This window comes from Nocardia sp. NPDC004604, assembly GCF_040609795.1.
Taxonomy (GTDB): Bacteria; Actinomycetota; Actinomycetes; order Mycobacteriales; family Mycobacteriaceae; genus Nocardia.
Map to the genome: position 1 here is coordinate 1 of NZ_JBEXLC010000069.1, position 45,363 is coordinate 45,363.

Below are 45,363 nucleotides of genomic sequence, written 5' to 3' on the forward strand. Positions count from 1 at the left end.
TGTGTTATTGCCGACCAGATCGAAATTGCCCTGCTCGGTGTAGAACCTCACGGCGAACCCACGCAGATCCCGCACGGTGTCGGGATACCCCTGTTCACCGGCGACCGCGGAAAACCGCACCAGCACTTCCGTTCGCTTGCCGGGCTGGAACACAGCGGCCTTGGTGTAGGCACTGACATCGTGGGTCACTTCGAACGTGCCGAACGCCCCGCCGCCTTTAGCATGCGGTTGCCGTTCCGGCAGGCGCTCACGATTGAACGCCGCCATCTTTTCGATCAGATACGCGTCGTTCAGGAGGATCGGGCCATCCGGGCCAACTGTCAAGGAATGGTCATCGCTCGGTGCCGGAATTCCGGCGGCATCGGTTGTGTAGTTCGGCTCAGACATCTTTCTCCTCTTCCACAGACATAGAGCCGCAGCCCCCATCGGAGCGTTGTGCGTCGTCGGCGGGCGTGGCGGTCGTGGGCCGCGTAATCGGTGGCTGAACCTGGCTCCACCTCGCCGAAGGCAGTTGGTGAGCCAAGTCGTCGGTCGGTGTCATATACGGCACCGCGGACAACCCGGCCGCGTGCAGGCGGCGAGCACAAGTCCAGTGCTCGTGTCGAGACCGAAATAGCTACAAACACAACGGGTGTTTCTCGAGAGTCGTGAGCACCGTCTACCCCGTGGCAGCCTGCGGATCGACACCGCGAAGCAGTCCAGCATCTGCCACGACCAACCATCCCGTCGTGCTCCAATTCGATCACGGCCGAGGGAACCTTTCAACCCACCCGGCGACGGTCGGCACCGACCCAGCACTGGGCAGTCGCCGCTACGCCGCGTTGTCCTGGAGTGCGCCTGCGTTGAGGACTGCCGCCATGTCGCCCAGCGAGTCGATCAGCTTGTTGATGTGGGCGGCCGTCAGCCGAACAGTCTGCGGGACCTGCCCACGGCAACGCGGTTGCTGGTGGCATGCAGGTAGGAATATCGGCTGGCGGGAAGCATGGATGGGTGTCAGCCGTGGCGACGTGGGCTCGCTGGAGCGCGATTCTAAATGTGTCCATACAGGCCATTGAAGGGAGCGCAACCATGCGAATCAGAAACTACATCACACCGGTGTTGGCGGTGGGAGCGGCAGCAATAGCTATCGTAGCCGCGCCGACGGCCCAAGCCGATCCCGTTTCGGCTCCGGCGGCCGTTATCGCCACCCCGGGAGTCGTGGCCGCCCGTGGTGGGGCGGCCGGTCACGGCGGCGGCTTTCACGGCAGCGGCTTTCATGGCGGCTGGGGTCACGGCGGCTGGGGTCACGGCGGCTGGGATCACCGCTGGTATGGCGACTGCGGCCAGCCCTGGACGGCAGCCGTTTGCGGTTCATCTTTCTACTGAGAGCCGTCCCGTGCGACCGCGCCTCGATCAGAGATGGGAGTTGCGTAGCGCCGCGAGGCAGACGCCGATTCCTGTTGCAGCACTGAGTATTTGATGATCAGCGAGCGCTATGACGCGCTCTCGGGTCAGCGCGGGCGAGTCGTCGCCGAGTACTTGCCGAGGATCCACTCGGACGCGTGCCGAACCTTGCGGACACGACGCTGGCCAATTGGTTCTTGGGCCATCCAGTTGGGTGGCACCGGCGCCTGTGCCAGCAGCGCTTGCAGCCGGAGCGAAACCAGACATTGCCAGGATCTACCGCGAGGTCGGCTGCGTCTGCACCGTTTGGTTACGGTCGCCCCAGGTTGCCCGGGCGCCGGAATCCCCGATCCGATACACCTGCACGGTGGCCGCGACGCCGCTGGCGACGGCCAGGACCGCAACTGCGACCACCACCGCGCGAGCCACCGGCTTGCTGCGCCGCTCCCGGAGATGGACGGCCACCAGCAGCCCGGTGGCCACCAGCATGGGCAGCACGAAGTAGAGCAGAGTGTCGCCCAGGTGGGTGTGGGTATGTAGCGCCGGCGACCGCCCCACCCGCTTCTCCAGCCATTCACCCGCGTCGGTGGTCACCGGCGTCAGCACCAGGGTGACCGCGGCGAGCACCACGACAAACCAGATCATCCGCCGGCGGATCACCGGCCACACGGCCGACAGCACCAACAGCAGCGCGGTCAGCGGCACGAACACAACGATGGCGTGCACCAGGAGTATGTGGGCGGGCAAACCATTGATCGTCGACGTAGCCGTTCTCCTCGAATTCCGGCCACCGAGTGGCACCGGCCGTCAGTGTGGCCAACCGTCGCTGAAAGCCCGCTGAGAACGAGTCATGCGACGGTGTACGGGATCATGGCGTGCAGCGACGTCCCCGCTCCGGCATGACTGGCAATATCCATCCGGCCCCCGAGGGCTTCGATGCGGTCTCGCAAACCGATCAATCCGGATCCCTTGGCTGGGTCGGCGCCGCCGATTCCGTCGTCGCGGATCGAGAGTTGGAGCGTGTTGCCATCGGTGTTGGCGCGCACGGTCACCTCGGTGGCCTGCGCATGTTTGGCCGTGTTCGTCAGTGCCTCTGCCGCAATGTAATACGCGGCTATTTCGGTGGATTTTGGTAGGCGCGGGTCGAGGTCGAGATCGAGATCGACCGGTACCGTGCAGCGGCGGGCGAGTGCCTTGAGCGCCGGGCCGAGTCCGCCTTTCGACAGGATCGCCGGATGGATCCCGCGTGAGATCTCGCGGAGTTCGTCCGAGACGCCGACCAGGCCCTGCACTATGTCGGAGAGTTGCGCTTCGAGCGTGGTCAGCTCGGGTGGCACCGACGCCTCTACCGTGCGGAGCGCGAGTCCCAGCGAAACGAGGCGCTGTTGTGCCCCATCGTGCAGATCGCGTTCGATGCGGCGCCGTGTCTCGTCGGCAGCCGCGACGATGCGGGCGCGCGATGCGGTGAGTTCGGCCCGGGCCTCGGCGTTCGCGATCGCGGTCGCGACCAGGTCCGCGAATTCGGCGAGGCGTTGCTCGGTGTCGGACGGCAGCGGCTCGCGGCGCGACGATCCCGCGACGATCGCGCCCCACAGGTGGCCGTCGACGACGATCGGCGCTCCGACCCCCGAGCGCAGACCCAGCGCACGGATGCGGGCGGCGGCCGAGCCGGTCGCATGGTCGTGGCTGTCCATCCGAGCGGTGGCTCCGGTGTGCAGCACCATCGCCGCGATGTTCTCGCCCTCGAGCGTGAGCCGCTCACCGACCGGCATCTTGGGCAATCCAGGTTCGTCGCGTGCCGCGACGAACCTGCCCGAACCATCGGGTTCGTAGCGGAGCAGGGCCGCGTTGACCACGCCCAGACACCTGGCCGACTCCTCCGCCACCGCAGCGAACACCTCCGACGCTGCCGCACCGCGCGCGACCAGAGTGGCAACCCGCCGCAACGCGGCTTGTTGTTCGGAAATGAGATCGGCGGCCCGACGGCGGCGATTTGCCTCGGCCGCATGCGATCGGGCCAGTGCCGCAAGGGTATTGGCCAGCAGTGCCACGCAGAGGAAGACCGCGATGGCGACGCCGTTCTGGGCCGCAGTCGGAACGAAATCCGCGGGCCAGTTGCGGAAATAGTCGAAGGCAATGGCACTGGCGACCGATGTCGCCACCGCCAGCCCGAGTCCCCATACAGTCGAGACCACCAGCACGCCCAGCAGATAGACGACACCGAAAGCGTCGCCCGGGGCGACATGCTCGAGCCAGATGATGAGAACCGACTCCGCCGCAATGCACAACGCAGCCACCGCGACCCCCAGTAGCAGCGGCGGGGCCGCTGGACGCATCGACATCGCAAGCAACCGTGCACGCAGGGAGACGGATTCCGTATCGCTACGGCGGCATGTGGACATCGCACCTGGCGTGGATGCTGGCCATCCGCGCGCCCCAGACCGTTTCCACTTCATGACCCAGCGCTCACACCGATCGCCGATGAGTTCGGACGAGGTCCTCGAAATTCGATCTCAATCGTAGCCGTGCAGCACACACCATGCGGATGACCGGTCATCGGCGCCTATCCGGCTATGGCCGAGCCATACCTGACTTCGTCGTCCGGCGTACGCGCTGTTGACCACCGAGGCGATGTCAACGCCATGCTCCCTGGCGGCAGCCGCCATTCCGCGGACGCTCGGCGATCACACACTCTCCGGAGACGGCCCGGCAATCGGCCTGGCCCGTACCATGATCTTGTCGATCTCCTCCAAATCGGTATCGCCGAGCACGACATCCGCGGCGCCGAGGCTGTCTTGGATATGGTCGACACGCCGGGCGCCGACGATCGCGACGTGCACGGCAGGGTTCGCCAAGGTCCAGGCGATCGCCAATTGGCCGACCGTGATATTGCGGTCGGCGGCAAACTTCTCCAGTCCCCGCAGGGCTGTCAGATTTTGCTGGTAGACCTCGCCGGTGAAGTCGGGGCTCGTGCTGCGCCAGTCGTCATCGGCGAACGTCGTATCCTCACGCAGCGTTCCGGTCAGCAAGCCATGTGCCAACGGCCCGTAGATCAGCACACCGATGTTCTGAACCCGGCAGTACGGCAGCAGGTCGTCCTCGACGTCACGCCGGAACAGGTGGTACGGCGGTTGCACCGTCTCCACCGGCAGTACGGCGGAGAATTCCGCAATCTGCGCCGGGCTGTAGTTCGAGACCCCGATGTGGCGGATCTTGCCCGCGGCGACGAGGTCGCCCAGTGCGCCCGCCGTCTCGGCGGCCGGTACGGTCGGATCCGGCCAATGCACCTGGTAGAGGTCGATGTGGTCGACGCCGAGCGCCGCCAGGCTGGCGTCCACTCCCTTGCGCAACCAGCCGGGGCTCGCGTCGCGGACCAGGCCGGTATCGGTTCGGCGCAGGCCGCCCTTCGTAGCGATCACGAGTTCGTCACGGGCGCTTGTGAGTTCGCGGCCCAGCGCCCTGGCCAGGATCCGTTCGGACGCGCCGAAGCCGTACGCCTGCGCGGTATCGAAGAAGTTGACACCGAGATCGCGGGCGCGCCGGATGGCCGTGATCGCGGCGTCCTCGTCGAACCGGCCCCACTCGCCGCCGAGTTGCCAAGTGCCGAAGGCAATTCGGGAAACGTGCAGTCCGCTTCTTCCCAAAATGGTTGTCTTCATATCGCTCTCCGAATCTCCGTAGGGGTGTTGGTGCCTACTGTTGTGCTCCGGCGGACGCTTGTCGCCGTGGCCAGCGCCCATCGGCAATTCCCGCCAACAGAAATCCGGCCTTCCCGGTAGCTGGACATGCCCCCGCTCGGGCACGGCAAGACACCACGGTGGTGCGGGGATTTCCGGGTAGCGGTAATGCACAGCTGTCACCAACTCGGGCAGACTGCGGTCATGATGTCGCGCGTTGGGCTGTTGCGCTGCCTGATTGTCGACGACAGCCGACACTTCCTCGAGGCCGCTCGCAACCTGCTGGAACAGCAGGGGATCTCGGTCGTCGGCGTGGCGTCCAGCGGCGCCGAGGCGCTGCGGCGCGTCGAGGAACTTGCGCCCGGTGTCGTGCTGGCCGACATCGATCTCGGTGCGGAGAGCGGTTTCGAACTCGCCAAGCGGCTCGGTCCGAGCGTGCCGGTGATTCTGATCTCCACCCACGCCCAGCAGGACTTCGCCGACATGATCGCGGAGAGCCCGGCTGTGGGATTCCTGCCCAAATCGGAACTGTCGTCCCACGCCATCCGTGATCTGCTCCGGGGCGGAGGTACGGATCGGATCAGCGCGGGTCGAGGACGGTGATCACCGCACCGGGCGGTGACCGTCTGTTCGGGTGCATCGGACGTGGGCGTGTCGAGCGCAACCCGGGCCGATTACAGCTACCCGCCATCCACAGAGTGGTACTGGCGGGGAGCACGGATGGATGTCAGCACCGACGACACGAGCTCGCGTGACAGCGACTCTGGAAGTCCCAGAGGGCAATCCGAGGAGTCGCGACATGGTCACATTCGAAGAGACCGCCGCTGAACCACATGGGGCGACAGCTGCCCGCCGGACCGCTGCGAAGTACGTCGTCGAGCTGATCGGGACATTCTTCCTGGTCTTCACAGTCGGAACCAGCGTCCGCAGCGGCAGCCCGCTCGCACCACTGGCAATCGGCGCGGTGCTGATGGTGATGATCTACGCCGGCGGGCACGTGTCCGGTGGGCACTACAACCCGGCGGTGACGCTGGCGGTGCTGCTGCGGCATCGGATCACCCCGCGCGATGCCGTCCGATACTGGATCGTACAGCTGGTTGCCGGACTACTGGCCGCGGCGCTGGTGCGTGCTGTCGTGGATCCCGCGCAGCCCGCAGCCCCGACGCTGCTGACCCTCAACCACCACACCATCGGGGCCGCGTTCGTCGTCGAGCTGCTGTTCACCTTCGCGCTGTGCTACGTCGTGCTCAACGTCGCGACCAGCAAGAGCCATCCGGACAACTCGTTCTACGGGCTGGCGATCGGATTCACCGTGATGGCAGGGGCATTCGCGGTCGGCGCGATCTCCGGCGGAGCGTTCAATCCGGCGGTCTCGATCGGCGCGGCCGTGATGGGAATATTCACGTGGCCGACGCTGTGGGTGTACCTCGCTGCCCAACTCATCGCCGGCGCCGCCGCCGGTGCCACCTTCCTTGCCCTCGATCCCGACGACCGATGATCCGCCGTCGACGCGGGCGAGCCCATCCGGCGACTTGTTCATCGACTGCGGCCCTGGTGTGGGTGACGATTGGACCGTATGGCGACAGCGTTCTGGACGGAAGCCGAAGCAACCACTGACCTGGTCCACACGGAAGGAGTTCACGATGTCCACTACCGCATACGGCGCCACGACCACAGCGGCCGAGATCGTCGCCGACGTCGATCTTCATGGCCGGCGTGCCATCGTCACCGGCGCGAGCTCGGGAATTGGCACTGAAACGGCCCGTGCACTGGCCTCGGCCGGCGCCGAGGTCACCCTGGCCGTGCGAAAGCTCGACGCCGGTAGGAAAGTCGCAGACGAAATCGCCGAGAAGCTGCCGACCGGGGCGGGTGCGGTGTACGCGGCCCGGCTGGATCTATCCGACCCGGTGTCGGTAGCCGATTTCGGGCAGGCCTGGGCCGGGCCACTGCACATCCTGGTCAACAACGCAGGCGTCATGGCCCTGCCACAGCTGACCCGCACCCCGGCCGGGTATGAAATGCAATTCGCTACCAACCATCTCGGTCATTTCGCATTGGGTAGCGGCCTGCACCGGTGGCTGGCCGACGCCGATGGTGCCCGAGTGGTGTCCGTCGCCTCGATCGGACACCTGTTCTCCCCAGTAGTCTTCGACGACCTGCATTACCGGTTCCGTCCCTACGACCGGTGGACGTCCTACGGTCAGTCCAAGTCAGCCAACATTTTGTTCGCCGTCGGCGCCGCACAGCGCTGGGCCGACGACGGCATCACTGTTAATGCGCTCATGCCGGGCAACGTCGCCAGCACCGCACTCGCGCGACATATGAGCCCCGGCGATCTCGAGGCCTTCGGCGAACAGACCGAACTGGCGCTGCCGCCGGTCAAGACCGTCGAGCAAGGTGCCGCGACCTCGGTGTTGCTCGCCGCCAGCCCTCAGGTGGAGGGCGTTACGGGCCGCTACTACGAGGACTGCGCTCCAGCCCCCCAGGTCAGTGAACGTGCCGGCCACACCGGTGGGGTCGCGCCCTACGCACTCGACCCGGACAATGCCGAGCGCCTCTGGCGGATCTCCGAGGAACTCACCCGATGGTTCTGAGGTTGGTCTGAGGTCGCCATGATGATGGCGGTATCCCGCCGTCGAAGGTTGAGGTGCGAACTCTTCGGGTTTGCCCAGTCGGCGGAGATTCGGGAAGAAGGCACAGCGTTCAGGAACCGATGGGCGACGCACCCGGGCCTACCGCACTGCGAACCGAAGTAGATGACAGTAGCCCTCGCCCTGGTAGCCGACCGGCTACCAGGGCGATGTTCGTGGCTACACCGACCGAGCAAGCAAAGTGTTCGCCGTGACCGGCGAACTCGCGCGCGGCCGGGAGCGCCATACCTGATCAATGCGGCCTTGGTCGCGGCGTAGCCGAGCACGCAGGTGGTGCCGTCCTCGCCTCGGAACGGAGTCGGCTTCCGGACCGAAACATAGCTGTTCCGTGCGCCATTACTACCGAACCCCGACTTCTCCGGCCGAATCTCCCGCCGCCACTGGCAGTCTTGTGTCTTCACTATTCAGTGTTACTATCTACTAGTAGTCAGCGACACTGAGTACTACAAGAAGGTGGTCCATGGGCAAGCAGATAACGGAAATGCTCAAGGGCACGCTCGAGGGCATCGTCCTAGCGATCCTGGCTGTGCGGTCCGCGTACGGCTACGAGATCACGGCGTGGCTGCGCGAGCAGGGTTTCTCCGACATCGCCGAGGGCACCGTCTACGCCCTGCTGGTCAGGATCGAGAAAAGGGGCCTGGTCGACGTGGAGAAGATCCCGTCGGAGAAGGGGCCGCCGCGCAAGGTGTATTCCCTCAACGCGCAGGGACAGGAATATCTCGACGAGTTCTGGAGGACCTGGAGCTTCCTCTCCGAACGGCTCGAACAGCTCCAAGAAGGAGGCAAATAACCATGTTCATCGAAAAGGTAATCGGCGACCTCGGCGAGAAGCGGCGGTGGCGGCAGTACAAGGCACGCGCGAAACAGCTTCCCGAGTCCTATCGCACGGCCGTCGATGCTTTCGAGCGGTACCTGCTGGTCTTGGGTCCAGGGGGCGGCGTGTCGATATACGAGGACCTCCTCGAGCTGTTCGAGCAGAGCGCGGCGGATCGAACCCCGATCCAGGAGGTCGTCGGGGAGGACCCCGTCGAGTTCATCGATGCGTTCGCGCAGAACTATCAAGAGGATTCGTGGAAGAACCGCGAACGGGAACGGCTGCTCCGCGCCATAGCGCGCGCCGCCGGCGAAGACACCGGAACCGGAAGGTAGGCCGTTCGATGACGACACAGCTGGCTCCGGCGATCCATGTGCAAGGTCTGGAGAAGTCGTACAAGGAGCTCCATGTGCTGCGCGGCGTGGACTTCGAGGTGGCGCGGGGAAGCATTTTCGCATTGCTCGGCTCGAACGGGGCGGGCAAGACCACGGTCGTGAAAATCCTGTCCACGCTGCTGAAGGCGGATGCGGGGACGGCCGGCGTCAACGGCTTCGACGTCGCCACTGAGCCGACACAGGTGCGGGAGTCCATCAGCCTCACCGGGCAGTTCGCAGCTGTCGACGAGATCCTCAGCGGGCGTGAGAATCTCGTGCTGATCGCGCACTTGCGGCGCGTCGCGAACCCGGGCGCGATCGCGGACGGCCTGCTCGAGCGTTTCTCGCTGACCGACGCGGCCACACGGAAAGTGTCGACGTATTCGGGTGGCATGCGCCGTCGCCTCGATATCGCGATGAGCCTGATCGGGAATCCGCCGGTCATCTTCCTCGACGAGCCGACGACCGGGCTCGACCCCCAGGCGCGCGTCGAGGTGTGGCAGGCCGTCAAGGAACTCGCAGAGCACGGCACCACGGTGCTGCTCACGACGCAGTATCTGGACGAGGCCGAACAGCTCGCCGACCGGATCGCGATCCTGCACGAGGGTCGGATCATCGTCAACGGCACCCTCGCCGAACTCAAGCAACTCCTCCCGCCCGCCAAGGTCGAATACGTCGAGAAGCAGCCGACCCTCGAGGACGTCTTCTTCGCCATCGTCGGTGACAACGGCAAGGGCGATTCCGCCGTGTCGGCTCCAACGAGTAAGGAACACCGATGACCACGCATTTCCTCGGAGACACCGGATACCTGCTGGGACGATCCCTGCGCCACATCACACGCAGCGTGGACACGATCATCACTACCGCGATCACGCCGATCGCCATGATGCTGCTGTTCGTCTACGTGTTCGGCGGCGCGATCGACTCAGGGTCGGATTCGTATGTGACCTACCTGCTGCCCGGCATTCTGCTCATGACAATCGCCTCGGGCATCTCCTACACCGCATACCGGCTCTTCATGGATATGAAGAACGGCATCGTCGAGCGATTCCAGTCCATGCCGATCGCACGGTCGTCCATCCTGTGGGCGCACGTGCTGACCTCGCTGGTCGCCAACCTGATCTCACTCGTGGTCGTCGTGCTCGTCGCCCTGCTCATGGGCTTCCGCTCCGGTGCGGGACTGGCGGCGTGGCTCGCGGTCGCCGGCATCCTGCTCCTGTTCACCATGGCGCTGACGTGGCTGGCCGTCATCCCCGGTCTCACCGCGAAGACCCCGGACGGTGCGGGCGCATTCTCCTACCCGCTCATATTCCTGCCGTTCATCAGCTCGGCATTCGTGCCAACCGATTCCATGCCCGGCCCGGTGCGCGCCTTCGCCGAACACCAGCCGGTGACCTCGATCGTCAACACCATCCGCGACCTGTTCGCACAGCAGCCGGTCGGTTCCGGCATCTGGACCGCCCTGGCCTGGTGTGTCGGCATCCTCATCGTCGCGTACTTCTTCGCCATCAGGACTTACCGCCGCAAGATTTCCTAACGCGCCCACGGCAATTCGGGGGTATTCAGGTCGGATCCGACGCTGACACGGTGATGTCTTCTTTCTCGGCCGGCGTCCGCTCGGCCAAGTGAGCAAAGCGTCAACACCACGAGCAACCTGCTCATGCCGCGTATTCTGCTGCCCGTCCTCGGCAGCAGGTTCGCCTCACCGACTCCATGCCGAACGGTTTGTGCCGGTTCGCCGATGATCAACCCTTCACGCCGATCATCGAAACCCGATGCCAGCCAGGCGATTCCCTGAAGGCCAGCTCCCGACAGCAACAATTCTCGAAAGGACCTAATCATGTTCGCACGACTGGGCTCGCTGGTCGTCCGCCGTCCATGGTGGACGATCGGCACCTGGGTGCTGATCATCATCGCGGTGGTCGCGACCGCTCCGAAACTGACCGCGACCACCGACCAATCCTCCTTCCTGCCTTCGCATTACGAATCGATCCAGGCGGCAGAGCTGCAGGAGAAGGCATTTCCCGACTCCGCCGCGCCCGCCGCGATCCTGGTGTTCGAACGAACCGATGACGGGCCGCTCAGCACGGCCGACGAGGCAGCCGTCGAGTCCATCGCCGAACAGCTCAATCAGGCACATCTGAGCGATGTCACCGGAATTCAGACGGTCCCGCCGTCGGACAACCGGCTCATCCAGATCGCCGCGGTGCAGATGACCAAGGTCACCAACCCCAGCGATACCCGGCAAAGCGACGCGGTCAAGGCACTGCGTAAAGCATTGCAGGACAAGGTGCACGACACCGGCCTGAAGGTCGGCGTCACCGGCTCGGCCGCGCAGAACCTCGACGCACAGGAGTCCTCGACCAAGGGCCTGGCCATCATCGGATTCGCAACCGTCGGTCTGATTCTGCTGCTGCTGCTGTTGATCTTCCGCAGCCCGGTGATCGCGCTGCTGCCGATCGTTGTCATCGGCGCGATCTCCCTGGCCGTCAATGGTCTGATCGCCATGGTGAGCGAGGCATTCGACCTGAAGATCGACAGTTCGGTCAGTTCCATCCTGGTGGTGGTGCTGTACGGGGTCGGCACCGACTACATCCTGTTCCTGATGTTCCGCTACCGAGAGCGGCTGCGGGCCGGAGAGGATCCCAAGACCGCGATGGTCAGCGCCGTCACTCGGGTCGGTGAGGCGATCACCTCTGCAGCCGGCGCGGTGATCATCGCATTCATGGCGCTGACGCTGTCGACCCTGGGCCTGTTCCGCTCGCTCGGACCGGCGCTGGCGATCGCGGTGGCGGTGGCGCTGCTGGCCGGGCTCACTCTGGTCCCGGCGATCGTTTCACTGTTCGGCACCAAGGTGTTCTGGCCATCGAAGGCATGGCGCACCGCACCGAAGGGGGCCGTGTTCGCCGGATTGGGCCGCGGGCTCGGCCGACGGCCCGCGGTGTTCGCGGTGGCGGGCCGGCGGCCTGCTGACCGTGCTCGGCGTGTTCGCCGTCGGATTCAACCCGACCTTCGACCTCACCTCGGGCTCGACCTCCAATGCGTCCGAATCGGTGGTCTACAGCAAGGAATTGCTCAAGGGCATGCCCGCCGGTGTCACCCAGCCTTCGGATGTGTTGCTGCGGTCGCCGAATTCGCTGAGCCAGGACCAGTTGGAGTCCTACCGCACGGCGCTGACTCGACTTGACGGTGTCGGCCAGGTCTCGGAACCGACACTGTCGCAGGACAATTCGGTCGCCGACTTCAAAGTCACACTGACGTCCGCACCCGAATCGGACCAGGCGATCGATACGGTGCGGGGTCCACTGCGGACCGCGGCCCACGCGGCGGCACCGCCCGGAACTACAGCGGTGGTCGGCGGCATTACCTCGGTATTCGTCGACTTCCAAGACGCGATGAACCACGACTACCGAATCGTGTTCCCGGTGGCGGCGATCCTGATCATGATCGTGCTGGCGCTGCTGCTGCGCAGTCTGGTGGCGCCGTGGTACCTGATGGCGTCGGTATTCCTGGGCTTCGCGGCCACCCTGGGTGCGTCGGTGCTGGTTTTCCAGCACCTGCAGCACGAATCCGGGCTCGTCTTCACCCTGCCGGTGATCATGTACCTGTTCGTGGTCGCGCTCGGCACCGACTACAACATCCTGATGGTCGCCCGGTTGCGGGAGGAGGCACGTGAAGGCCACGAGCCGAAGCGGGCCGCCGCCCTGGCCCTGCACCACACCGGGCCGACCATCGCCGCGGCGGGCCTCATCCTGGCAGGCACCTTCGCCTCGATGATGTTGGCGGGCAACACCACACTGTCACAGATGGGCTTCGCCATCTCGGTAGGCATCGCGATCGCGGCCTTCGTCATGGCGATGTTCTTCACCCCGGCGCTGACCGCGCTGATCGGCCACCGCGCCTGGTGGCCGGGCCACGCCGATACCAGGCCGAAGTCGCAGCCGAGTCACTACCGAGAGCCGGTGCGGATGAACTGATCTCGATATCGAAGCCGGGCCATCCTTACGGATGGCCCGGCTTCGTTCACTGCGCCCAGCCCGTGGGACGCGGCCCGCATCGGCAGCAGCGCGGCGTCGTTGGTCCTCTGCGGACTCCGTTACTCGGCAATGCTTTATGGCGAACCCCGACGCAGGCCCCATACAGAACCTGCCGTATCCGGCAAATGATCGCCCGGCATCGCCACCGGGTTGTTAATTATCCATCAAAGCGAGTGCGGCGGGCTTGTCCGCAATGTGCGGGGTGCGTTTATATCACGGTGTGACTGCAACTTTCGGCCCTTGTCGCGCCATGCGCATCGCGGCTGTCGTTGCTCGGCACCGCGTGGAGCGCATGGCGTCCCCCTGGAGCTGTTCGGCTTCGGGAGTGAGGACGAACCGCCGAGTCCGGTGTAGCCGGTCTGTCCTATTCCCATAGCCGCAAGTCTGTTCAGTGCGGTTTCACCGCTGAGCGTGCAAAGCATCTGCTCATGCGATGCGTCTGCGACATCTGGTCGTGAACCCCTTTCCGCGCGTCTCCGCACTGTTCCTCGCGGTGCGGCCAGTGCGCACTCACCCAACGGGAGAACTATGTCCGCAAACTCCTCCACCGCGCGTACCGTGCTCGTAACCGGTGTCGATGACCGCCTGGGTTTCGCGGTCGCCGAGCGTCTCATCGCTGACGGCGCCATCGTCATCGCGCACGTCCTGCAGAAGGATCACATCGACGAGATATTTGAACGGCTTTCGGCCGTGTCGCAGCCCAACCAGGTGCGCGTGGTGTGTGCCGACTTCGCCCGCCTCAGCGAGGTCGACGAACTCGGCCGCGCACTCACCGCGCAGTTGCCCCGCCTGGATGCACTGATCAACACCGCATCCATCGCGCCGCCGCAGCGGCGCACTCATACCGAGGACAGGCACGAACTGACCTTTCAGACCGACTACCTCTCGCCGCAACGCCTCACCATGGCCATGGCTCCCGCTTTGGCGGCAGTCCGCGGCCGGGTGGTCACTGTTACCTCGAGGCTGCATATCGGCGGCAATATCGAATACCCCGACCTCGATCGCAACCGCGGAATCTACACCCCGCTCGCGGTATACGCGCAGGCCAAGCTTGCCCTGACGATGTTCTGCCGGTCTCTGGCCGAGACCGGGCCCGCGGGACTCACCTCGGTCAGCGTGGCCCCTGCCGACTTCGAGATCGACCTTCCACAGCTGCGCAGCCATCGAACGGCGCCGCTCGACGCGGCCGCGTCGTTGCTGATCGCACTGAGCGCGCCGACGACGCCGGTTGTCAATAGCGGCTATTACGAGGGCACCGAACTCACGGAAGCGGCTGCACTGGTACGCAATTCGCGCTCGCGGACCCGGCTCGCGGCATGGAGCAATCGGCTCGTGCCTGCCGCGTAGAGCATTCAACACCCCTAGTAAGGAGATAGGCAACGTTGTCCAAACGAGCCAGCAAGAAACGCGCCCGCCGCAAGAAGAAAGCGAATCACGGCCATAAGCTCGGTCAGAGCTGACCGATCTTCGACGCTTCCACCGTTGAGCCGCGTGGGCCGTCGAGGGAAAGGAGCCGCCGCGCGCCCGGACAAGGACCGCGGCGGCTCGGCCATTCGAGTATGGATTCTCTTCTCAGAGAGCAGAACCCGCAGCGGCATGGTTGAAATTCGCTCGGGGCCGGCAGGCCGGGCCGGATCGTCATGTTGACCAATACTCACCCACGAACCGTTGCCGGTGCGAATCCGACATAGTCCCGGCGAAGGGAGCCACGTATGAATTCTGTAAAAAGTCATGCGGCGGTGCGAAAGATCCCATCAAGAGGAATTTGCGGCAATGAAGACGCCGCTAGCGTCCATAGCTGATGTGCACTCCCCTGAGGCAGTCGCCTCGATGAACGCTCAACCTGATGACATTGCAACGCTACGTGAGCTGGTCAGCCGCCGTTACGTCGTGGAGATTCTCGACGCCCTGTCGAATAGGCCCCACACATCTGCCGAACTGACCAGACTCATTCATGTGCGCCGCAACACGCTGGCGCACGTGCTGCGAGTGATCGCCTCGCAGGGGGTCATCACCGCCGATAGCCAAGGCAGCTGGGATCATTCGCTCGATTCGGCCGATGCGATCCGATTGACAGACCGAGGTACCCGCACCATCGAGTCCCTGTCGAACCTGTCGGTGTGGACGGCGTTGTACGAGCGCGCCGAATAAGCCCTCGAGCGGTCGCACCAGCGGAACGACTGTTCCCGGTCGAGGCAGATCCGTGCATCCCACCAGCTTGCCACGGTTGCGCACCAGCATCTCGAGGATTCCCCACTCGGTCGGCGTCAGAGGCACGGTGTGACCGTCCTTGGGTCAGGACCACGACAAGGATGCGCGAGCTGAGTGAGCGTGCGGACGACTTCGGCACGGAGCTTCCTGGCGGCGGAGATGGCGCCTGCTCTGGTTGCCGCGACCATAGGGGCATCGGAGTCGGCGCCGATGCTGGTAGCGAGCGTTTGATCTTGCACACGAAGATCGCGGGAGTGATCGAGCTGCCGCCGAAGTACATCTGCGGCGCCGAGGATGCCGATACGGTCTCCGGGAATGAAGACCAGCCAGCGAGACCGACCGATACGAGCTGTTTCTTCACGAAATCTTGACGGCGACCGTGGGTGACCGGCGATCTACGCTGAAATCACAGGAAGGCATATGGCCGGACCACATGCCCGAACACCGCTACCGAGGGGCTGGTCATGAACGCCATCGGCCGACCCGAAGTTTGGGCCGCCCAATCGGTGGATTTACCCACCTACAGCACCACCGCGGTCGCCATCGGCACCGCGATCCTGCTGATCATTATCGTGCTGATCACCGTCGCGGTGTTTCTGGCCACCCGAACCGGACGGCAAAAGTAGCGCCCGTACAGCACGGCCGTTCGCGCCCGCGCGACCAAACGCGAGCAGCCCGTCGACGGGTGGATCCGATTCCTTCCCACGACGCTCGTCGGACACCGCAATCGCGTCGGGCATCCGGCTCGACACCTCCCACACCAGCCCCGTAAGACCGTGCGGGACATCACCTGCCACCGTTCGGCCGCGAATCTCCGACGCTGCCACGACATCGAACTGCTCTACCGGTCCTCCACATTCACTCAGGCCGAGGTGTCGACGACAAAGCGCGGACGGCTGTGCCGAGAAGGCTCCCTGACAAATCCCTAGCGCCCGACCGACGCGGAAATTGCGCAAAGACGGTCGGGCGACTCCGGACGCACCGGGCGGTTCCCTTTCGCGGCGTATTCGGTTGCGGCAATGGCATTTCCGCTGCGCTTTCGTTCACCCGCGGAGTACGGTGAGGTGCTGTGTGGAGACGGCGGATGGCATGGTGGCTGCTCACCGCAGCTACGGCGGCGACCGTCACAGGTTGTGGCACCGAACAGTCGACCCCGCCGGGGACGACCAGCAGCGCGGGCTCGGCGCTGCAATTGGTTTCGCAGCCGCCGACCGCACCTACATCGGATGCCGTTGCACCGCAATGTCGGACGCCCGATCTTGCGACCGGTCTCGGACCGGAAACCGCAGCCGCTGGAACTGTCGCCTTCCCGATCGTATTCACCAACAACGGGTCCGGTCCGTGCGTCCTCGAAGGATTCCCGGGTGTCTCCTACGCTACCGGCCCGGACAGCGCACCCGTCGGCGCGCCCGCCGTGCGGGACGGTGCCTCGTCCGGCCCGGTCCAGTTGGCGTCCGGTGGGCAGGCGTCGGCGCTGGTGTACGCGATCAACGTGCACAATATTCCGCCCGAGCAATGCCAACCGGTGTCGGTGCCCGGGCTGCGAATCTACCCGCCCGACAACACCATATCGTTCTACCTCGAACGCACCGGGACAGCATGCGGCCTCGCGCAGGCGACCACGACCCAACTGAGGATCCACGCCGTGGTGGCGGGCGGCAGCGGTCGTTAGCCCGCCGGGCTTCGTTGTGGCATCGCCGATTACGACGCGGTCACAGTAGTGCACTACTGCTGACGTCGCGGCCGGGGCCCCGGAAAATCGGTAGCTACCACGTCAATTCCGGTCCTCCCCAAGGGTCCGGTCGACCTTCTCGGAGGGTAGTCATGGTTGATTCCCTTTTCGCCGATGTGTCCGAGTTCCAAGTACCAGTCGACGACTCCTACCCGTATCAGATCTTTTCGTTCAGATCCAACGACGGCACGTACCGGGACCACAACTTCTTCACGAACTATGCGTGGGCCGCCGACGCCGCCGACTCCGGACGAATCTCCTGCTTCATCGTCTACTTCTACTGGCGACCGAACTGGCTCGACACCGCTGACACCCACAAGAGCATGATCGGCGAGGCGGGCGGCCCGCACCGGAAGATGATCTCCATGATCGACGTGGAATCGGGCGGCAATCCCGGCGGAGACCAGTCCGACGGCATCAACCGCGCCTACTGGCGGCTGGCCGACTGGCTGGGCTCGACCCGCCGGGTCATCGGCTACGCCAACCGGCCCGACTTCAACAGCATGTGGCCGGTGCGCCCGGACGGGCTCAACATGATCGGCGCCGGCTACGGCAGCAACCCCAACCTGCCCCGCCAGATCGCCCACCAGTACACCGACGGCCAGGGCTACGGCGGCGGTCTCCCCGAGGGCGCCCCGCCCTTCGGCAACTGCGATATGAACTCCGCCGACGGATTCTCGCCGGAGGACTTCGCCAACCAATGCGGCGTCGGGGAGGTCGCGCCGGATCCGGTGACCGACATGTGGATTCAATTCATGGGCATCGGCGGCAACGGCTGGCCGCAACTGGCCGGCCACACCCTCGTCGACGGCGTTGCCACCGTCGGCCAAACCCTCGGCCTCGCCGGATTCGCGCCACCGTCGGGACCAACCCAGGTGCCATTGCCCCGCGACACCGACGGCCGCATCCGCGACGAGTGGATCCAGATGCTCGGTATCCAAGGCCAGGGCTGGCCGCAACTCGGCGGCCACACCCTCGTCGACGCCGTCGCAGCTATTGGGCAGGAACTCAACATCCCCGGCTTCCAGCCGCCCGTCCAGTAGCCACTGATCGGAGTACTCGGATGACGACAATCCCCAGCAAAGACGGTCGCTTCTTTGTCATAACCGACTGCGTGCCACAGGTCCAGGCAGCCGCGATAGCCGCCGCCGGCGGCGGCACCCTGGCCGGCCTCACCTCCGCCAACCTCGCCGAGGTCACCTTCCCGGAACATGCGTTCACCGACGTACAGGCTTGCGACACACCACAATCCGGGCCGACCGCATGGTTCGGCACCTTCAACGGCGGGGTCCCGGAGGGCAGTGTCTACGCCATCGACCTCACCACCGGGCAGGTTTTCAACCACAACTCCAACCGGGCCGCGGCATGGACCCGATTCGTCCTCGCTGAATCCAGATAGACCGAATCCACAGCAACCGCGACCTGGCTGGCCCGCGCACGATGCTGCGGCACCGGTCCCGTCCGTGAGCACTAACAGTGCCTCGACCGAGACGGCCGGGGCGGCACCGAGCTGCGCGACATCGCCCCCCACCAGGACGGTCTGGAGCTCAGCAAGCGCATCGCCCGGCTCAACGGCCGGATCGAGCAGGCGCTGCGATCGGAGATGGCCGAATTCGGGCTCACCTACGCCGAATTCGATGTGCTCGCAGCACTTTTCCGTGCGGGACCGCCGCACCGGCTGAAGCCGAGCGAGTTGAGCCGGGCGCTGTTTCTCACCACCGGCGGCATCAGCAATGTGCTGCAACGACTCAGCGCCGCCGGGCATATCGAGCGCGTGGAGAATCCGGGAGACGGTCGCAGCCGCTGGGTCCAGTTGACTCCAGACGGTCGGCAACTCGCCGAGACGACGGTGCATGCCGCCGGTCGCGTACATGCCCGCGTCATGGCAGGCGTGCCCGAAAACGCCATCCGGCAGGCTGCGGACGCTCTCCGCGAGATCAATGCCTTGGTAGGCCGAGCACCGCTGCCCTGATCAGCCGGACACTTCTTCACGAAGACCTGAGCCGTGCTCCGTTCGCGGTCGGCCAAGTTGCCGTACATACCGACCATTGGTTAGTGGGAAGAGGACAATGGCATTTCCGCTGAGCGGCAGCCACCGTTCGTAGAGCGGCAGCACCCGAGATGGACAACGAGTTCGACACATGAGAATTACTGCCGCCCAACGTCTCCAGAACGAGAATCCGATCCGCGCCGCCATCGACCGACTCCGGCGCGGCGAGATCCCGCCCGGGCGCTGCGATGTCAAGACCCTTACCGCCGAAGCCGGTGTCGACCGCACCGCCTTCTACGGCGACCGACTCACCTCAGGGTAGAATTCGAACAACGCCTGCGCGCAATGCAACAGGCCGGCGACATACCGGACGCCTGCGCCGCGCAGATCTTGCGACTCGAGGTCGACAACCACGCACTCAGCGAGCGACTGGCCAAGGCCAGCGGCACGATCGACGAATTCACCGACTTCCGCGCACAAGCCATCGCGCGCCTGGCCGCCCAGCACGAAGAGATCACCCGCCCTACGTCAGGCAGCTGACGATGCCGGAAAGTCGATCACCTGCCGCACCGCAACGCGGTCATCGGCCCTGCTGAAGGAGACACCGAGACACCGAAACCACAAGTACGACAGCCAGATCCAACCCGAACCAACAGAATCGAGCCGACAATGACATGGTCGATACCATCAATCACCACCGGCGCAGAACGCCGTTTGCTCGAGAGCATGCTCGACCGCAACCGGACCGAACTGATCAACACGGTGCGCGGTCTGTCCGAAGCAGACGCCCGCCGCCGTCTTGTTGCGTCGCTGACCACCCCGATCGGATTGCTCAAGCACGCCGCGGTCGCCGAACGGATCTGGTTCCAGCACGTATTAGCGGGTCTACCCGAAAACGAATGCGATGGGGGCACAACGCCGGGCGACGCCAGTTTCATCGTCGATGACAACGAGACCCTGGCCGACGTGATCGCCGAATTCGAGCGCGCCAGTGAGCGTTCCCGCGTCATCGCCGCCGACTTCGACCTCGACGAAACCAGGACACACCCCCGCGTCGGCGACGTCAGCCTGCGGTTTATCTACCTGCTCACGATCGAGGACTTCGCGCGTCACTCCGGCCACGGCGACATCCTCCGCGAACAGATCAAGCATTGAGGCAGCTCGATCACCACACGCACAGATCTGGACACGCCGACTGCCGAAGGGGGTTCGCCACCGACCTGGTCAACAACGGCCTACCCATCCACATCGGCACCGCCCTGCTCGGCCACCTCAACCTCATTCGAGCACCACAGTCGCGATGCAGGGCATCATCACCGCGACCCTGCCGAGGTTCGGATCTTGTACGGAGCAAAGGAAATTGGCCGCCACCCCGAGTATCGACGCGATTATCATGAGCACCCGGACAGCAGCCTTGCGTGCGAAAGCAATATCGCGCCGAAGAAATACAGCAGCCTCGCTGCTCCGGCCCGGGCAGCGGACGACCGCTCCGGTCAGATAGGGAACGTGACTCCGGTCAATTCCTCCGAGACCGTCCACAGGCGTTGCTGAATCGCCCTGTCATGCGATTGTCGACTCGATTCGACGATTTTCGGGTAGCCGCGGGTCTCCATGAATCCACCCGGTCCGTAGTACTGGCCGCCGAGCACGTCGGGGTCGGTGGCCGCGCGGAGTATCGGCAAGGCACCCTGTGCTGGGCTCTGCGCGATGATGGGTGTAATAACAGGCACGAGCGGACGCAGCGCAGTCGGCATATTGCGCATCAAATCGGTGTTGGCGGCACCGGGGTGAGCCGCGACCGCGATCGTGTTGCCGGTGCTGGACAGGCGACGTTGCAGTTCGTAGGTGAACATCAGATTCGCCAGCTTGGACTGGCCGTACGCCGCCACCCGGTTGTAGGACCGTTCCCCCTGGAGATCGTCGAAGTTGATTCGCGCCCGGATACGATGGCCGATGCTGCTGACCGTGACCACCCGCGAGCCCGGTACTGGCAGCATCCGGTCGAGCAACAACCCGGTGAGCGCGAAATGTCCCAAATGATTCGTGCCGAATTGCAACTCGAATCCGTCGCTGGTGATTTGCCTCGGCGGGTACATCACCCCAGCGTTGTTGACCAACAGATCGATCGCGGAATAGGCGGACCTGAGCTGTTCCGCGGCATTACGCACGGATTCCAGCGAGGTGAGATCGAGCTGTTGGACGGTAGTGTCGGCGCCCGGGACGACAACTGCAATACGGTCCGCCGCATGTTTACCCTTATCCACATCCCGCACCGCCAACACCACCGACGCGCCATGCGCCGCTAGTGCCCGGGCGACTTCGAACCCGAGTCCACTGTTGGCGCCGGTGACGACCGCAACTCGACCCATCTGAGCTGGTATGTTCTGCTCCGTCCACATGTTCGCCATATTTCCTCCCAAGAATTTGGTCGGTCTGTCCGTTCATCCGACGAGTCGGCGGGGGTGAGACTCATATTCACACCGTTGCGCTCCCGGGGCAGATGCGCAAGGCGCGCAACCGCCACGCACGCGTGCACGACATAACGCCATGGTCACCGCTGTTCTGGCCTATTTCGGAGCGGGGTCCCTAATGCCGCCCGAGTGTATGCTCAAAATTTGCGGACTCGATCTTTCTGCGATTTGCGGGCACCGCCTGAGGCGCCCTACCCGAAACCACCGCGCGGCAGGAGAATCACGTCTCGAGTGACCCAGCACCATATTTGATTACGGGTGTGGGCGGCAGCTACAGCAGTGTCAGCCGGTTGGTGGCCGAACTGCTGCTGGACCACGGCGAACCCGTGCGGGCAATGGTGCATCATGACGACGGCCGCGCCGACGCGCTACGGGCGCTCGGCGCCGAGATCATCGTCGGCGACCTCACCGATCCGGCCGATGTCGCCGAGGCCCTGCACGGTGTGCGCCGAGTGTTCTTCAACATGGCCGTATCGGCGGACTATCTGGAGGCCGCGGCGGTGGTGTGCGCTATCGCCGACGAGCGCGGTGATCTCGAAGCGCTGGTAAATATGTCGCAGATGACGGTCTCGCAGATGACGTCGACGAGCACCGAAGAATCGCGGCAGCAACGGCTGCACTGGCTGGCCGAGCACATCATGAACTGGTCGGGCGTGCCGGTCGTTCACGTCAGACCTACGGTCTTCCTGGACAATCCGCTGTTCACCGTCCTTGCTAGCCGATCGGTTGCCGAACGCCGCGTGCTGGCGTTGCCGTTCGGCACCGGCCGGACCTCACCGATCGCCGCCACCGATGTAGCCCGCGTGGTCGCCACTATTCTCCGCAACCCGACAGAGCATGTTGGTCATGTCTACGAGCTGACAGGGCCCGCGGTCCTGGACATCCAAGGCCTGGCCGAGCAGTACACCCGCGCGCTGGGCCACCCCGTGTCGGGGACGGATCTGGCCGACGACGACTTCGCCCAGCAGATCGGCGCCGTGCCGGGTATCAGCCCACACACCGTGCGACATCTGCGGACGGTGGCAAAGCTGCACCGCAACGACCGTTACAACCGGCTCACCAATGACGTCGAGAAGCTGACCGGCCGGCCTCCCCAATCGGTCGAGCAGTACGTCGCCGGTCACCGCGACCTGTTCAGCCGCACGTCGTCCGGATAGTCGTTATGGACGATGCTGCGGCCCACGCAGAACACGACGAGACCGGTTCGTCGTGCGATGTCTTCCGGGTCAGGGACAGGCGCTCCTGGTCGGCAGCGTCAGCGGTGTTTCCGGACGGATTGTCGCCGGGCCGCCGGGCGTCTCGACGGTGACCGGACCACCCGAAGTGACGTCGACTGTCGTACCTTCCGGTCGGATGCGCACGGTCAACCTGCTATCGCGTACCGCGAGGTCGCGCACCGTCATCCCCTCGGGAAACCCGCTGGGCAGCATCGGGTCCAGCCAGGGACCCGTCTCGGCCCAACGCAGCCCGCTCGGTCCGTACAGCAAACCTTGCAGGAATCCGCCCGCACCCGTGACGAAGATCCACGCCGGTTGACCGACCGTATTCGCACCCGACCGTTCGCCACGCGCCTCGGACTGGAACCCATATGGCGGTCGGACATACGGCTGCACCGATTGATCGAGGAACTGCTGAGTGCGGCAGGGATCATACTGCGCGCTGAGGATCGCGCCGACGCTGTTGCTCATATTGGGGCCGTCGGGATCGGTGCGGTCGAAGTAGTACGCCAGTGTCGCCTCGGGCGAATAGCCCGGTGCCGCATAGGAGTACGGGTAGCTGATCAGCACCGTGTCGGCCTGCTTGATCTTCGCCCCTTGGTACCCGAGATACTCGGCGGGCACCCCGGGCACGATGTCCGGCGGCATCGCCATATGGGCGGCGATATCGGCCCACCGTGGGTTCAGCGGCAGTCCGGCCAGCCGGGCGGCCGACATCGCGGTGCGCATCGTCGCCATCACTCCGGCGTTGGTGAGTGCGTTGTCCACGGAAGCCGAGACGTATTCGTCGGCGCCCGCCGCGGGCGCGTAGTGGTAGCGACCGTCGGGCAGCTTCGGGCCGATGCGGGCAGCCTGGTAGTTCGCGATAGCCGTGATCACCGGCGCGCCGCTGTCACGCAGCCATTGCTCGTCGCCGGTGGCCGAATAGTACTGCCATTGCGCGAGCGCGATCTCGTTCCCCAAATGTTCCTGGACCAGTCCGCACACCCACGGCGACGCGCACCGCTGTGTCGGTCCATCGTTCCAGGGGAACAATGCGCCGGTCAGCCCGAAGGCGCGCGCGTTCGCCTCGGCTTGCGGTAGCGCCGCGACGCGGAAATCCACCACGGTGCGGGCCAATTCGGGATAGAGCGCGAGCAGGGTGGGGAAGATCCAGGTCTCGGCGTCCCAGTAGGTCAGGCCGCCATAGTCGTCGGAGGACAACCCCGCGGGCTGCACGGACCACCGCTGTCCGGCCCGGACGCTGGACAGCACCGAATACAGTGCGGGCCGGATCCAGCCCCGATAGTCGTCGCGGCCGGGAATCTCGATGGCGGGCTGCCACAAGCGATCCCACTCTGCTGCGTGTTCGGCGTGGGCGGCGGCGAAACCACGCGCCGCGCTGGATTCGGAGACGTCGGTGGCAATCGCGCGCGGGTCCGCGCCGTCCGCGCCGGAGGCGATTCCCACGTACTTGGTGACCGTGTAACTGCGGCCCGCCACGACGGTGCCGTCGAATCGTGTGCCAGCCGTCGACCCGTTCGCAGGTAGCGCGGCAGCACCCAGCTCATCAGGCGTGGTGACCGTGGATACCAGGAAGGCGGTGCGGTCGGTGCCGTCGGCGCGCACGCCGACCGTGGTCTGCCCCCGGTTCGGATCGGAGGCCGCCGTCATCGGGGTGACCCGACGCGCGGCGGCCCCGTCGATCAGGTCGGTGACCGTGAGCGGCCCCGAGAAGTGCGGAATGACAGTGAGCTGCTGGACCGCGAGGTTCTGCTGCGCCCGTGACACGAAGGTCCGGTAGGTCAGATCCAGCCGGTGTTCCGCGTCAGGTGTCCAGGTGGCTTCGGTGGTGACGGTGGCATCGCGGTAGTTCAGGCGCTGCCGGTAGTGCGTGAGCGTGTCCGGGTCGACGTCGGCCCGGTAGGTTCGGCCCGCGACGTCGACGCTCAGGCCAGACCATGCGGGGAGCGCAGCGATCGCCTCTGTGTTATTCCACGACATGGACTTCATGGCATAGAAGCCCGCGAGATACGTTCCGGTGTAGCGCGGTTCCACCAAGGGGAACGAGGTGCGCACCGAGGCGCCGTAGTCCTGATATCCGCCGCCGCTCGGCGGGATCATCGCGCCGATGCGCCCGTTGCCCAGGTACGGGGCAGCGCGGAAGTTCTCGGGTTCGAATGTCTCGGAGACCGCCGACCAGTCGTCTCCGACCGCCTGCCCGCCCTGCGCGGTCGCTACCCCGGACAGTCCCGGCAACGGCACAAACGCACAGGTCAATAGCACCGCACCGATACTCGACACGAGTCGCACCGGGCCGACAGTAGCAGCGGTCGCGCTGAGCCGATCGGAACGACACGGCGGCCGCACCACGCCCTGCTGCTCGGGTACGGCGCGGTGCAGCAGCTGCCCGATGAGCTCGTGAACCGCCGCGGCATCGTCGCGGTCAGCGGCGAACTTGCGGGGGCGCTGACGCGTTCGCGCGCCACTCCGTGGTCGCGGATCTGCTGCCGCGTCGACGGCAGCCGCCGACGCACCAGATCCGCGGCCTACCTGTGCTCGCACACCTCGACAGCTCACCCCGCAGCAGCGCGATACATCTCGCGGTGCTCGATCCACGGAAGCTGACGCTCGGCTACGGCGATTCGGGAGGTTGCGGCGTCGAAACAGGGCCTGTCATGACCGGACCGGTGCAGATGGGCACACGAGCGGATCGACGCCGGTGAGTGCTGAACTGATGGCCCACAGTCTGGCGGCGGTGTCGTGGTCGGTCATATGCGCCTGAGGTACCTCCCTAAGAGGTTGTCCACGAAGACCGAAAACCCTTGGCCCCCAAAGCTGCCCGCCGGTGATCTCAGTGTCCAGAACGGCCCGGACAATACCCTCGGCCGCCGCGTGTTTACCATGCAGCACAACGCCTGCGGGCAGTCCACGCAGGCGCTGAGCGGTGGTGCGGACGAACAGCGGTGGCCGTGACGGGGTCAGCGAGTCCAGGGCACCGCCGGGATGGACGACAATGCTGGCGGTGCTGGCCCCGTGTCCACGCAGACGGCGATCCAGTTCGAAACCGAACAGCATCTGGGCCAGTTTCGATCGCCCGTAACTGCGTTTGGGCTGATAGTCGTGCTCGGATTGCAGATCGCCAAGATCCAGCCGCTCCGACCGCGCGGCGAAACTGCCCACCGTAATCACCCGACTGTTCGCGGCTGCGGTCAGCATCGGCGCCAGATGAGCAACCAGAGCGAAGTGCCCGAGATGGTTTGTCGCGAACATCAATTCATGTCCCTGGGCACTCACACGGCGATCGGGGCCGGACAGCAGGACGCCAGCATTCAGCACGACCGCGTCCAGGCTGTCGACACCGAGGGCGTCCACTGTCGCGGGTAGTGCGGACAGGTCCGCCAGATCCACGCGCACGCACCGCAGACGAGCGCCAGGAACCCGTGCCCGAATCGCGCCGATCGCGAGGTCGCCCTTGGCGGTGTCACGGCAGCCCACCACCACGGTGGCACCGCTGACCGCGAGGTGCTCGGCGACGAAATATCCGATGCCCGCACTCGCACCGGTAACCAGAAATGTTCTCCCATCGGCCCGATAGCCGCTATGCCAGGTCATGCCGTCCACCTTTGCACCGGGCTCTTGCACGGCACTCTCATACCACTGGCATGCGGCCCCACCGATTAGGAGTAACCGCTCGGCCCCGCCGGGGGGGATCGACGCATGTCCGGAATTCGGCTGATTACCACGCGTTCGAGGAGGCGGTGGATGCTCGCTGAGTCTGACCTGCCCCTGCTGTCGTAATTCGTGAACATCTTCGAAGTGATGTAGCTAGAGCCACACGCCACCAGGATTCGCGAACAACTGACGTCACAGTTCGCGGACAGAGCCAGTCCGCGAGTGCGCGGACCGCCCAAGTGATCTTTGGTGGTGACCGGCACCCAGGCCAGAGAGATTTCCGAACTCCCTTGCCTGGGCCTATTTTTCGGCCTAACGGCCTGTTCGATCAGGGAATACTGAATGTCGGGTCAACAGTCCCCATCGCGTCACCGTATGAGGATCGGGGTGCTCATGGCTTGGCGTCGTTGTCGAGCCGGTCACGCTCGTCGACGGCGGCGGCGAGGACAGAGGAACCCGGTCGTTTGCCGAATTTCCATTCGTTGAAGGCGAGGTTGAGGAGGACGGCGGCGACTGCGGCGGCGCTGATTCCGGAGTTCAGGACCACTGTGATTTTTTCGGGGAGGGCGTCCCAGAATTTCGGTGCCGCAACGGGTATGAGGCCGAAGCCGATGCCGACCGCGACGATGATCATATTGAGGTTGTCCTGGTAGTCCACCCGGGACAGGGTACGAATCCCGCTCGCCGCAACCGATCCGAAGAGCACGAGTCCGGCGCCACCGAGTACCGGGTACGGAATTCCGGCGACGATCGCGCCGACCACCGGGAGCAGACCGAGCAGTAGGAGAATCAGGCCGCCGGTTGCTACTACGAACCTGCTTTTGATTCCGGTCAGTGCGACCAGGCCGACGTTTTGTGCGAACGCGCTGCAGGTGAAGGATCCAAAGACCGGGGCAACCGTCGTCGACAGCATGTCGGCTCGCAACCCGTCCGCCACACGCCTGGCATCGACGTCGGTCCCGACGATTTCACCGATCGTCAGGATGTCGGCCGTGGTTTCGATCAGGGTCACCAGAATCACGATTGTCATCGCGACGATGGCCCCGATTTCGAAGGTCGGCGACCCGAAGTGCAGCAGCTGCGGCGGCGCAACCAAGCGGGCGTCGCCCACGTTGGAGAAATCGGCCTTGCCTGCGCACGCCGCGATGACGGTACCGAGCACCAGTCCGATAAGAATCGACAGTCGCGACAGCGCGCCCTGGAACAGGCGACTGATCACCAGGATGATCAGCAGCGTCAGCCCGGCGAATCCGATGTTGGCCAGGGAACCGTAGTCGGGTGCGGTGGAGTTGTTGCCCATGGCCCAGTTGAAGGCGACCGGCATCAGTGAAAGGCCGATCACGGTGATGATCGTGCCCGTCACCACCGCGGGGAACAATCGCACCAGTTGCGCAAAGAACGATGACAGCACCAGGCCGATCACCCCCGCGACGATGATGGAGCCGAATACCGGACGTAACCCGCCGGTGGTGGCAATCGCCACCATGGTCGATACGCCCGCGAAGGAAACCCCCTGCACGATGGGCAATCGGCTGCCGAACGGTCCGATTCCGAGGGTTTGCAGCAGCGTGGCGAGGCCCGATACGAATAGGGCGGCCGTCACCAGTAGTCCGACATCGGTGGCGGATAGCCCGGCCGCGCCGCCGACGATGAGTGGTGGGGCGATCACACCCCCGTACATCGTCAGAATGTGCTGGGCTCCGTAGGCGGCCAACTGTCCCGGCGAGTGTCTTGCATCCTCCGGTCGTCCACTGTCCGCCCGGCCACGACGCCAAGTCAACATCCCCATGCCTCATCCTCTCCGATCGCGGAATGATGTTCCGCTACATCGGAAATGTGACAGCCATCACTCGAGTGTGGCTACGGTAGGTATGTCCAGTCTTCGCTCCCTCGTCGCTACACCGCATTGTTGGTTCAGCTAGTTGTCGCTGTCTTGATGCGGAGAAAGTGTTTCGAGCGTGCGTCGCTCGCAGTACGAACCGTGCGCGACATTGTGCTGGGGCCACGGAAGTTGCAGCGGCAGCCAAACGTTACGAAGCCGCTGCGGTCGCGGGGTTAACGCACCTTCTGGCACCATTAGATTTGCGTCATCGAATCTGCCCACCGACTCCCGGACGACGAAAATCCTTGTGATCGAGCTGATTTCATCTCGCCATTCGGGAACAGGCGCTCACGCACGCAGGTTGCCCCTGGCATGACTCTCGGAATTGCGCTCGCTGCCTCGAGTTCGGGCAACTACGTTGACCAGATCGTGGCGCAGGCCCGCTCGGTCGCCGAGCTGGGTATCGGATCGGTGTGGTTCGGACACCGGATGGACTACGACTCCCCCGCCCTCGCCGCCATCGTAGGCCGGGAGGTGCCGGGCATACAGGTCGGCACCTCGGCCATTCCCGTGGTCGGGCGCCATCCGCTGCTGGTGTCCTCCCAGGCGCAGACCGCCCAAGCCGCGACGCACGGGCGCTATCACCTGGGTCTGGCCGTCGGTTCCACGCTCGCCGCCGACGCGTTCGGCACAGCCTTCGACCGGCCCATTACCCGCTTGCGCGAATTCCTCACCGCGCTGCGGGAATTGCTCGACACGGGCACCGCCAGCTTCCACGGCGAACTGCTCACGGTCACACCCTCGCTGCCGACCACGGTTCCCGGTGCAGAACCACGTGTACCGGTGCTGGTGGCCGCGATGGGGCCGCAAGCACTACGCGTCACCGGGGAACTCGCAGACGGCACCCTGCCGTATCTGGCGGGCCCGAAGACCTTGAGCGAGCACATCGTGCCACTGATCACGCAGACCTCGGAAACCGCACCGCGCATCGTCGCCTTCGTCCCGGCAGTCGTCACCTCCGATGTCGAGGGCACCCGTGCGACGGCGGCGCAACACCTGGCGTTCTACGAGCAGGTGCCGTCCTATCGCCGGGTCATCGAACTCGAAGGTGCCTCGCGGGCGGCGGAACTGGCGCTCATCGGCGACGAGGAGACCATCGCCGCCGGAATCCAGCGCTACTACGACGCGGGCGCCACCGAGGTCGTGCTGACCACCACGGAACTGGCCGGTCCGGACGATCAGCACCGCACCTGGTGCGCTGGCCGGGGCACTCACCGCCGACCGGGCCGGCTCCTCGACGGCTGCAGCCCTGCCCGCGGTGTAGCACGCGCGATCCCGAGCTCAGCCCCGACGCACTCGCGCATGGCGTCGCCGACCAACCCGAAGACACGCCGAGCAGCTGTGGGGACCGCTCACCACGTCCAGGCCCGCACGCGGCCGACACGGGGCGGCGGGCACGGTCGATGTCGGTGTAGGTGCCGTCGGAGTTGATGATGGCTTCGAGGCGGCAGCGACCTTGCGCGGTCACTACATTGATGATCTCAGCGCTCGGTGCCTTCCAGCAGTGCGAGATACCGGCGTCCGAACAGATAGGCGTCTCCTGGCCAGCGTGCGGAGAGATAGTTGCGATCTTCGACGATGAAGGCGGGGGTGTCGTCGGTAGCGGTGCCGCGTCTGGTGAGTTCGACTGGGCCGCGCCGGAATTGGGTGTCCGGGTTATCGAGAGCCGCGCGGACCTCGTCCTCGACGTAGGCCGGATACGTGCGGTAGTAGCGCCCGAGTCGCCATGCGGTGCTGAAATACGCGATGCGCTCCATGTATTTGGGCAGGCAGGTGGTGCGGCGCTGGGCGAGCACGCTACGGCCGGTAGCGGGATCTTCGGACCGGGCGAGGACCAGGACACCGTGGCAGATGGCGCCCACCGGCCGGCCCAGGGTCCAAAACCTTGCGACCTGCCGCTGCAGTGTCTCCGAGCCCAGGTACTGCCGCATGCCGGGTGCATGTCCGCCGGGCAGGAGCAATCCGTCGAAGTCGTCCACATCCACCTCCGACCAGGAGACCGTGGCCGTGAACTCCGGTGTGCCAGTAAGCTGCTGGTAGAAGGTCCGAGGCTCGGCTTCAGCACCGAGTTGACCGAAGATCACTCCGGTCAACAGCCGCGGATCCGCCGCGGGCACCGTACCCGCGCGCTCGGTGGCGAACACGACCTCGTGTCCGGCGTCGGTCAAGATCCGCCAAGGCACGGCGACCTCGGTGACGTCGAAGTCGTGGTCGGGAACCGGCATGAGCACGCGCATGCGCACATCATCGCAGCAGGCCCTCGACTGTTCAGCCATACATCAGCACAACGCGATATTTACGCACAATCACGCTGTTCGGCGCATTGGTCCGCGTACATGGACGGAGATCGGTACGCCATGCAGCTCAGTTCGATGGTCTCGCTCGCTGTATTTCAGGTCAGTGCTCGATCTCAGGGGTGTAGCCGCACAGGAAGTTTGGTCAAACCACGCACGATGAGGCTTCTGCGCCATTCCAGTTCAGCACCGGCAGCGAGTTCGAGGTCAGGGTATTCACCGAGCAGCCGCGTAAGCGCGATTATCGCTTCCATTCGCGCCAGTTGGGCTCCGACGCAGCGATGAATACCGTATCCAAAAGCTAGGTGGTGATTGTCAGGCCGGTCGATGTCGACTCGGTGTGGATCGGTGAAACGGCGCGGGTCACGACCAGCCGCTGCCATCGACACCACAATGAGCTCGCCGGCTGGGATTTCGATCCCGCCCAAAGCTATCGGTTCCGTTGTGTAGCGAAAGGTTGCTTCGCCCGCCGGCGATCGGTGGCGCAGCACCTCTTCGACAAGAGCGGGAATACGGCTGGGATCATCGCGCACCATCACGCGAGTGTCGTTGTCGGCCAATAGTGTTGCGACCGCATTGCCCACGAGATTGACGGCCGTCTCATACCCGGCGACGAGCAGTAGGAACACCATACTGATCAGCTCTGGGTGAGTAAGCCGGTCACCGTCCTCTCCCACCGCAATAAGCTCGGAAAGCAGGCTGGAATCAGGTGCCCCGGACTTGGTGCGAATCAGCTGGTCAATGTAGGCAACGAACTCTTGCACGGCCGCCATTCTGGCGTCGTCGGAATGTTCGCTGGATACCAGGATGGTCGACCATTCCCGGAAACTGTCGCGGTCGGAAGGCGGAACCCCCAACAGCGCGCCGATAACCATCATCGGCAGCGGAACCGCGTAGCTGTCCAACAGATCCTGGTCCGCATTCGATTCGCTTGCCATCGCAGCCAGCAGGGAATCAGCGATCTCTGTGACCCTGGGCGCCAGGTCGCGGACAGCGCGGCTGCCGAACGCCCGGTTGACCAACGTGCGGAGCCGAGTGTGCTCGGGCGGGTCGTAGAACACCATCATGTCCTTGAACAAGCCGCTTTGCACGTGCTGGCCACCGCCGTTGGCCGCCAGCGCCGCCCGAGCTCCGGTGGACTTCAGGGCCTTACTGATCGTTGGATCGGTGAACGCGATCTTCGCCACCTCGTAGTCGGTGACGAGCCAGGCAGTGCTCGAATCGGGGAACCGAACGTAGTGCACCGGACCCCGACTGCGCAACCGGTCATACGCGGTGTACGGATCCTGATAGAAGTCATCAGTCAGCTCGAATGGATCGACCGCCAATTCTTTTGCCGCGCATGCGGTCTCACGCCCCGTAGCTCCGAACTCTAGCAGCGACCAGGAACACGTTCTAGTCTGCGGTGGTGAGCCCCATGCCCGATCATCGACCAGTACACCCCCGGACCGACCGCGACATGGGCGTCCACAGCAGTTGCGCCCGAACGCCAGATCTCACTTGTGTTCAGTGACTGGTGATTCGGCGGCGTCCAACCCTCATCGGATCTGGGCGTTTTCTCATCTCCCTCGCGCTGCTGGTCGACGCCATCATCGAACTCGACGTTCGCCGCCACCCCGCCCCCGGGCCAGCTCACCCACTGCGTCCAGATGAACCACATTATCAACGGCTTCCACGAGCAGGACTATGAACTCTGGGGTACCGCAGGCACTCTCGTCGCTAGGCCTTGTCGGCTCGCACTGATTCATAGCGGACCAACGGCTTTCGCGAAACGCTCATTGGTCGGGCAGTAGGTCGAGGAGCTTGCGGTGGGCGTGGGCGATCCCGGACGGGGTGTAATGGGCGACCACCACACCCTGGTCCGCGGCGCGACCGTCGAGGTGAGCACGCAGATAGTTGTATTCGTCGGGCAGGAAGTAGGTCGGGGTGCCCAGGGTGCGGACCGCGTAGTTCAGGGCGGACTGATCCTCGATCGGAAGCGGCCGCACGTTGTCGCGCCACAGCTTTGTCGCGAGATCGAACACGGGGCGATGGGCGCGGCGATTCACGATGAACATGCCGGAGTTGAAGTACGTGGGCCGCGGGATATCAGCGTCGTAGTCGGGGTAGAGCTCGATGAACTGATCACGGACACAGATGAACTCGACACGGTCCGTTAGTGCGGCGGGCTGCCACTCGCGCAGCACGACCGCGTCGGCGTCCAGATAGCAGATGTGATCGGCGGCCACGAGATCGAATAGCGACAGTTTGGCGTATCCGGGGAAGGCCTCGGGCGGGAAGTTCCGTGGCGGATGTTCGATGACAACGAATTCCAGCCCCGTCATGCGCTGTGCCCGGGCGGCGCTCAGCCGCGCGGTGTCGCGATAGGTGCCGAGTCCGAGCATCACTCCGATCATGGGTCAAAGATAGTGCGCTGCAAGGGAACACCGGTACCGTTGGACCATGAGCGAACTCTTGCGTTTCCGTACCGGCGACGGTGGCGTGATCGTGGTCGAGGGTGATCCGTCCGATGCCGGTGTGCAGCGGGTCGGTCGCGGTGGTGTGGTGGAGGTGAATCGCCGCTTCGAGGATGCGCTTGCCGACGTCCAGCGGGCCGCGGCGGCCGCGTTGGCGGTGTTCCGAGACGGCAGCCTGAAACCGGACGCGGTCGATCTGGAGTTCGGTATCAAGCTCAACGCCGAGGCCGGCGCGGTGATCGCAAAGACATCGGTCGAGGGCCATCTGACGGTGAAGCTGTCGTGGAAGCCGGGGGCATGAGGCTCACTCTTCGCACAACGTGAGTATGTGTACGGCGCCCGCCGCCTCACCACATGCCACACCACCGTCGGGCAAGGGCGCGATCGCGGTGATGCGGCCGTCGCCGGTGAAACAGGCCACCTCGATTCCGGATTCGAGGTCGTAGACAGCTAGCAGGTCACCGGCCCCAACGGCTATGCGCCGACCCCCGTGCAGCGCTGCGATGGCGCGCACGGGTGCACCGAGTTCGGCGAGCACGCCGATTCGCGCTCCGTCGGTAAGTCGCCACAACCGGATCGCACCGTCGCCGCCACCGGTAACGACCCGGTCCCCGACGATCAAAATGCCGGTCAGCAGCGAATCGTGCGCCTGCTGCTCCCAAACCAGTTCCGGGGATCCGAGTCGCCAAGCCGACAGCACCCCGGAGACGCAGCCGGACAGGACCTGGTCGACGGCCGTCGCCAGGCTGATGATCGGGCCGCCCCGTCCTCGATAGGTCTGGATCTGGTGGCGGGTAGTGAAGTCCCACACGCTGACTTGCCCCCGGATGCCGCCGACCACGACGTGACGCCTACCAGCTTCGACCACCAGCATTCGTGGTGGCTCCGCCAGCTGGGCATCAATCGCTCCCGGGTCGAGGTCCCAGATCGAATCGGCGGGGCCGAAGAACCGCATCGCGGTGGTCGACGCCACCACCAGGCATCCGTCCAGGGCGACGGCTCCCCGCACCGCGTCGCAGGCGACGGCGCGGCGCACCACCTGCCCGGGGACGGGTTCGCCCATCGCATACAACCGCACCTCCGAGCCGATGTCCGCCTGATTCGACGTATCGCCCAAGGCCTCACCGGGCAGTACCATCGCGGCACCCAGCTGGTCCAACACCATCCACCCGAGATTCGCCACCTCGACGACGGCGACCGCGGTGGCCGTCATCGACACAGTTGTCGATCGCCGTCCTGTCGCCATGTCCCAGACCGAGACCGATCCGTCATCCGCAGCGGCCGCAACCGTGTGGTCAGCTACCGCGGTAATCGCTCCGATCCACGCGGCGTGCATCGGAGCGCCACGCTGAGTCGGCGAAACGGTCACATCCCACACCCGCAAGGTGGATTCGTTCGCGGCAGACACCACGCGTGTTCCGTCGGAGCTGAACGCGGCGGCTGCGATCCACCCCGTATGGCCGCGCAGCGTCCGCGCCGATTCATCCCCGATCCGGCGATCGCGCAACCGCAGGATGCCGTCGTCGGCGCCCGACAGCACGTGATATCCATCCGGAGCCACCGCCACCATCTCGACCCACCCGCTGTGCAGGCCGACTTCGACTGCGGGGGAGCCAGTTTCGAGATCCAGCAATAGCACCTCCCCCGACGCACAGCCGACCACGGCATGCCCGCCGTCGGGTGTCGCCGCGACGGACCACACCTGCCCACGGCCGGGATCCCGGTCGATCCACACGACCGATCCGTCACGGTGATCCCAGCAGTACACGGTGCCGTCGTCGCCCGCGAACAGCGCGTGTCGATCGGTCAACGCCATCGCGCGCGACTGCACACCGCGCTGACCGCTGTCGAAACACCATGTCTGCGTGCCGGTTCCGAGATCCCAGATGCGCAGCGTGCCGTCCTCGGACTTCGACGCGATGGTCCGTCCGCCACGCGCCGCGAGCACGGTGTACGCGATACCTGTATGTCCGTGCAGCACCCCGACCTCCCGGCCGACCGCCCAATCCCATACGCGCACCGTCGTATCGACCGATGCCGACACCAGCAATGTACTGCCTGGAACGAGCGCGATCGACCACACCGCGGCCTGGTGACCGCGCAGCACATGCCGGGTACTCCCGTCGGCGAGGTCCCACACGCGAATGGTGCCGTCGGCTGATCCGGACATCGCATAGCGGCCGTCGACGGATACCCCAAGTTTCCACACGCCACCCGAATGCCCTTGCAGCACATATCTTTCACGGCCGTCGTCCGCCAGATCCCAGACGCGCACCGCGCCATCCCAGCCGCCGGACAGCGCATACCGATCATCGGGTGTGAGCACGACATCACGGATCGGACTGGTATGCCCGACCAGCATGAACAGCAGGGGCCCGCCCGGGGCCGTCAAACTTGCGGCTCGCGGTCGAAGCCAGGGTTCGCCGCGCCAGCCGCATGCTGCGGCAACGAGTTCCTGAACTTGGGGCCGATCCGACTCGCCGAGACGCCCGACCAGCTGGGCGGGTAGCTGCCCCCTACCGCGAGTCAGCGCATGGCTGCTCAGCCGCAACGCGTCGCCGACGACCGCGACCGGATCCGACTGCGGCAGTAACCGATAGGCGGCGATCAGCTCCGTCGCGTCGGTGGCCCACAGCATCGTCTGCAACCACGCCAGGTGCGACAGCAGCGCGCGCAGCTCTTCGCCCGCTCCTGCCGCGGCAAGGTGATGCGGCAGGTTTCGATAGAAGTAGCCGTCATCCGGACCATGCTGCCAACCGCCGGGCGCCTGCTCCCGATATGCCTCGAGCAATCGCCGATGCAGGTGCGTCAGCTCTGAAACCTGGTGGCGCACATAGTCCATTTGCAGATCGTGCATCCCGAAACGGCCGCCGCTACCGAGATGGATCAGCGATCGGTCGGCGAGGCGGTCGAGCAGCTCCGCCACGTCCAGTTCATCGAGTCCAGCGTGCTGCCAAAGTGCCTGTGCCGCACCGACGGTCGGATTCCTGCCGTTGAAGACCGCGAGTTCGAGATAGCGGGCGCGATCGGCAGGATCAAGGGCGTCGACGCTGACGCTGATTGCGCGCAAAAGATCCGGGTATGGATAGTTGCCGAACGGTTGGGCGATCTTGGCGAGATCGGCCTGACGCAATCGGCGCAGCACTCTGGGCCAGCGCTCCGGGCGGCCAGCGATCATGGCGCCCGCCATCGCCAGCGCCAGCGCCAGATAGCCACATTCGGCCGCGATCTCCAACGCCTCCCGCGGTAGTTCCTCCACCGCGAGCCGCGCCCACCGCGCCAATAACACCAGCGATTCCCGGATGCTCAGCCCGGTCACCTCGAAGCAGGTCGCGCCCACCGATCGTACGATGGCGGTATCCCGGGTGGTGAACAATAGCCGTCCAGGCGCCTCGACAACATCGAGATCGCCGAGATCCTGTGCCGCCCAGATATTGTCGACGACCAGCAGACAACGTCGCCCCGCCAGCAACTGCGTGAGAAGAGCCTTACCCTGTTGAGCGTCGGCGAAGACCACACCCTGCTGCCCGAAGGCGGCCGCCACCTGCGCTTGTCTGGTCGGCGTCACCGGATTCGGGCCCAACTCCACCCAGACTATGCCATCCGGAAAAGCCGCCCGGACTCGCTCGTCACGGCAAACGGCTGCTGCGAGAACAGATTTCCCGACACCGCCCATGCCTACCGCAGCGACCCGCGCGCCATCCTCGGTCGGCGCCAGTAGCGCGGCGAGGACCTCCGACACTACGGACCGCACAACGAACTGAGTCGGTAAGGTCGGCACATTGGACAGCAGACCCATCGCCGGCCGGGCCGACCCGAGCTCCACGCCGAACTGCACCACTACCGGAGCGATGAGCGCCGCGGGCAGCATGAAGCCGATCTTGCGGGCCGCGGCACGGTCGCGAGCGACCACCATGCCGACCACACCATCGGCCAGGTCGTCACACACCGCGCCACCGCTGAAGCCGCCTTCGATCGCCGAACCGGGCACTTTGACATCCTCGAGCTGATACCAGCCACCACCCACCCGATCCCGGATCACACCGGTCGCCCACAGCCCTTCGTCATGGCCCTCAGGGAATCCGTAGACGCGAAAGGAATGTCCCCACAACGCTGTCGAATCCGAGTCCAGCAGGCGGATCGGGACGGCGGGCGGGGCGCTCGCAAGCAGCAATACCGCGATATCACCCGTGTGTACGTCATCGACCGGCGACCAGGCCACCACCGTTGCCTCGATCCGTTCACCGCCGTGTACCTGCGTGAACTCCACCAGCACCGGTTCGGTCGGCACCGCATCGGCCGCAGCATCTGCTCCGGTGGCATCGCCGATGACGTGGGCGCAGGTCAGTACGTGCCGCTCGGTAATGAGGAATCCGGCGCCGTAGGTCGCACCATCGGCGGACTGAATCGCGACCAACGCGCGCCGCCACTCAGGCGTAGGCATTCCACTGCTCCCCGTTCACCTCGCACCATCCGGTGCGCAATTCGCCCGCCGCAGTGCGGACGAACAGTTCCAGCCGATCCGGTCGGCTCGAACACACCGCAGGGCGGCCGACCGAGCCGATGCCATCGTCGAGCACGCGGTGGCGTGCCGAGGAACCGCCCGTGTCAGTGGTGAGCCAGCCGACCGTCCCAGCGGACACCCCGAAGAACACATCGACGCGGCGGGGCCGGGCCGAGACCGCCACGGGATCCGAGGCCACCGTGGGCACGGTCAGTACGCGGTTACCACGACCGGTCGGCCAGTCAGGCCCGGGTTCGAACTGGACAAGCCGATCCTCTTGCCGCGCAAAGGCGACCAGGCGGTTCTCGACCGCACCGACGCCCCGGCACCACACCAGGGTCGGATCACCGGTACAGCGCAGCGATTCCCCAGTCGAGGGCGCGACAGCTGGACCGACATCGAAGGTGGTGCGGCCGGGCAGCATCGGTGTCGAGGTCCACTCGTGTGTGCGCTCCTCGGGGAGGTGATACTGCCGCCGCAACACCCCGTCGAAGCTGCCGCGCGCGACAACTTCCAGCCCATACAAACTAGTAACCACCACGGCAGGCTGTCCGACCACAGGGCGGGCCAGACTCTCCGGTCCCATTAGGCCGATCGGCTGCTGATACCAATAGTGTTCGAGCACGCCGTCCGCGCCTGTGCTGAACACATCGAATCGGCCGCGGCTCCAACTGACGAGGGTCGCATCCGATACCGCACCCGCAGACCGAGCCAGCCGCGGCGGCCCCCAGCGGCCGTCGAATTCGCAATGCCACAACCGCGTCTCGACATCACGGACGAACATATCCAACCGATCGGCGCCCCAGGACCCGATGGTCGGGCGGCCAACGGGCGGGGCGGGCAGTTCCAGCCGCTCGACGATCCTTGCCGTACCGGCGGCTACGACGAGATGACAGAGCCGGCCTCGGTCATCGATCGCGACGACATCCACCCACTCCGGTGTGCGTGCGATCGCCACCGGGTCGGTCACGATGCCGTCGGCGAGTACACGGAACCTCGGTACCCGCAGCACGGCGTATTCGTCCACAACTCCTCATGATCCTATGGCGCGGGCGAATGCACTGTGCCGTCGATGAATTCGAGCGCACCGAACGGTCCCAGCCGATCACTGAGTTCATGATTGCTGGGCACGACGTGAGCCGTACCCGACCTACCTCCTGCAGCCAGGATCGAATCCGCGGGCTCACTGCCCAGTCAACCGGCTGTGGTCACCACAGACAAGATCATCGGAACGAGACGCGACAGCAATGTATTTTGTCGCAATGGTCGCGGATGACGAAGAAACCTGGTCACCACCACATGAAACGGTCATAAGCCCCTGCTCCCACCACCCCTTGCGAACCAACCGATTTGCGCGACCTCCGGCCGCGTGGCCCGCTGAGGGGTGGCATGAGGAAGCGGGCGGTAGAACAGCCGCAGTACGACGCCAATTCGTGTCGCCTGCCAGGCTGAAGGGACCACCGGTTTGCCATGAGTATGGGACCGGGTTGTGCCCCGGTCGCGGGGCCGTGTGGTGATGGTGACTGGTGGGTGGGGTGTTGGTCAATTCCTTGGTCGGTCGAAGGCGATCGCGCGGGCCCAGGTCCCGGGGATGTCGGGCGGTGTGATGCCGTCTCCTTTGACCAGGGTGGTGTGGTCGGGTGTTGCGGTGATGACGTGTCGGGCGAAGACGGTGAGCAAGACCTCGGCGAACATGCTGTTCGGTTCGCCGAGGACACGGACGACGTTGTGGAAGATCGACGGTTCGAGGGTGTCGATCCAGTCGTGGTCCGCGGTCACGACGAGCCAGTCGGGCTGGGTGAGGACGCGGACGTTCTCGGCGCCGGCGGCCAGCGCTTCCCCGACCAGCATTGTGGCGATCTCGACCGGGTCGTAGGCGCCGCGGCGGAAGAACCGGCACTGTTCGCGCCGGATGTAGTCGAAGACGTTGACAGTTGTGATGTCATCGGGGTTGTAGTTCATATCTGCCCCTTCGCGGTCCGTCGCGATGGTGTCGGACGGCCCCCGGTCTGGTCAATCGGCTGCGGGTTTCTCGGATGCTCTGGTTTCTGTCGTTGCCGGTATGACTCTCCTTCGACGACGAGTTCGTAGGCGGCTGATTGGAGCCTGTCCATCGCTGACTGGGCTAGCAGGGGGTCGGCCATCATGGTCAGGATCTCCGGGGGTCCCGGTTGCTGGTGATCACCGTGGAGGCTTTGCGGTGACGTTCGACGATCAGCTCGTAGAAGTCGTTGGTCTCGGGCGCCTCCAGTCGGTGCAGGGCCAAGTCATCGATGATCAACAGATCGACGCGGTGCAGTTTGCGCATCTCGTCTTCGTAGCTGCCGTCCAAGCGTGCGCCGCGGAGCCGTTTGAACAGTTTGTCGGCCCGCTCGGTGTGAACGCTGTGATGCCGACGGACCGCGACGTGTCCTAATGCGTTGGCCAGGAACGTCTTTCCGACCCCGACCGGACCCATAATCAACACGTTGTAGGCGTCGGCGAGGAACCGCAGCGAGCACAACTCGGCCCAGAGTTCGCGGTCGAAGGTGACCGCGGTCGAGTCGTCCCAGGCTTGCAGCTGCATCTGCGGGTCCAGGTGGGCGGTCTTGGCGCGGCGCTGTTCGGATTGCCGGTCGCGGCGGGCGACCTCGTCGGCGAACAGCATCTCCAAGAAGTCGTGGTGCGGCAGGCGATTCGAGCGGGCGAGCGCGAGGCGCTCGGGCAGGGTGTCCAGCAGTTGACCGAGCTTGAGGCGGCGCATCAGCGATTTCAGCTCCGGGGTGATCTCGATCGGTTTGGCCGCCGGGGATGCGGCGGGACGGCGGGTGTTCATGACGGCCTCCTGACCGCGAAATCGGTGGTGGAACGAACGAACCGGGACGGCGCCGGCGGCGGCAGCAGCATCAGCTGCTGGCCGCTGGTGGTGCTGCGGGAGAGCATGCGGTCGATGACCCCGACATCGACCACCTCGGCATCGAGAGCGCGGCGGCAGGCGTCGTCGACCTCGGCGCCGTGGCGGCGCACCAGCCCAAGGAGCCGATAGACCTGCCGCATTTTCGTCCAGGGCAGCGGATGCTCGAGCACCGCTGCGGCGTAGGCGCCGACATGGGGGCCGTGATCGAAGGCTTTGCGCTGCAATGTATTCAGATCCCGCATCGCATAAGCGGTGAGCTCGCTGGGCAGGTCCGCCGGATCGGTCTGCCGACGGCCGGCCCCGACCCGGGGGTGGACTTTGATCAGCTCGCCGCGGAAGTAGAGCTTGACGGTCTGCGAGTCGACTCGGGCGGTCAGCCGTTGCCCGATGAGATCACCGGGAATGCTGTAGAGCGCCTGGGAAATCTGAACATGCCGGTCCGGAGCGACCTTCGGATTCGCCCAGGTCGGGATGTCGAATGTGGTGTCGGGCAACGGTTTCAACTTCGGATGCTCATCGGCAGCGAATACCTCGGCCGGGCGTAGTCGCGTGGTGCCGTGGATGCGCATGCCCGCGGTCTCGCGACACCAGCGTTGCGCGCGTTCGCGGCAGTCGTCGAGGTCCCGGAATTGTTCTCCGGCAAAGAAATTCGACCGTGCATAGGGAACTCAGCGTTCGACGCGCGGCTTGTCCTGAGGACTGCGGATGCGTGCCGGATCCACGACGAAGCCGCGGGATTCGGCGTATTCGCGGAACGAGTCGTTCAACCGGGGATCGGTCGCGTTCGCCCGGTCCACGATGGCCTTCATGTAACGACGAAAGCGCGGGGCAACCGTGGGGCCAGCTCGAGTCTGCACCCACACCGGCGAACCACCACCGAACGATACTCAACCTGCGCCGCAAGAGTTACCTGGAACGCGCGCTAATGCCGATGAGCGTGCCTTCGTGCGGCTCAGCGAGCGTTCTGCTGCGGTGGCCGCCACATCAACCACACTGGTGGGCCGCCGAAGTGCATCGTCGTCTGATCGCGAACCGTGAATCCGAAGCGCTCGTAGTAGGCGAGATTTCCCGGATTGCTGGTTTTCTCGCCAGGATTGGACGACGCCGCCGGGCTGAACACCTCGCTCGCATGTCACGCTCTCGACGTGATCGGGGTAACAGGTTATGCTGACCGACTTATGAGTCAGTCTGCTTGTTTCGGATGGCGGAGACGAGCGAAAACCCAGGAAGGAATCTCATGCCTGAATCAGATCGGCTCAGCGGCCGGACCGCCGTGGTCACCGGCGCGGCCGGCGGGATAGGCGCGGCGCTCGCGGCGGAGCTGGGCGTGCGCGGAATGTCGGTCGTGCTCGCCGACATCGACGAGATCGGTGTCCGGCGGACCGCCGCGGAGCTGCAGGACCGTGGCGTGCGGGCGCTGGGCTACGGGGTCGATGTGGCGGACCCTGGGTCGGTGGCGGAACTGGCCGCGGCGAGCTATGAGGAGTTCGGATCGGTCGAACTGCTGTGCAACAACGCGGGGGTGCTGCTGTTCGGACCGGTCGCCGACGCGACGATCGGCGACTGGCGATGGCTGTCGTCGGTGAATGTGGAGGGGATGCTGAACTGCCTGCACGCCTTTCTCCCCCGCATGAGCCGGGCCAGTGGGTGGCGGCATGTCATGAATACCGCGTCCACGCACGCGTTCCTGCCGGATACCGCCACCAGCGCGCTGTACAGCGCCACCAAGCACGCGGTCGTCGGCGTCACCCTCGGACTGCGGAGCGAGCTGGCCGATGACGGCATCGGCGTCACCCTGCTGTGCCCGGGACAGGCGGCGACCCGCATCCTCGACGCGCAGCGCAATCGGCCCGACGGTTTCGGGCGTCGGGCGCGGGAACCGTTCGGCACCGGAGTGATTCCGCTGGCGATCGAACCGCACGATGTGGCCCGTGCCGCCGTCGACGGGATCCTGCGCAACGAACCCCTGGTCTTCGCGCTGCCCGAGTTCACCCGCGACACCTTCCGCAACCAGGTCGAGGAGATGTGGCGGCTGGCCGATGACGCGCTCGGCGCTCGGGCCGAAACACCATACCCCGCCGGCGATTAGGGGGAGCACGAGATGGACGAAAAGCTCGCCGCCACCACCGCGATGCGCACCCCCGACAACGCTCCCCCGGCCGACCGCGCGCTGAAACGATTGCTGGCCTCGGTGCCCTTCGCCAGCGCGAGCTCCGCATTGGGCTTCGCGGTGTCGGGATACTTTCTGGCACTTCAGGTTCAGGCCGTCGACGCCGACGCCAAGGTCGGCAATCTGGCACTGGTGCAGGCGGCCGGCGCGGTGGCCGCCATGGTCGCCCAGCCGCTGATCGGCGTGCTGTCCGATCGCACCCGCACCCGGGCGGGGGCCCGCTCCCCGTGGATTCTGCTCGGCGCGCTGATCGGTGCGGCCGGGCTGATCACCGCGGGACTGTCGACCACCATCGCCTGGCTGGTGGTGGCCGCCATGACCATCCAATTCGGTTTCAACGCCCTGGCGGGACCACTGTCGGCCATCCTTCCCGACCGGATTCCAATTCCGTTGCGCGGCCGGTATTCCACGCTGTCCGGATTGGGATCGATCGCCTCGGCCATTGTCGGACCGGTTCTCGCCTCGCTGTTCGCCGATCGCATTCCGCTGGGTTACTTCAGCGCGACCGGCGTAATCCTGGTGATCGTCGTGGCCTTTCTAGCGGTGAATCCGGAGGCTGACAATCGCGGCATCCCGCGACCCGGATTCTCGGTGCGGGACTTCCTCACCGCCCTGTGGGTCGATCCTCGCGAACATCCCGATTTCGGCTGGGCCTTCCTCGGGCGCCTGTTCATTTTCGGCGGCTATTTCATGGTGCTCACCTATCAGCTGTATCTCGCGCAGGGCTATATCGGACTCAGCACCGGCGAAGCCGCCAAGGTGGTGCCGCTGGTCGGCGTGGTGGGCCTGCCCGGGTTCCTGGTGGCCATCGTGGTCGCGGGGCCGCACTCCGATCGCATCGGCCGCCGCAAACCCCTGGTGCTTGCGGGCGGGCTGATCGTCGCGGTCTCGACGCTGATCCCGCTGGCCGCCCCGACGGTGGCCGGACTGTTCGTCTCCGGCGCGGTGGCGACCATCGGCTTCGGCATTTTCACCGCGGTCGATCTCGCACTAGTCTCCGAGGTCCTGCCCGCCAAGGACGACTTCGCCAAGGACCTCGGCATTCTCAATATCGCCACCACACTGCCCAGCGTGCTGGCCCCGGCCATCGCCGCCGCCATCGTGCACCTGTCCGGCAGCTACGGCGCGGTCTATCCGACCGCGGCCATCGTCTCCGCCCTCGGCGCGCTCGCGGTGCTGCCGATCAAGAGCGTCCGCTGAGGACGCGGGGAACCCCTCCGAACGCCGAAAACCCTTTCAGGGCAACGGCTTCACCCTTCTCTACTCACAATCCCTCGAAAGGACTCCCTGTCGTGACCTCCCCTGCCTCCTTCGACGGCACCGAACCCGCCCAGCAGGTCGAACTACCGGGGATACCGCAGCCCGGCTGGAATTGGCGCGCGGTCTGCTCGCTGGCCGCGCTGGTCGCCGTCGTCGAGACGCTCGCCCTCAGTTACCCGCTGGTGCCGATGGCGGAACCCGCCATCACGGCGCACTTCGACACCACCCAGGCGGGTTGGGTGATGACGTCGTTCCTGCTGGTCGGCGCCGCCACGGCGCCCTTGCTCGGCAAGCTGGCCGATCTGCACGGCAAGCGCCGAATCCTGCTGAGCTGCCTGGCATTGTCGGCGGCCGGTGCGTTGATGTCGGCCCTCGCGCCCAGCTTCGCGATGCTCCTGGCCGGCCGCTGCCTGTTCGGGCTGCTGGTGCCCTGCCTGTTCCTGAGCTACTCGCTGGTCCGGGATGTGTTCCCGCCCAGAACCATTGCGCTGGCGGTGTCGATCGTGACCTCGGCGGTGGGTCTGGCCGCCATTCCCGCACCGTATCTCACCGAACGACTGCTCGACGATCACGGCTATCGCACCGTCTTCGGGTTCTTCTTCCTCGTCACCGCGCTCGCGGCGGTCGCGGTCGCGGTCACCACGCGGGAATCGACTGTGCGGCTGCCGGTCCGGGTGGGCGTGCGCGGCGCGGCGCTGCTCGGTCTCGGACTGGTGATCGTGCTCGTCGGGGTGTCGCAGGGACCGGCGTGGGGTTGGGTCACGCCGTCCACCCTCGCCTGCCTCGGCGCCGGCGTCGCGCTGATCGTCGCCTGGCTCGCGACCGCGGCCCGGACCGGGGATGCCATGATCGATATCCGGCTGTGGCGTCGCCGCCCGGTGCTGCTCACCGTCCTCGCCGCCGGATGCGTCTATGCCGCAACGGGTTTGTACGCCATGGTGCTGCCGATGCTGATCCGGACGCCGGCCATGCTCGGGCTGGGCTACGGATTCGGCGTGACGCCGAAGGGCGTCGCCGAATATCTGGTGCCGATCGGACTGCTGAGCGTGGTCGGCGGTATCGCGGTCGGTGTTCTCGCCGGTCGCCGGCTGATCCGGCCCGGTCTACTGCTGGCGCTCGGAATGCTCTCGACCGCACTGGGTTCCGTCCTCACGGCGTATTCCCACGACAGTAAGGACCTGCTGCTGCTCTTCGCCGGGCTCGTCGGCCTCGGCGCCGGCCTGGCGTACGCCGCGACGCCGAATCTGCTGATCGCGGCGGTGCCACCCGGCGTCCAGGCGTCAACGGCGGCGCTGGTCAGCGTGTGCCAGATCGTGATTCCGGCGATCGCGCCGATCATCGCGTTCTCCATCATGAACGGCTCCCATGTCGCCCAGTTGCCGCCGATGATCACGCGGATGCTCAATGGCGCGGTCGTCTACACCGAAGGGGGGTTGAAGATCGGATTCCTGATCGCGGCCGCGATTGCCCTCGCCGGGCTGCTGTTCGCACTGCTGCTGCCTCGCACTATCGAGCAGGTGAGCATCGGGGCAATCGCGCCCGAAGCCGCCGCGCCTGAGCCCGCCACACCGGAATCAGCGGCGGCCGGAGCTGCCACGCCCGAACCTGCGGCGGTCGAACCTGCCACACCCGAACCTGCGGGCTGACCTCAGATCGGAAGAGCGTCGGGGAGGGAAAGAGTGTTATCCGA

General features: G+C 65.4%; 42 protein-coding genes and 3 pseudogenes. 27 read left to right on the forward strand and 18 right to left on the reverse strand.

Features of this window, described 5'->3' with window-relative positions:
• On the reverse strand, positions 1-387 hold a 387-nt coding region (locus tag ABZW16_RS24140; RefSeq protein ID WP_354958296.1), incomplete at its 3' end, for a catalase.
• A gap of 681 nt (positions 388-1,068) precedes the next feature.
• Between ABZW16_RS24140 and ABZW16_RS24145 the strand changes: the two genes are divergently transcribed.
• Positions 1,069-1,365 (forward strand): hypothetical protein, encoded by a 297-nt coding sequence (locus ABZW16_RS24145; RefSeq protein WP_354958251.1) that lies wholly within the window; start codon positions 1,069-1,071, stop codon positions 1,363-1,365.
• A gap of 294 nt (positions 1,366-1,659) precedes the next feature.
• On the opposite strand, the gene ABZW16_RS24150 is transcribed toward ABZW16_RS24145, so the two are convergent.
• The 3 genes from ABZW16_RS24150 to ABZW16_RS24160 form a co-directional block, all read right to left on the reverse strand.
• On the reverse strand, positions 1,660-2,130 hold the full coding sequence (locus ABZW16_RS24150; protein ID WP_354958252.1) for a DUF2231 domain-containing protein: 471 nt from the start codon (positions 2,128-2,130) through the stop codon (positions 1,660-1,662).
• Between the two features lie 101 nt (positions 2,131-2,231).
• On the reverse strand, positions 2,232-3,725 hold the full coding sequence (locus tag ABZW16_RS24155) for a GAF domain-containing protein (protein ID WP_354958253.1): 1,494 nt from the start codon (positions 3,723-3,725) through the stop codon (positions 2,232-2,234).
• A 342-nt stretch (positions 3,726-4,067) separates the two neighbouring features.
• Positions 4,068-5,042, reverse strand: a complete 975-nt coding sequence (locus ABZW16_RS24160) for an aldo/keto reductase (protein WP_354958254.1) — start codon at positions 5,040-5,042, stop codon at positions 4,068-4,070.
• Between the two features lie 222 nt (positions 5,043-5,264).
• Between ABZW16_RS24160 and ABZW16_RS24165 the strand changes: the two genes are divergently transcribed.
• The 11 genes from ABZW16_RS24165 (at position 5,265) to ABZW16_RS24215 (ending at position 15,087) form a co-directional block, all read left to right on the forward strand.
• Positions 5,265-5,663, forward strand: coding sequence for a response regulator transcription factor (locus tag ABZW16_RS24165; protein ID WP_354958256.1), 399 nt, complete (start codon positions 5,265-5,267; stop codon positions 5,661-5,663).
• A 196-nt stretch (positions 5,664-5,859) separates the two neighbouring features.
• The gene (locus ABZW16_RS24170) at positions 5,860-6,558 is read left to right on the forward strand and encodes an aquaporin (RefSeq protein WP_354958257.1); all 699 of its coding nucleotides are present in this window, start codon (positions 5,860-5,862) and stop codon (positions 6,556-6,558) included.
• Between the two features lie 145 nt (positions 6,559-6,703).
• On the forward strand, positions 6,704-7,654 hold the full coding sequence (locus tag ABZW16_RS24175; protein WP_354958259.1) for an SDR family NAD(P)-dependent oxidoreductase: 951 nt from the start codon (positions 6,704-6,706) through the stop codon (positions 7,652-7,654).
• Positions 7,655-8,171: 517 nt separating this feature from the next.
• Complete coding sequence (locus tag ABZW16_RS24180) at positions 8,172-8,501, forward strand: PadR family transcriptional regulator (RefSeq protein ID WP_354958261.1); 330 nt, start codon at positions 8,172-8,174, stop codon at positions 8,499-8,501.
• 2 nt (positions 8,502-8,503) lie between these two features.
• A complete protein-coding gene (locus ABZW16_RS24185) occupies positions 8,504-8,860 on the forward strand; it encodes a DUF1048 domain-containing protein (protein ID WP_354958262.1) in 357 nt (118 codons plus the stop codon).
• Between the two features lie 8 nt (positions 8,861-8,868).
• Entirely contained in the window at positions 8,869-9,678 is an 810-nt protein-coding gene (locus ABZW16_RS24190) for an ATP-binding cassette domain-containing protein (RefSeq protein WP_354958263.1), read from the forward strand.
• A complete protein-coding gene (locus ABZW16_RS24195; protein WP_354958264.1) occupies positions 9,675-10,436 on the forward strand; it encodes an ABC transporter permease in 762 nt (253 codons plus the stop codon). The genes ABZW16_RS24190 and ABZW16_RS24195 overlap by 4 nt, the downstream gene beginning before the upstream one ends.
• Positions 10,437-10,739: 303 nt before the next feature.
• The gene (locus ABZW16_RS24200; protein WP_354958265.1) at positions 10,740-12,086 is read left to right on the forward strand and encodes an MMPL family transporter; all 1,347 of its coding nucleotides are present in this window, start codon (positions 10,740-10,742) and stop codon (positions 12,084-12,086) included.
• Positions 12,013-12,876, forward strand: coding sequence for an MMPL family transporter (locus tag ABZW16_RS24205; RefSeq protein ID WP_354958266.1), 864 nt, complete (start codon positions 12,013-12,015; stop codon positions 12,874-12,876). The genes ABZW16_RS24200 and ABZW16_RS24205 overlap by 74 nt, the downstream gene beginning before the upstream one ends.
• A 588-nt stretch (positions 12,877-13,464) precedes the next feature.
• Positions 13,465-14,283, forward strand: coding sequence for an SDR family NAD(P)-dependent oxidoreductase (locus tag ABZW16_RS24210; RefSeq protein ID WP_354958267.1), 819 nt, complete (start codon positions 13,465-13,467; stop codon positions 14,281-14,283).
• Positions 14,284-14,709: 426 nt separating this feature from the next.
• Positions 14,710-15,087, forward strand: coding sequence for a helix-turn-helix domain-containing protein (locus ABZW16_RS24215; RefSeq protein ID WP_354958268.1), 378 nt, complete (start codon positions 14,710-14,712; stop codon positions 15,085-15,087).
• A gap of 45 nt (positions 15,088-15,132) precedes the next feature.
• On the opposite strand, the pseudogene ABZW16_RS24220 reads toward ABZW16_RS24215, so the two are convergent.
• Positions 15,133-15,228: pseudogene (locus tag ABZW16_RS24220) on the reverse strand (DNA-binding response regulator); the annotation flags it as partial.
• Positions 15,229-15,248: 20 nt separating this feature from the next.
• On the opposite strand from ABZW16_RS24220, the gene ABZW16_RS24225 reads away from it, so the two are divergent.
• The 9 genes from ABZW16_RS24225 to ABZW16_RS24265 all read left to right on the forward strand — a co-directional run bounded on the left by ABZW16_RS24225 (position 15,249) and on the right by ABZW16_RS24265 (position 20,024).
• Entirely contained in the window at positions 15,249-15,518 is a 270-nt protein-coding gene (locus ABZW16_RS24225; RefSeq protein ID WP_354958269.1) for a hypothetical protein, read from the forward strand.
• A 93-nt stretch (positions 15,519-15,611) separates the two neighbouring features.
• Positions 15,612-15,773 (forward strand): hypothetical protein, encoded by a 162-nt coding sequence (locus ABZW16_RS24230; protein WP_354958270.1) that lies wholly within the window; start codon positions 15,612-15,614, stop codon positions 15,771-15,773.
• A 458-nt stretch (positions 15,774-16,231) separates the two neighbouring features.
• Complete coding sequence (locus tag ABZW16_RS24235) at positions 16,232-16,819, forward strand: DUF4232 domain-containing protein (protein ID WP_354958271.1); 588 nt, start codon at positions 16,232-16,234, stop codon at positions 16,817-16,819.
• 152 nt (positions 16,820-16,971) lie between these two features.
• Positions 16,972-17,922, forward strand: a complete 951-nt coding sequence (locus ABZW16_RS24240) for a hypothetical protein (RefSeq protein ID WP_354958272.1) — start codon at positions 16,972-16,974, stop codon at positions 17,920-17,922.
• 20 nt (positions 17,923-17,942) lie between these two features.
• On the forward strand, positions 17,943-18,278 hold the full coding sequence (locus ABZW16_RS24245; RefSeq protein WP_354958273.1) for a hypothetical protein: 336 nt from the start codon (positions 17,943-17,945) through the stop codon (positions 18,276-18,278).
• 204 nt (positions 18,279-18,482) lie between these two features.
• Complete coding sequence (locus tag ABZW16_RS24250; RefSeq protein WP_354958274.1) at positions 18,483-18,851, forward strand: MarR family transcriptional regulator; 369 nt, start codon at positions 18,483-18,485, stop codon at positions 18,849-18,851.
• 169 nt (positions 18,852-19,020) lie between these two features.
• A complete protein-coding gene (locus ABZW16_RS24255; RefSeq protein ID WP_354958275.1) occupies positions 19,021-19,191 on the forward strand; it encodes a hypothetical protein in 171 nt (56 codons plus the stop codon).
• A 23-nt stretch (positions 19,192-19,214) separates the two neighbouring features.
• Positions 19,215-19,409 carry a hypothetical protein gene (locus ABZW16_RS24260; protein ID WP_354958276.1) on the forward strand — a complete coding sequence of 65 codons (195 nt, stop codon included), beginning with the start codon at positions 19,215-19,217 and terminating at the stop codon, positions 19,407-19,409.
• Positions 19,410-19,595: 186 nt separating this feature from the next.
• Positions 19,596-20,024, forward strand: a complete 429-nt coding sequence (locus tag ABZW16_RS24265; protein ID WP_354958277.1) for a DinB family protein — start codon at positions 19,596-19,598, stop codon at positions 20,022-20,024.
• 338 nt (positions 20,025-20,362) lie between these two features.
• On the opposite strand, the gene ABZW16_RS24270 is transcribed toward ABZW16_RS24265, so the two are convergent.
• Positions 20,363-21,277 (reverse strand): SDR family NAD(P)-dependent oxidoreductase, encoded by a 915-nt coding sequence (locus tag ABZW16_RS24270; RefSeq protein ID WP_354958278.1) that lies wholly within the window; start codon positions 21,275-21,277, stop codon positions 20,363-20,365.
• A gap of 323 nt (positions 21,278-21,600) precedes the next feature.
• On the opposite strand from ABZW16_RS24270, the gene ABZW16_RS24275 reads away from it, so the two are divergent.
• Positions 21,601-22,497 carry an NAD(P)H-binding protein gene (locus tag ABZW16_RS24275; RefSeq protein ID WP_354958279.1) on the forward strand — a complete coding sequence of 299 codons (897 nt, stop codon included), beginning with the start codon at positions 21,601-21,603 and terminating at the stop codon, positions 22,495-22,497.
• 69 nt (positions 22,498-22,566) lie between these two features.
• On the opposite strand, the gene ABZW16_RS24280 is transcribed toward ABZW16_RS24275, so the two are convergent.
• The 3 genes from ABZW16_RS24280 to ABZW16_RS24290 all read right to left on the reverse strand — a co-directional run bounded on the left by ABZW16_RS24280 (position 22,567) and on the right by ABZW16_RS24290 (position 28,000).
• A complete protein-coding gene (locus ABZW16_RS24280; RefSeq protein WP_354958280.1) occupies positions 22,567-24,849 on the reverse strand; it encodes a glycosyl hydrolase family 65 protein in 2,283 nt (760 codons plus the stop codon).
• A gap of 363 nt (positions 24,850-25,212) precedes the next feature.
• Positions 25,213-26,151, reverse strand: coding sequence for an SDR family NAD(P)-dependent oxidoreductase (locus tag ABZW16_RS24285; RefSeq protein WP_354958281.1), 939 nt, complete (start codon positions 26,149-26,151; stop codon positions 25,213-25,215).
• Positions 26,152-26,602: 451 nt separating this feature from the next.
• Positions 26,603-28,000 (reverse strand): nucleobase:cation symporter-2 family protein, encoded by a 1,398-nt coding sequence (locus ABZW16_RS24290; RefSeq protein WP_354958283.1) that lies wholly within the window; start codon positions 27,998-28,000, stop codon positions 26,603-26,605.
• 405 nt (positions 28,001-28,405) lie between these two features.
• Here ABZW16_RS24290 and ABZW16_RS24295 point away from each other — a divergent pair.
• A pseudogene (locus ABZW16_RS24295) lies at positions 28,406-29,284 on the forward strand (TIGR03564 family F420-dependent LLM class oxidoreductase); the annotation flags it as partial.
• Between the two features lie 290 nt (positions 29,285-29,574).
• On the opposite strand, the gene ABZW16_RS24300 reads toward ABZW16_RS24295, so the two are convergent.
• The 3 genes from ABZW16_RS24300 to ABZW16_RS24310 all read right to left on the reverse strand — a co-directional run bounded on the left by ABZW16_RS24300 (position 29,575) and on the right by ABZW16_RS24310 (position 32,783).
• Positions 29,575-30,330, reverse strand: a complete 756-nt coding sequence (locus ABZW16_RS24300; RefSeq protein ID WP_354958284.1) for a type 1 glutamine amidotransferase domain-containing protein — start codon at positions 30,328-30,330, stop codon at positions 29,575-29,577.
• 173 nt (positions 30,331-30,503) lie between these two features.
• A complete protein-coding gene (locus tag ABZW16_RS24305) occupies positions 30,504-31,715 on the reverse strand; it encodes a cytochrome P450 (RefSeq protein WP_354958285.1) in 1,212 nt (403 codons plus the stop codon).
• Between the two features lie 447 nt (positions 31,716-32,162).
• Complete coding sequence (locus tag ABZW16_RS24310) at positions 32,163-32,783, reverse strand: glycosyltransferase (protein ID WP_354958286.1); 621 nt, start codon at positions 32,781-32,783, stop codon at positions 32,163-32,165.
• A 46-nt stretch (positions 32,784-32,829) separates the two neighbouring features.
• Here ABZW16_RS24310 and ABZW16_RS24315 point away from each other — a divergent pair, with 46 nt between their 5' ends.
• Positions 32,830-33,144 (forward strand): CU044_2847 family protein, encoded by a 315-nt coding sequence (locus ABZW16_RS24315; RefSeq protein ID WP_354958287.1) that lies wholly within the window; start codon positions 32,830-32,832, stop codon positions 33,142-33,144.
• Positions 33,145-33,147: 3 nt separating this feature from the next.
• Here ABZW16_RS24315 and ABZW16_RS24320 read toward each other — a convergent pair whose 3' ends face one another.
• From ABZW16_RS24320 to ABZW16_RS24345, 6 genes and pseudogenes are all read right to left on the reverse strand, one after another.
• Positions 33,148-37,287 carry an NB-ARC domain-containing protein gene (locus ABZW16_RS24320; RefSeq protein ID WP_354958288.1) on the reverse strand — a complete coding sequence of 1,380 codons (4,140 nt, stop codon included), beginning with the start codon at positions 37,285-37,287 and terminating at the stop codon, positions 33,148-33,150.
• Entirely contained in the window at positions 37,274-38,374 is a 1,101-nt protein-coding gene (locus ABZW16_RS24325; RefSeq protein WP_354958289.1) for a hypothetical protein, read from the reverse strand. The genes ABZW16_RS24320 and ABZW16_RS24325 overlap by 14 nt, the downstream gene beginning before the upstream one ends.
• A gap of 515 nt (positions 38,375-38,889) precedes the next feature.
• Complete coding sequence (locus ABZW16_RS24330; protein WP_354958290.1) at positions 38,890-39,309, reverse strand: hypothetical protein; 420 nt, start codon at positions 39,307-39,309, stop codon at positions 38,890-38,892.
• Positions 39,306-40,162, reverse strand: a pseudogene (locus ABZW16_RS24335) (ATP-binding protein). Before ABZW16_RS24335 ends, ABZW16_RS24330 begins: the two are co-directional and overlap by 4 nt.
• Positions 40,159-40,812: a hypothetical protein gene (locus ABZW16_RS24340; RefSeq protein WP_354958291.1), complete on the reverse strand. Its 654-nt coding sequence runs from the start codon at positions 40,810-40,812 to the stop codon at positions 40,159-40,161. Before ABZW16_RS24340 ends, ABZW16_RS24335 begins: the two are co-directional and overlap by 4 nt.
• A 99-nt stretch (positions 40,813-40,911) precedes the next feature.
• Positions 40,912-41,052 (reverse strand): hypothetical protein, encoded by a 141-nt coding sequence (locus ABZW16_RS24345; protein WP_354958292.1) that lies wholly within the window; start codon positions 41,050-41,052, stop codon positions 40,912-40,914.
• Between the two features lie 428 nt (positions 41,053-41,480).
• Here ABZW16_RS24345 and ABZW16_RS24350 point away from each other — a divergent pair, with 428 nt between their 5' ends.
• The 3 genes from ABZW16_RS24350 to ABZW16_RS24360 all read left to right on the forward strand — a co-directional run bounded on the left by ABZW16_RS24350 (position 41,481) and on the right by ABZW16_RS24360 (position 45,319).
• A complete protein-coding gene (locus ABZW16_RS24350; protein ID WP_354958293.1) occupies positions 41,481-42,332 on the forward strand; it encodes an SDR family NAD(P)-dependent oxidoreductase in 852 nt (283 codons plus the stop codon).
• A gap of 12 nt (positions 42,333-42,344) precedes the next feature.
• Complete coding sequence (locus ABZW16_RS24355) at positions 42,345-43,613, forward strand: MFS transporter (protein WP_354958294.1); 1,269 nt, start codon at positions 42,345-42,347, stop codon at positions 43,611-43,613.
• A 92-nt stretch (positions 43,614-43,705) separates the two neighbouring features.
• Positions 43,706-45,319, forward strand: a complete 1,614-nt coding sequence (locus ABZW16_RS24360; protein WP_354958295.1) for an MFS transporter — start codon at positions 43,706-43,708, stop codon at positions 45,317-45,319.
• The last annotated feature ends 44 nt before the right edge of the window (positions 45,320-45,363 follow it).

Bases quoted from the DNA above. Each gene is read 5' to 3' on its own strand.
- ABZW16_RS24180 (WP_354958261.1), top strand. From the start codon at position 8,172: ATGGGCAAGCAGATAACGGAAATGCTCAAGGGCACGCTCGAGGGCATC.
- ABZW16_RS24165 (WP_354958256.1), top strand. From the start codon at position 5,265: ATGATGTCGCGCGTTGGGCTGTTGCGCTGCCTGATTGTCGACGACAGC.
- ABZW16_RS24200 (WP_354958265.1), top strand. From the start codon at position 10,740: ATGTTCGCACGACTGGGCTCGCTGGTCGTCCGCCGTCCATGGTGGACG.
- ABZW16_RS24320 (WP_354958288.1), bottom strand. From the start codon at position 37,287: ATGCCTACGCCTGAGTGGCGGCGCGCGTTGGTCGCGATTCAGTCCGCC.
- ABZW16_RS24230 (WP_354958270.1), top strand. From the start codon at position 15,612: ATGAACGCCATCGGCCGACCCGAAGTTTGGGCCGCCCAATCGGTGGAT.
- ABZW16_RS24240 (WP_354958272.1), top strand. From the start codon at position 16,972: ATGGTTGATTCCCTTTTCGCCGATGTGTCCGAGTTCCAAGTACCAGTC.
- ABZW16_RS24250 (WP_354958274.1), top strand. From the start codon at position 18,483: ATGGCCGAATTCGGGCTCACCTACGCCGAATTCGATGTGCTCGCAGCA.
- ABZW16_RS24225 (WP_354958269.1), top strand. From the start codon at position 15,249: ATGCGCGAGCTGAGTGAGCGTGCGGACGACTTCGGCACGGAGCTTCCT.
- ABZW16_RS24210 (WP_354958267.1), top strand. From the start codon at position 13,465: ATGTCCGCAAACTCCTCCACCGCGCGTACCGTGCTCGTAACCGGTGTC.
- ABZW16_RS24245 (WP_354958273.1), top strand. From the start codon at position 17,943: ATGACGACAATCCCCAGCAAAGACGGTCGCTTCTTTGTCATAACCGAC.
- ABZW16_RS24265 (WP_354958277.1), top strand. From the start codon at position 19,596: ATGCTCGACCGCAACCGGACCGAACTGATCAACACGGTGCGCGGTCTG.
- ABZW16_RS24155 (WP_354958253.1), bottom strand. From the start codon at position 3,725: ATGTCGATGCGTCCAGCGGCCCCGCCGCTGCTACTGGGGGTCGCGGTG.
- ABZW16_RS24185 (WP_354958262.1), top strand. From the start codon at position 8,504: ATGTTCATCGAAAAGGTAATCGGCGACCTCGGCGAGAAGCGGCGGTGG.
- ABZW16_RS24160 (WP_354958254.1), bottom strand. From the start codon at position 5,042: ATGAAGACAACCATTTTGGGAAGAAGCGGACTGCACGTTTCCCGAATT.
- ABZW16_RS24285 (WP_354958281.1), bottom strand. From the start codon at position 26,151: ATGACCTGGCATAGCGGCTATCGGGCCGATGGGAGAACATTTCTGGTT.
- ABZW16_RS24195 (WP_354958264.1), top strand. From the start codon at position 9,675: ATGACCACGCATTTCCTCGGAGACACCGGATACCTGCTGGGACGATCC.
- ABZW16_RS24145 (WP_354958251.1), top strand. From the start codon at position 1,069: ATGCGAATCAGAAACTACATCACACCGGTGTTGGCGGTGGGAGCGGCA.
- ABZW16_RS24215 (WP_354958268.1), top strand. From the start codon at position 14,710: ATGAAGACGCCGCTAGCGTCCATAGCTGATGTGCACTCCCCTGAGGCA.
- ABZW16_RS24310 (WP_354958286.1), bottom strand. From the start codon at position 32,783: ATGATCGGAGTGATGCTCGGACTCGGCACCTATCGCGACACCGCGCGG.
- ABZW16_RS24175 (WP_354958259.1), top strand. From the start codon at position 6,704: ATGTCCACTACCGCATACGGCGCCACGACCACAGCGGCCGAGATCGTC.
- ABZW16_RS24270 (WP_354958278.1), bottom strand. From the start codon at position 21,277: ATGGCGAACATGTGGACGGAGCAGAACATACCAGCTCAGATGGGTCGA.
- ABZW16_RS24255 (WP_354958275.1), top strand. From the start codon at position 19,021: ATGAGAATTACTGCCGCCCAACGTCTCCAGAACGAGAATCCGATCCGC.
- ABZW16_RS24170 (WP_354958257.1), top strand. From the start codon at position 5,860: ATGGTCACATTCGAAGAGACCGCCGCTGAACCACATGGGGCGACAGCT.
- ABZW16_RS24355 (WP_354958294.1), top strand. From the start codon at position 42,345: ATGGACGAAAAGCTCGCCGCCACCACCGCGATGCGCACCCCCGACAAC.
- ABZW16_RS24235 (WP_354958271.1), top strand. From the start codon at position 16,232: ATGGCATGGTGGCTGCTCACCGCAGCTACGGCGGCGACCGTCACAGGT.
- ABZW16_RS24330 (WP_354958290.1), bottom strand. From the start codon at position 39,309: ATGAACTACAACCCCGATGACATCACAACTGTCAACGTCTTCGACTAC.
- ABZW16_RS24260 (WP_354958276.1), top strand. From the start codon at position 19,215: ATGCAACAGGCCGGCGACATACCGGACGCCTGCGCCGCGCAGATCTTG.
- ABZW16_RS24300 (WP_354958284.1), bottom strand. From the start codon at position 30,330: ATGCGCGTGCTCATGCCGGTTCCCGACCACGACTTCGACGTCACCGAG.
- ABZW16_RS24190 (WP_354958263.1), top strand. From the start codon at position 8,869: ATGACGACACAGCTGGCTCCGGCGATCCATGTGCAAGGTCTGGAGAAG.
- ABZW16_RS24340 (WP_354958291.1), bottom strand. From the start codon at position 40,812: ATGCGCATCCACGGCACCACGCGACTACGCCCGGCCGAGGTATTCGCT.
- ABZW16_RS24345 (WP_354958292.1), bottom strand. From the start codon at position 41,052: ATGAAGGCCATCGTGGACCGGGCGAACGCGACCGATCCCCGGTTGAAC.
- ABZW16_RS24290 (WP_354958283.1), bottom strand. From the start codon at position 28,000: ATGGGGATGTTGACTTGGCGTCGTGGCCGGGCGGACAGTGGACGACCG.
- ABZW16_RS24315 (WP_354958287.1), top strand. From the start codon at position 32,830: ATGAGCGAACTCTTGCGTTTCCGTACCGGCGACGGTGGCGTGATCGTG.
- ABZW16_RS24350 (WP_354958293.1), top strand. From the start codon at position 41,481: ATGCCTGAATCAGATCGGCTCAGCGGCCGGACCGCCGTGGTCACCGGC.